This window comes from Agrobacterium tumefaciens, from assembly GCF_005221385.1.
GTDB classification, from domain to species: domain Bacteria; phylum Pseudomonadota; class Alphaproteobacteria; order Rhizobiales; family Rhizobiaceae; genus Agrobacterium; species Agrobacterium tomkonis.
The window spans coordinates 1,270,247-1,327,359 of the sequence record NZ_CP039904.1; the positions used below are offsets into that span (position 1 = coordinate 1,270,247).

At 59.3% G+C, this 57,113-nt stretch carries 52 protein-coding genes (1 of these 52 cut by a window edge); 29 read left to right on the plus strand and 23 right to left on the minus strand.

The features are described from left to right. Positions 1–124 precede the first annotated feature (124 nt). Positions 125–799: a GntR family transcriptional regulator gene (locus tag CFBP6623_RS21065; protein ID WP_046801726.1), complete on the minus strand. Its 675-nt coding sequence runs from the start codon at positions 797–799 to the stop codon at positions 125–127. A 247-nt stretch (positions 800–1,046) separates the two neighbouring features. Between CFBP6623_RS21065 and CFBP6623_RS21070 the strand changes: the two genes are divergently transcribed. Further along, complete coding sequence (locus CFBP6623_RS21070) at positions 1,047–2,165, plus strand: mandelate racemase/muconate lactonizing enzyme family protein (protein ID WP_062654444.1); 1,119 nt, start codon at positions 1,047–1,049, stop codon at positions 2,163–2,165. A gap of 51 nt (positions 2,166–2,216) precedes the next feature. Here the strand turns inward: CFBP6623_RS21070 and CFBP6623_RS21075 are convergent, their stop codons facing one another. Further along, positions 2,217–3,239 (minus strand): LLM class flavin-dependent oxidoreductase, encoded by a 1,023-nt coding sequence (locus tag CFBP6623_RS21075; RefSeq protein WP_046802136.1) that lies wholly within the window; start codon positions 3,237–3,239, stop codon positions 2,217–2,219. Between the two features lie 136 nt (positions 3,240–3,375). After that, complete coding sequence (locus CFBP6623_RS21080; RefSeq protein ID WP_046802135.1) at positions 3,376–4,293, minus strand: LysR family transcriptional regulator; 918 nt, start codon at positions 4,291–4,293, stop codon at positions 3,376–3,378. A gap of 232 nt (positions 4,294–4,525) precedes the next feature. Here CFBP6623_RS21080 and CFBP6623_RS21085 point away from each other — a divergent pair, with 232 nt between their 5' ends. From CFBP6623_RS21085 to CFBP6623_RS21135, 11 genes are all read left to right on the plus strand, one after another. Further along, positions 4,526–5,734 carry an ABC transporter substrate-binding protein gene (locus tag CFBP6623_RS21085; protein WP_046802134.1) on the plus strand — a complete coding sequence of 403 codons (1,209 nt, stop codon included), beginning with the start codon at positions 4,526–4,528 and terminating at the stop codon, positions 5,732–5,734. 29 nt (positions 5,735–5,763) lie between these two features. Continuing rightward, positions 5,764–6,549, plus strand: a complete 786-nt coding sequence (locus CFBP6623_RS21090) for an ABC transporter ATP-binding protein (protein WP_046802133.1) — start codon at positions 5,764–5,766, stop codon at positions 6,547–6,549. A gap of 1 nt (position 6,550) precedes the next feature. Then, complete coding sequence (locus CFBP6623_RS21095; protein WP_046802132.1) at positions 6,551–7,252, plus strand: ABC transporter ATP-binding protein; 702 nt, start codon at positions 6,551–6,553, stop codon at positions 7,250–7,252. Between the two features lie 2 nt (positions 7,253–7,254). After that, a complete protein-coding gene (locus CFBP6623_RS21100; protein ID WP_046802131.1) occupies positions 7,255–8,142 on the plus strand; it encodes a branched-chain amino acid ABC transporter permease in 888 nt (295 codons plus the stop codon). A 1-nt stretch (position 8,143) separates the two neighbouring features. Further along, a complete protein-coding gene (locus tag CFBP6623_RS21105; RefSeq protein WP_046802130.1) occupies positions 8,144–9,151 on the plus strand; it encodes a branched-chain amino acid ABC transporter permease in 1,008 nt (335 codons plus the stop codon). 74 nt (positions 9,152–9,225) lie between these two features. Next, positions 9,226–10,821: a GMC family oxidoreductase gene (locus CFBP6623_RS21110; RefSeq protein WP_046802138.1), complete on the plus strand. Its 1,596-nt coding sequence runs from the start codon at positions 9,226–9,228 to the stop codon at positions 10,819–10,821. Positions 10,822–10,834: 13 nt separating this feature from the next. Beyond that, complete coding sequence (gene mmsB / locus CFBP6623_RS21115; protein ID WP_046802129.1) at positions 10,835–11,719, plus strand: 3-hydroxyisobutyrate dehydrogenase; 885 nt, start codon at positions 10,835–10,837, stop codon at positions 11,717–11,719. Continuing rightward, entirely contained in the window at positions 11,716–13,671 is a 1,956-nt protein-coding gene (locus CFBP6623_RS21120) for an acetoacetate--CoA ligase (RefSeq protein WP_046802128.1), read from the plus strand. Before mmsB ends, CFBP6623_RS21120 begins: the two co-directional genes overlap by 4 nt. Positions 13,672–13,675: 4 nt before the next feature. Then, positions 13,676–14,461 carry a 3-hydroxybutyrate dehydrogenase gene (locus CFBP6623_RS21125; protein ID WP_046802127.1) on the plus strand — a complete coding sequence of 262 codons (786 nt, stop codon included), beginning with the start codon at positions 13,676–13,678 and terminating at the stop codon, positions 14,459–14,461. Between the two features lie 623 nt (positions 14,462–15,084). Next, entirely contained in the window at positions 15,085–15,426 is a 342-nt protein-coding gene (locus tag CFBP6623_RS21130; protein ID WP_046802126.1) for a hypothetical protein, read from the plus strand. Between the two features lie 104 nt (positions 15,427–15,530). Further along, on the plus strand, positions 15,531–17,867 hold the full coding sequence (locus CFBP6623_RS21135; protein ID WP_046802125.1) for a glucose/quinate/shikimate family membrane-bound PQQ-dependent dehydrogenase: 2,337 nt from the start codon (positions 15,531–15,533) through the stop codon (positions 17,865–17,867). 77 nt (positions 17,868–17,944) lie between these two features. Here the strand turns inward: CFBP6623_RS21135 and CFBP6623_RS21140 are convergent, their stop codons facing one another. Next, positions 17,945–18,445 (minus strand): ferritin-like domain-containing protein, encoded by a 501-nt coding sequence (locus tag CFBP6623_RS21140; RefSeq protein WP_046802124.1) that lies wholly within the window; start codon positions 18,443–18,445, stop codon positions 17,945–17,947. A 172-nt stretch (positions 18,446–18,617) separates the two neighbouring features. Here CFBP6623_RS21140 and CFBP6623_RS21145 point away from each other — a divergent pair, with 172 nt between their 5' ends. Further along, entirely contained in the window at positions 18,618–19,103 is a 486-nt protein-coding gene (locus CFBP6623_RS21145; RefSeq protein ID WP_080842892.1) for an MgtC/SapB family protein, read from the plus strand. Positions 19,104–19,110: 7 nt separating this feature from the next. Here the strand turns inward: CFBP6623_RS21145 and CFBP6623_RS21150 are convergent, their stop codons facing one another. Genes CFBP6623_RS21150 through CFBP6623_RS21175 form a run of 6 tightly spaced genes read right to left on the minus strand, consistent with a single transcriptional unit; the run spans position 19,111 to position 22,985 of the window. Continuing rightward, entirely contained in the window at positions 19,111–20,337 is a 1,227-nt protein-coding gene (locus CFBP6623_RS21150) for an NAD(P)/FAD-dependent oxidoreductase (protein ID WP_046802123.1), read from the minus strand. Positions 20,338–20,356: 19 nt separating this feature from the next. Further along, complete coding sequence (locus tag CFBP6623_RS21155; RefSeq protein ID WP_046802122.1) at positions 20,357–20,767, minus strand: TIGR02588 family protein; 411 nt, start codon at positions 20,765–20,767, stop codon at positions 20,357–20,359. Between the two features lie 7 nt (positions 20,768–20,774). Further along, the gene (locus CFBP6623_RS21160) at positions 20,775–21,635 is read right to left on the minus strand and encodes a TIGR02587 family membrane protein (protein ID WP_046802121.1); all 861 of its coding nucleotides are present in this window, start codon (positions 21,633–21,635) and stop codon (positions 20,775–20,777) included. A gap of 53 nt (positions 21,636–21,688) precedes the next feature. Beyond that, entirely contained in the window at positions 21,689–22,129 is a 441-nt protein-coding gene (locus CFBP6623_RS21165; protein ID WP_046802120.1) for a PPC domain-containing DNA-binding protein, read from the minus strand. 55 nt (positions 22,130–22,184) lie between these two features. Beyond that, on the minus strand, positions 22,185–22,745 hold the full coding sequence (locus tag CFBP6623_RS21170) for a type 1 glutamine amidotransferase domain-containing protein (RefSeq protein ID WP_046802119.1): 561 nt from the start codon (positions 22,743–22,745) through the stop codon (positions 22,185–22,187). A gap of 18 nt (positions 22,746–22,763) precedes the next feature. After that, entirely contained in the window at positions 22,764–22,985 is a 222-nt protein-coding gene (locus tag CFBP6623_RS21175; RefSeq protein WP_046802118.1) for a hypothetical protein, read from the minus strand. Positions 22,986–23,275: 290 nt separating this feature from the next. On the opposite strand from CFBP6623_RS21175, the gene CFBP6623_RS21185 reads away from it, so the two are divergent. Genes CFBP6623_RS21185 through CFBP6623_RS21195 form a run of 3 tightly spaced genes read left to right on the plus strand, consistent with a single transcriptional unit; the run spans position 23,276 to position 27,037 of the window. After that, positions 23,276–24,103: an N-formylglutamate amidohydrolase gene (locus CFBP6623_RS21185; protein WP_046802117.1), complete on the plus strand. Its 828-nt coding sequence runs from the start codon at positions 23,276–23,278 to the stop codon at positions 24,101–24,103. After that, positions 24,103–25,980 (plus strand): flavohemoglobin expression-modulating QEGLA motif protein, encoded by a 1,878-nt coding sequence (locus CFBP6623_RS21190; RefSeq protein WP_046802116.1) that lies wholly within the window; start codon positions 24,103–24,105, stop codon positions 25,978–25,980. Before CFBP6623_RS21185 ends, CFBP6623_RS21190 begins: the two co-directional genes overlap by 1 nt. A gap of 10 nt (positions 25,981–25,990) precedes the next feature. Beyond that, complete coding sequence (locus tag CFBP6623_RS21195; protein WP_046802115.1) at positions 25,991–27,037, plus strand: glutathione synthase; 1,047 nt, start codon at positions 25,991–25,993, stop codon at positions 27,035–27,037. Position 27,038: 1 nt separating this feature from the next. Here the strand turns inward: CFBP6623_RS21195 and CFBP6623_RS21200 are convergent, their stop codons facing one another. Then, positions 27,039–28,061 carry an NAD-dependent epimerase gene (locus CFBP6623_RS21200; protein ID WP_046802114.1) on the minus strand — a complete coding sequence of 341 codons (1,023 nt, stop codon included), beginning with the start codon at positions 28,059–28,061 and terminating at the stop codon, positions 27,039–27,041. Between the two features lie 86 nt (positions 28,062–28,147). Next, positions 28,148–29,479, minus strand: coding sequence for a UDP-glucose dehydrogenase family protein (locus tag CFBP6623_RS21205; RefSeq protein WP_046802113.1), 1,332 nt, complete (start codon positions 29,477–29,479; stop codon positions 28,148–28,150). A 383-nt stretch (positions 29,480–29,862) separates the two neighbouring features. Here CFBP6623_RS21205 and CFBP6623_RS21210 point away from each other — a divergent pair, with 383 nt between their 5' ends. Beyond that, positions 29,863–30,750: a DMT family transporter gene (locus tag CFBP6623_RS21210; RefSeq protein ID WP_006313912.1), complete on the plus strand. Its 888-nt coding sequence runs from the start codon at positions 29,863–29,865 to the stop codon at positions 30,748–30,750. Positions 30,751–30,855: 105 nt separating this feature from the next. Beyond that, entirely contained in the window at positions 30,856–31,836 is a 981-nt protein-coding gene (locus CFBP6623_RS21215) for a glutathione S-transferase family protein (protein WP_046802112.1), read from the plus strand. A 12-nt stretch (positions 31,837–31,848) separates the two neighbouring features. Here CFBP6623_RS21215 and CFBP6623_RS21220 read toward each other — a convergent pair whose 3' ends face one another. Further along, a complete protein-coding gene (locus CFBP6623_RS21220) occupies positions 31,849–32,751 on the minus strand; it encodes a LysR family transcriptional regulator (RefSeq protein WP_046802111.1) in 903 nt (300 codons plus the stop codon). A gap of 202 nt (positions 32,752–32,953) precedes the next feature. Between CFBP6623_RS21220 and CFBP6623_RS21225 the strand changes: the two genes are divergently transcribed. Then, positions 32,954–34,483, plus strand: coding sequence for an aldehyde dehydrogenase family protein (locus CFBP6623_RS21225; RefSeq protein ID WP_046802110.1), 1,530 nt, complete (start codon positions 32,954–32,956; stop codon positions 34,481–34,483). A gap of 101 nt (positions 34,484–34,584) precedes the next feature. Here the strand turns inward: CFBP6623_RS21225 and putA are convergent, their stop codons facing one another. Then, entirely contained in the window at positions 34,585–38,259 is a 3,675-nt protein-coding gene (putA, locus tag CFBP6623_RS21230) for a trifunctional transcriptional regulator/proline dehydrogenase/L-glutamate gamma-semialdehyde dehydrogenase (RefSeq protein WP_046802109.1), read from the minus strand. A 175-nt stretch (positions 38,260–38,434) separates the two neighbouring features. On the opposite strand from putA, the gene CFBP6623_RS21235 reads away from it, so the two are divergent. Next, positions 38,435–38,905: an Lrp/AsnC ligand binding domain-containing protein gene (locus CFBP6623_RS21235; protein ID WP_046802108.1), complete on the plus strand. Its 471-nt coding sequence runs from the start codon at positions 38,435–38,437 to the stop codon at positions 38,903–38,905. Positions 38,906–38,970: 65 nt separating this feature from the next. Here the strand turns inward: CFBP6623_RS21235 and CFBP6623_RS21240 are convergent, their stop codons facing one another. Continuing rightward, positions 38,971–39,537, minus strand: coding sequence for an RNA polymerase sigma factor (locus CFBP6623_RS21240; protein ID WP_046802107.1), 567 nt, complete (start codon positions 39,535–39,537; stop codon positions 38,971–38,973). Further along, a complete protein-coding gene (locus CFBP6623_RS21245; protein WP_046802106.1) occupies positions 39,537–39,743 on the minus strand; it encodes a NepR family anti-sigma factor in 207 nt (68 codons plus the stop codon). Before CFBP6623_RS21245 ends, CFBP6623_RS21240 begins: the two co-directional genes overlap by 1 nt. A 138-nt stretch (positions 39,744–39,881) precedes the next feature. Between CFBP6623_RS21245 and CFBP6623_RS21250 the strand changes: the two genes are divergently transcribed. Next, positions 39,882–40,676, plus strand: a complete 795-nt coding sequence (locus CFBP6623_RS21250) for a response regulator (protein ID WP_046802105.1) — start codon at positions 39,882–39,884, stop codon at positions 40,674–40,676. Between the two features lie 101 nt (positions 40,677–40,777). Next, positions 40,778–41,761: a sensor histidine kinase gene (locus CFBP6623_RS21255; RefSeq protein ID WP_046802104.1), complete on the plus strand. Its 984-nt coding sequence runs from the start codon at positions 40,778–40,780 to the stop codon at positions 41,759–41,761. Between the two features lie 266 nt (positions 41,762–42,027). On the opposite strand, the gene CFBP6623_RS21260 is transcribed toward CFBP6623_RS21255, so the two are convergent. Continuing rightward, complete coding sequence (locus tag CFBP6623_RS21260) at positions 42,028–43,746, minus strand: sensor histidine kinase (protein WP_046802103.1); 1,719 nt, start codon at positions 43,744–43,746, stop codon at positions 42,028–42,030. Positions 43,747–43,775: 29 nt separating this feature from the next. Next, on the minus strand, positions 43,776–43,943 hold the full coding sequence (locus CFBP6623_RS26935) for a hypothetical protein (RefSeq protein ID WP_156394025.1): 168 nt from the start codon (positions 43,941–43,943) through the stop codon (positions 43,776–43,778). A gap of 41 nt (positions 43,944–43,984) precedes the next feature. Here CFBP6623_RS26935 and CFBP6623_RS21265 point away from each other — a divergent pair, with 41 nt between their 5' ends. Then, a complete protein-coding gene (locus CFBP6623_RS21265; RefSeq protein WP_046802102.1) occupies positions 43,985–44,560 on the plus strand; it encodes a PRC-barrel domain-containing protein in 576 nt (191 codons plus the stop codon). Between the two features lie 104 nt (positions 44,561–44,664). Here the strand turns inward: CFBP6623_RS21265 and galE are convergent, their stop codons facing one another. The 4 genes from galE to CFBP6623_RS27040 all read right to left on the minus strand — a co-directional run bounded on the left by galE (position 44,665) and on the right by CFBP6623_RS27040 (position 46,931). After that, complete coding sequence (galE, locus tag CFBP6623_RS21270) at positions 44,665–45,648, minus strand: UDP-glucose 4-epimerase GalE (RefSeq protein ID WP_046802101.1); 984 nt, start codon at positions 45,646–45,648, stop codon at positions 44,665–44,667. A 191-nt stretch (positions 45,649–45,839) separates the two neighbouring features. Further along, the gene (locus CFBP6623_RS21275; RefSeq protein ID WP_046802100.1) at positions 45,840–46,274 is read right to left on the minus strand and encodes a hypothetical protein; all 435 of its coding nucleotides are present in this window, start codon (positions 46,272–46,274) and stop codon (positions 45,840–45,842) included. 9 nt (positions 46,275–46,283) lie between these two features. Then, positions 46,284–46,628 carry a DUF883 family protein gene (locus tag CFBP6623_RS21280; RefSeq protein WP_045015765.1) on the minus strand — a complete coding sequence of 115 codons (345 nt, stop codon included), beginning with the start codon at positions 46,626–46,628 and terminating at the stop codon, positions 46,284–46,286. Positions 46,629–46,754: 126 nt separating this feature from the next. Next, positions 46,755–46,931, minus strand: coding sequence for a hypothetical protein (locus CFBP6623_RS27040; RefSeq protein WP_156394026.1), 177 nt, complete (start codon positions 46,929–46,931; stop codon positions 46,755–46,757). Here CFBP6623_RS27040 and nspC point away from each other — a divergent pair. Both nspC and CFBP6623_RS21290 read left to right on the plus strand, forming a co-directional pair. After that, positions 46,930–48,027, plus strand: a complete 1,098-nt coding sequence (gene nspC / locus CFBP6623_RS21285; RefSeq protein ID WP_046802099.1) for a carboxynorspermidine decarboxylase — start codon at positions 46,930–46,932, stop codon at positions 48,025–48,027. The two genes, CFBP6623_RS27040 and nspC, sit on opposite strands and share 2 nt — an antisense overlap. A 59-nt stretch (positions 48,028–48,086) precedes the next feature. Further along, positions 48,087–49,325 carry a saccharopine dehydrogenase family protein gene (locus tag CFBP6623_RS21290; protein WP_046802098.1) on the plus strand — a complete coding sequence of 413 codons (1,239 nt, stop codon included), beginning with the start codon at positions 48,087–48,089 and terminating at the stop codon, positions 49,323–49,325. Positions 49,326–49,598: 273 nt separating this feature from the next. Here the strand turns inward: CFBP6623_RS21290 and CFBP6623_RS21295 are convergent, their stop codons facing one another. Continuing rightward, positions 49,599–51,446 (minus strand): DEAD/DEAH box helicase, encoded by a 1,848-nt coding sequence (locus CFBP6623_RS21295; RefSeq protein WP_046802097.1) that lies wholly within the window; start codon positions 51,444–51,446, stop codon positions 49,599–49,601. A 390-nt stretch (positions 51,447–51,836) separates the two neighbouring features. Between CFBP6623_RS21295 and CFBP6623_RS21305 the strand changes: the two genes are divergently transcribed. The 4 genes from CFBP6623_RS21305 to prmC form a co-directional block, all read left to right on the plus strand. Beyond that, positions 51,837–53,114 (plus strand): aspartate kinase, encoded by a 1,278-nt coding sequence (locus tag CFBP6623_RS21305; RefSeq protein WP_046802096.1) that lies wholly within the window; start codon positions 51,837–51,839, stop codon positions 53,112–53,114. Between the two features lie 176 nt (positions 53,115–53,290). Then, complete coding sequence (gene ptsP, locus CFBP6623_RS21310) at positions 53,291–55,558, plus strand: phosphoenolpyruvate--protein phosphotransferase (protein ID WP_046802095.1); 2,268 nt, start codon at positions 53,291–53,293, stop codon at positions 55,556–55,558. Between the two features lie 28 nt (positions 55,559–55,586). After that, positions 55,587–56,669: a peptide chain release factor 1 gene (gene prfA / locus CFBP6623_RS21315; protein ID WP_046802094.1), complete on the plus strand. Its 1,083-nt coding sequence runs from the start codon at positions 55,587–55,589 to the stop codon at positions 56,667–56,669. Between the two features lie 56 nt (positions 56,670–56,725). Continuing rightward, positions 56,726–57,113, plus strand: partial view of a peptide chain release factor N(5)-glutamine methyltransferase gene (gene prmC, locus CFBP6623_RS21320; RefSeq protein WP_232370470.1) — the 5' end (the start) only. Its footprint extends 419 nt past the window's final position; 388 of the gene's 807 nt are visible here — the first part of the coding sequence; it begins with the start codon at positions 56,726–56,728; its stop codon lies off the right edge, out of view.

Genomic DNA, 57,113 nt, shown 5'->3' on the forward strand with positions numbered 1-57,113 from the left:
ATGCGAAATCCCCACGCGGAAGGGGGTAGTCGCGGTTCGTGCCGCTGGAATTTCGGCATCCGGATTTTCGCGCATGTCAGTTCCTCCCGTTGTTTTCTGAATAGATCAGGGTCTTCTAAATGGATCAGGCCCCACCCTCTTTAAGCAGCCGGATCTGACGCAGCGTGTTCTGGCGGCTGCGTTCGAGATGCCGCCACAGGGCATCGACGATCTGGGCCTTGCTGCCGGCGGCGATGGCGTCGGCGATATTCTGGTGCTCCTCGACCGAACGGGCGTAATCACCGAGGATCGAGACGAAAACCGTGTGGGTCTGGTCGAGAATGCGCTCGTGCGAGCCGGAAATGACGGGAATGCGCGCGGCCGACACAAGGGTCGTATGGAAGCTGCGATCGTAAAAAAGCGCTTTCGACAATTCATCCAGTGTCGAGCCTTTGGCGAATTCGCGATGTTTCGCAAGGCTTTCAAGAAGCTGCGCATGCAGCGCGCCATCCAGCTGCCCGGCGTCGAAAGCCACTTCGACGGCGCCTTTTTCAAGCAGCATTCTGGCGGCGTAGAGCTCTTCCACATCCTCCACCGTGAAATCGCGCACCACCATGCCGCGCCTTGAAGAGTTGACCACCAGCCCGTCGGCCTCGAGTTTCACACAGGCTTCCTTGACCGGCGTGGGGCTGATGCCGAGATCGGCGGCAAGCTCGTTTGGCAGCAGGCGCTCGCCGCCGCGCAATTTGCCGCTGACGATGCGCGCGCGAAGTTCCCGGTGCGCCTGTTCGGCGAGCGTGACTTTGACGAGTGTGTTCATGGCCACATCATTGCGCAGCTTTGGAGGACAGGCAATAATCAAATATTAAAAATAAAAAATTTTTTATTTTACAATGACGGCTTTTCCGTTAGCTCTATTCGTTATCGGAAGCCGGCTGCTGGAGGAGGGTAGCGCGGCAATCCCCGACGGTCTCATCTCTTGCGGTTACTGATCGCGGGGCGATGCCTCACTGGGGAGTCCGCATGTTCCTCCCCAGAAGCGTTCAAGCATCGAGGAATGACTGATCATGAAAATTACCGCTGTCGAACCTTTCATCCTGCATCTGCCGCTCACATCGGATTCTATCTCCGATTCCACCCACAGCATCACCCATTGGGGCGTCGTTGGCGCAAAAATCACGACGAGTGACGGTATTGAGGGTTATGGTTTTACCGGCACCCACGCGCATCTGCCATCCGACAGGCTGATTACGTCCTGCATCAGCGATTGTTATGCTCCCCTGTTGCTGGGTGAGGACGCATCGGAACATTCGAGACTCTGGACGAAACTTGCCCGTTACCCCTCGCTGCAATGGGTCGGGCGGGCGGGCATCACCCATCTGGCGCTTGCCGCCATCGACGTGGCGTTGTGGGATATCAAGGCGAAAAAGGCGGGTGTGCCGCTCTGGCAATATCTCGGCGGCGCCCGCACGGAAGGCGTGGAGGCTTACAACACCGATATCGGCTGGCTTTCCTTTACGCCGGAAAACCTGCTGGCCGGCAGTGCAAAGGCCGTGGAGGAGGATGGGTTCACTCGCCTGAAACTCAAGGTCGGTCATGATGATCCGAATATCGACATTGCGCGGCTTGCCGCCGTCCGCAAGCGCGTCGGCTCCTCGATCCGCATCGCCATTGACGGTAATGGCAAGTGGGATCTGCCGACATGCCAGCGGTTTTGCGCGTCGGCGAGAGATCTGGATATCTACTGGTTCGAGGAACCGCTCTGGTATGACGATGTCACCAGCCACGCCCGGCTGGCGCGCAGCACATCCATTCCGGTTGCACTCGGCGAACAGCTTTATACGGTGGATGCGTTCCGTTCATTCATCGATGCCGGCGCGGTCGCTTATGTCCAGCCGGATGTGACGCGGCTTGGCGGGATCACCGAATATATTCAAGTCGCCGATCTGGCGCTCGCCCACCGACTGCCCGTGGTGCCGCATGCCGGTGAGATGAGCCAGGTGCATGTGCATCTGAGCTACTGGCATCCGGCTTCGACCATTCTTGAATATATTCCGTGGATCAAGGATCATTTCGAAGAGCCGATCCATGTGCGGGATGGCGTTTACAAACGTCCGGAGCAGCCCGGCGCCAGCACGACGCCGCTGGCGGAAAGCTTCGCCCGTTATGGCAAGGCGGTGAAGTAAAAAAGGCGGCGCAGAGAATGCGCCGCCTTGTTCATTTTTAGGGAAAAGCCGTTAGCGCCAGCCGAGAGCCGGCGCTACCTGCTTCAGGATCGTCTCGATCACATGGGCGTTGTAATCGACGCCCAGCTGGTTCGGCACGGTCAGGAGCAGCGTGTCGGCCTCGGCGATGGCTTCATCGGCTTTCAGCTGTTCGATCAGCGCTTCAGGCTCGGCGGCATAGCTGCGCCCGAAGATCGCACGCGTCTTGTCGTCGATATAACCGATCTTGTCGTCGCCTTCATTGCCGTAACCGAAATAGGACCGATCGCGATCGTTGACGAGCGCGAAGATGCTGCGGCTGACCGAAACGCGCGGTTCGCGGGCATGGCCAGCTTCCTTCCAGGCTTCCCGGAAGGTGCGGATCTGCTGCGCCTGCTGGACGTGGAAAGGCTCGCCCGTCTCATCCGTCTTCAGGGTGGAGCTTTGCAGGTTCATGCCAAGCTTTGCCGCCCACACCGCCGTCGCATTGGAACTCGAACCCCACCAGATGCGCTCACGCAGCCCTTCGGAATGCGGTTCCAGGCGCAAAAGGCCGGGCGGGTTCGGGAACATCGGTCTCGGGTTCGGCTGCGCGAAACCTTCACCCTTCAGAAGTTCAAGGAACACCTCGGTATGTTGCCGTGCCATATCTTCTTCGGTCTCGCCCTCGGCCGGGCGGAAGCCGAAATAACGCCAGCCATCGATCACCTGTTCCGGCGAACCACGGCTGATGCCGAGTTGCAGGCGTCCACCGGCGATGAGGTCGGCCGAGCCGGCATCCTCCGCCATGTAGAATGGGTTTTCATAGCGCATGTCGATGACGCCGGTGCCGATCTCAATGTTTTTCGTTCTGGCGCCGACGGCGGCCAGAAGCGGAAAAGGCGAGGCAAGCTGGCGGGCGAAATGGTGCACGCGAAAATAGGCGCCGTCGGCGCCCAGTTCTTCGGCGGCCACGGCAAGATCTATCGATTGCAGCAGCGTATCGGCCGCCGAACGGGTCTGCGACTGGGGCGAGGGCGTCCAGTGTCCGAAGGATAAAAATCCGATCTTTTTCATGATGACCTTCCAGATGTCGGAGGATGCCAGCTTTCACAAACCGGCTTCGTTGTTGTCAGTCATATAGGCAACCGCACGCATCCTCCAATCCGCCACCCGTAGACACGGTGTCGCCGAAATGTGAACGATGGTCGTTTCAGGCAATCGTCCTGCGGTCGAGGATGAAGAGATTTTCGTGGGCGCGCGCAGTCGTCAGGATGAAATCCATCAGCGAGCGCACACGCGGCACATTGGCGAAATCTTGATGGCTGGTCAGCCAGTAACCGCGCCGCAGTTCCACTTCGTCGGCAAGAACCATCTGTAAATCCGGAAAACGGGCGGCAATGAAGTTCGGTAATATGCACAGGCCACGGCCGCTCAGCGTGGCGGTCAGTTGGGCGAAAATGCTCGATGATTGAAAGTTGGGGCGCAGGCCGGGCATCACGTCGCGCATATAATCGAGGCCCGGCGAAAAAATCAGGTCCTGTACGTAACCGATGAAAAAGTGGTCGGGCAAATCCTCACGCCGCGTGATTTTCGGCCGCCCCGCGAGATAGGAACGTGAGGCATAGATATGTAGCGTGTAATCGATGATCTGTTCGTTGATGTAGGGGCCGGCTTTCGGCGGATCGAGCGTGACGGCCACATCCGCTTCCTTTCTGGAAAGCGCCATGATTTGCTGGATCGTCACCATCTCCACCATGATGTGGGGATGGGTGGCGGCGAAGTCTTTCAGCCTCTCCACGAAGAAAAAATTGGAAAAACCTTCCGGCGCGCTGAGCCGCACCACGCCGCGCAGCAGGCTGCCGCTTTCGGAAATATCCGACTGCAGCCTTTCCGCTTCCGCCTCTATACGCTCGACCGTATCGACCAGCCGCCGCCCGACCGTCGTCAGTTCGTAACCACGCGGGTTTCGCTCGAACAGCTTGGTTTTTAGGGAGAATTCCAGCCGGTCGATGTGGCGGGAGACAGTGGCGTGGCTGGTGCGCAGGCTGCGGGCGGCAGACGAGAGCTGTCCGGTGCGGGCCACCGCCAGAAAATATTGCAGGTCATCCCAGGTAAAAGGCGTGGCCAATTCCGTCTCCCATTGCGAGTTCTGTTCAAAAATGAACAGTTCCTGTTCGAAATTTGATGATGCCGTGCTCTTGTGTCAACCGAGGAATTCGAGAAATCTAAAATGAGGATGCGTCGCTTTGAGGAGAGTGGCGTGACCGTTTCGATGCAGCACCCGCAACGATCGCCATGCGACTTCGTTCACTGTTGCACAGACAATCTGAGGCTCGCAATCATCTCTGGGAGGAGAAGTCATGCGCAAGAGTATCGTTTTATCCACGGCCATGGCACTGGCCGCCGGCACCGCCGCTTATGCCGCCGAGATTTCGGACGGCAAGGTCAAGATCGGTATCCTGAACGACCAGTCGGGCGTTTACGCCAACTTTGGCGGCAAGTACTCTTACGAGGCCGCGAAAATGGCGGTTGAGGATTTCGGCGGCAAGGTGCTCAATGCGCCGGTTGAGGTGGTGACCGCCGACCACCAGAACAAGGCGGATGTCGCCTCCAATATCGCCCGGCAATGGTATGACACCGAGCAAGTCGATTCGATCATGGAATTGACTTCGTCCTCGGTGGGTCTGGCCGTACAGGCGCTGTCCAAGGACAAGAAGAAAATCACCATCAATACGGGTGCGGCAACCACCGAACTGACCGGCAAGCAGTGCAGCCCCTATGGTTTCCACTGGGCCTATGACACCTATTCGCTGGCGGTCGGCACTGGCGGCGCGCTGGTGAAGCAGGGCGGCGACAGCTGGTTCTTCCTGACCGCCGACTATGCTTTCGGTTATTCGCTGGAAGAAAACACCGCCAATTTCGTCAAGGCCAATGGCGGCAAGGTGCTGGGTTCGGTGCGGCACCCGCTGGCGACGACGGATTATTCCTCGTTCCTGCTGCAGGCGCAGTCATCGGGTGCGAAGGTCATCGGTCTTGCCAATGCCGGTCTCGATACCTCCAACGCCATCAAGCAGGCGGCTGAATTCGGCATCGTTGCCGGTGGCCAGCGGCTCGCCGCTCTTCTTTTCACGCTTGCCGAAGTGCATGGCCTCGGTCTTGAGGCGGCGCAGGGCCTGACGCTGACGGAAGGTTTTTATTGGGACCGCGACGATGAATCGCGCAAATTCGGCGAGCGTTTCAAGGAACGCACCGGCGCCATGCCGAACATGGTACACGCCGGCACCTATTCCGCCGTGCTGCATTACCTGAAGGCCATCGAAAAGGCCGGCACTGATGATGCCGATGCCGTTGCCAAGGCCATGAAGGAAATGCCCGTCAACGACGTCTTCTCGAAGGATGGCCATGTGGCCGCCAATGGCCGCATGATCCACGACATGTATCTCATGGAAGTGAAGAAGCCGGATGAGAGCAAGCAGCCGTGGGATTATTACAAGGTGCTTGCGACGATCCCCGGCAAGGAAGCCTTCATGGACCCCGCAAAAAGCGGTTGCCCGCTGGTAACGCAATAAAAGACTGAAGCAATAAAGGGGAAAGTTTCATGACGATCGCTCCCGCCCTCGCCGGGCAGGCGGAACCCAGCGTCGTGCTTTCGGCGCGCGGTCTCTCCAAGACCTTCGGCGCATTCGCGGCCGTGAAAAACGTCGATCTCGACGTCCACCATGCTCGCGTGCATGCGCTTATCGGTCCGAACGGCGCCGGCAAGACCACGGTCTTCAACCTGTTGACCAAGTTTCTCCAGCCGACGGGCGGGGCGATCACCTTTATGGGAACGGATATAACAAGGACGCCACCGGACAAGGTGGCGCGTCTCGGTCTCGTCAGGTCTTTCCAGATATCGGCGGTGTTTCCGCATCTGACGGTTCTGGAAAACGTGCGGGTGGCGTTGCAGCGGCCGAATGGCCTCGCAACGCAATTCTGGCTGCCGCTCTCGTCGCTCGACAGGTTGAATGCCCGCGCCGAGGAGCTGATCGCAACGGTTGGCCTGACACGGGAAAAACATGCGCTTGCGGCCGATCTTTCTTACGGCCGCAAGCGGGTTCTCGAAATCGCCACCACACTGGCGCTCGATCCGAAGGTTCTGCTGCTGGACGAACCGATGGCCGGCATGGGTGGTGAGGATGTTGCCCATGTCGCCGAGCTTATCCGCGAGGTGGCAAAGACACGTGCGGTGCTGATGGTCGAACATAATCTGAAAGTCGTGGCCGATATCTGCCACCACGTCACTGTGCTCCAGCGCGGTGAAATTCTGGCGGAGGGCGATTATGCCGCCGTTTCCGCCGATCCGCGTGTGCGCACGGCCTATATGGGCACGGAGGAGGCTTGATATGGCGGCAATGCTCGAAGTCTCCAATCTGAAATCATGGTATGGCGAAAGCCAGGCGCTGCATGGCGTCGATCTGACCGTCGGCGAAGGCGAAACCATCACCATTCTCGGCCGCAACGGCGTGGGTAAAACCACGACGCTGCGCACCATCATGGGCATCATCCGCAACCGCAAGGGCGTCATCAAGCTCGGCGGCAAGGATATGATGCCGGTGCCGCTGCATCGCACGGCAAAATACGGCATCGGTTTCGTGCCGGAAGAGCGCGGCATCTTCGCGACGCTGAGTGTCGAGGAAAACCTGAAGCTGCCGCCCGTCGTCGCATCCGGCGGCATGACGCTCGATGAAATCTATGAACTGTTCCCCAATCTCCATGAGCGCCGCATGAGCCCCGGCACGAAGCTTTCCGGCGGCGAGCAGCAGATGCTCGCCATGGCGCGCATCCTGCGTACCGGGGTCAAGGTGCTGCTGCTCGATGAGCCGACGGAGGGACTTGCCCCCGTCATCGTCCAGCGCATCGGCGAGGTGCTGCAAAAGCTGAAGAGCCGCGGCATGACCGTGGTGCTGGTGGAGCAGAATTTCCGTTTCGCAAGCCGTATCGCCGACCGCTTCTACCTGATGGATCACGGCCAGATGGTCAGCAACTTTCCGGTGGCTGAGCTTTCCGGCCGCATGGGCGAACTCAATAAAGTGCTGGGGGTTTAACGATGACGATGATCTTCGGCATTCCAATTCAGGCCCTGCTGGGGCAATTGCTGATCGGCCTTATCAATGGCTCGTTTTATGCCCTGCTGTCGCTCGGCCTTGCCGTCATTTTCGGCCTGCTGCGCGTCATCAATTTTGCGCATGGGGCGCAATACATGCTCGGCGCTTTCGTCGCCTTTCTCGGCCTGCAATATTTCGGCATCAATTTCTGGGTCGCGCTGGTGGTGACACCGCTCGTCGTTGCGCTTTTCGGCGCGATCGTCGAACGGTTCCTGCTGTCGCGGCTTTATGATCTCGATCCGCTTTACGGGCTGCTTTTCACCTTCGGCCTCGCGCTGGTGGTGGAGGGCACGTTCCGCTGGCTTTACGGCGCTGCCGGTCAACCCTATTCGGTGCCGCGTGAGCTGGCGGGCGGCACAAATCTCGGCTTCATGTTCCTGCCGAACTACCGCGCCTTTGTTGTCGTCATTTCGCTGGTCGCCTGCCTTGCCACCTGGGCGCTGATCGAAAAGACGCGGCTCGGCTCCTACCTGCGCGCCGCCACCGAAAACCCGACGCTGGTGCAGGCTTTCGGCATCAACGTGCCGGTGCTGCTGACGCTGACCTACGCGCTGGGTGCCGGCCTTGCCGGTTTCACCGGCGTGCTGGCAGCACCGATCTATCAGGTCTCGCCGCTGATGGGCACCAATCTCATCATCGTCGTCTTTGCCGTGGTCGTCGTCGGCGGCATGGGGTCGATCATGGGGGCCATCGTCACGGGTTATATGCTGGGCATCGCCGAAGGGCTGACCAAGGTGTTCTACCCGGAAGCCTCCAACATCGTCATCTTCGTCATCATGGCCTTTGTGCTGCTCATCCGCCCCGCCGGACTTTTCGGAAAGGACGCCTGATATGTCCAAAGCCACCCATAACCCCACTGCCGGTGCGATGCCGCAGACGGAAGTTTCGACGACTGCGGGAACAATCAAGGCTATTCTCATATTGGCGGGGCTCGCCGCTTTGATCGCCGCGCCTATGTTCGTTTATCCGATCTTTCTGATGAAGCTCCTGTGCTTTGCGCTGTTTGCCTGCGCCTTCAACCTCTTGATCGGTTATACCGGGCTGCTGTCCTTCGGCCATGCGGCGTTTTTTGGCGGCGCCGCCTATTTCACCGCCTATTCGGTGAAGGAATGGGGCGTGACGCCCGAGATCGGCCTTGTCATCGGCATGGCGGGTGCAGCCCTTCTCGGACTTGTCATCGGCTTTTTCGCCATTCGCCGCCAAGGCATCTATTTCGCCATGATCACGCTGGCACTGTCGCAGATGTTTTATTTCTTCTGCCTGCAGGCGCCGTTCACCCATGGCGAGGATGGCCTGCAGGGCGTGCCGCGCGGCCATCTCTTCGGCCTTCTCGATCTCAATGCGCCGCTCAATATCTATTACACGGTGCTGGCCGCCTTTGTTCTTGCACTTCTGGTCATCTGGCGCTTCGTCAATTCGCCCTTCGGCATGATCCTGAAATCGATCCGCGAAAACGAGCAGCGCGCCATTTCGCTGGGCTACAGCGTGCAGCGTTACAAGCTTGGTGCCTTCGTCATGTCGGCGGCGCTTGCCGGCCTTGCGGGCGGCCTGAAAGCGCTGGTCTTCCAGTTCGCGACGCTGACTGACGTGACCTGGCAGATGTCCGGTGAGGTCATTCTGATGACGCTGCTCGGTGGTATCGGCACCATGATTGGCCCGATTTTTGGCGCGGGCCTCGTCGTCACCTTGCAGAACTATCTCGCGACATCGGATTTCCCGGTCACCATCATTACCGGCCTTGTCTTCATGGCCTGCGTTCTAGTGTTCCGGCGCGGTTTGATCGGTGAATTTTACGCGTCGCGGCTTGGGAGAAAACTCGGCTTCCAGCACCGCGGCTAAACATTTTTGAAAACACTTGAACTGCCTCCTCCGCGTCCGGGACGATGCGGCAAGGCTGGCGTATGGAGAAAAATATGGGCGAATATGACTATATCGTCATCGGAGCGGGGAGTGCCGGATGCGTCCTCGCCAACCGCCTTTCGAAAGATCCGAGCAACCGTGTGCTGCTTCTGGAAGCGGGCGGCAACGACAATTACCATTGGATCCATATTCCGGTCGGTTATCTCTATTGCATCAACAACCCGCGCACCGACTGGTGTTTCAAGACGGCGGAAGAGCCGGGCCTTAACGGCCGCTCGCTGATCTATCCGCGCGGCAAGGTTCTGGGCGGCTGCTCCTCAATCAACGGCATGATCTATATGCGCGGCCAGGCGCGCGATTACGATATGTGGCGGCAGCTCGGCTGCGAGGGGTGGGGGTGGAACGACATCCTGCCCTATTTCCTGAAGTCGGAGGATTTTTATCGCGGCAAGAACGAGATGCATTCCACCGGCGGTGAATGGCGGGTGGAAAAGGCCCGCGTACGCTGGGATGTGCTGGACGCCTTCCAGAAGGCGGCGGGTGAGGCGGGTATTCCCGCGACCGATGATTTCAACCGGGGCGACAATGAAGGCGCCGGTTATTTCGATGTGAACCAACGGGCGGGCTGGCGCTGGAACACGGCGAAAGCCTTCCTGAAACCGGCGCTTGGCCGCAAGAACCTGACGGTTCTGACCAAGGCCCACGTCAAGCGTCTGATCATCGAAGAAGGCCGTGTTACCGGCGTCGAGTTTCACCATGACGGCGTCTTGAAAACGATGCGGGCGCGGCGCGAGACGGTGCTTTCCGCCGGCGCGGTCGGCTCGCCGCACATTCTGGAGCTTTCCGGTGTCGGCCGTGGCGATGTGTTGCAGGCCGCCGGTATCGATACGGTGGCGGAGGTTCAGGGTGTGGGCGAGAACCTGCAGGACCATCTGCAGCTGCGCATGGTCTATAAGGTTTCCGGTGTTCTGACGCTGAATGAAAGGGCCTCCACCCTGTTCGGCAAGGCGAGGATCGGCCTCGAATATGCGCTGACGCGCTCCGGGCCGATGTCGATGGCGCCGAGCCAGCTTGGTGTCTTCACCCGTTCCTCGCCGGAAAAGGAAACCGCCGATCTGGAATATCATGTCCAGCCGGTTTCACTCGACAAGTTCGGTGATCCGGTTCACACTTTTCCTGCCATTACCGCAAGTGTCTGCAATCTGCGGCCGGAAAGCCGCGGCTCAGTGCATGTGAAAGGACCGGATTTCGCCATGCAGCCGGAAATCCGCCCGAACTACCTATCGACAGAAGGCGACCGCCAGGTGGCCATCGATTCCATGCGGCTGACGCGCCGCATCGTCGCCCAGCCGGCCTTTGCCCGGTTCAAGCCGCAGGAATACAAGCCGGGTCCCTCCTTCGAAAACGACAATGATCTTGCCAAGGCGGCGGGCGATATCGGCACCACCATCTTCCACCCCGTCGGCACGCTGCGCATGGGGTCGGATATGGAAAGCGTTGTCGATAACAGGCTGAAATTCCGCAGGCTCGCCGGGCTGCGTGTCGCCGACGCATCGGTGATGCCACGCATCACATCCGGAAATACCAATTCCCCGACGATCATGATTGCCGAAAAGGCTGCCGACATGATCCTTGCGGATAATCGCTGAAAGGAGCGCTCCGATGAAGACCGTCGCTTTTATCGGGCTGGGACATATGGGCCTGCCCATGGCCGCCAATCTCGTCAAGGCCGGATATAACGTCAGGGGTTACGATCTTTCCGACGCCTGCCGCGCGGCGGCGAGAGAGGCGGGCATTCCCGTTGCTGCGGATTCCGCCGAAGCCATCGAAGCGGCAGAGGTGATTATCACCATGCTGCCGAAGGGCGAACATGTGGTTTCCGTCTATGGCGATCTGGTCCGGAAAATCTCTGCCGGAACGCTTCTCATCGATTGCTCGACGGTGGATATGGAAAGCGCCCTGAAGGCGCATGAGCTGGCCGCTTCCGCCGGTTGCCCCTCCGTTGACGCCCCCGTTTCCGGCGGCACGGGCGGGGCTGCCGCCGGCACCCTGACCTTCATGTGCGGCGGCGAGGCTGCGGCCTTCTCTGCGGCAAAGCCGGTGCTGGAAGCGATGGGCAAGAAGATCGTGCATTGCGGCAAGGGCGGTAACGGACAGGCGGCCAAGATCTGCAACAACATGATCCTCGGCATTTCCATGATCGCCGTTTCGGAAGCTTTTGTTCTGGGCGAAAAACTCGGCCTTTCGCATCAGGCGCTGTTCGATGTCGCCTCCACCTCTTCCGGGCAATGCTGGTCGCTCACCACCTATTGCCCGGTGCCGGGGCCAGTGCCAACATCGCCCGCCAACAAGGATTATCAGCCCGGATTTGCGGCGGCCCTGATGCTGAAGGATCTGAAGCTTTCGCAGGAGGCGGCGAATGGAGCCGGGGCTTCCACCCCGCTCGGTGCGGCGGCAGCGGCGCTTTATGAAAACTTCGTCGGCGAAGGAAGCGGCGGGCGCGATTTTTCCGCCATCGTCGAAATGCTGCGCGGGAGCGAGGCATGATGGACGCCACGCCGTCGGATATTCTGTGGGTGCCGCCAAGGGAAAGGGTGGAGCGCTCGGCGCTTTTCGCTTTCGCGACGAAAACGGCAAAGCTGCACGGGCAGGCCTCTGATGATTATGCCGGCCTGCTGCGCTGGTCCATCGACGCGCCGGATGAATTTTACGATGCGTTGTGGGATGAACTCGGGATCATCGGCACACGCGGCGACGCGGCGTTCAAACCGGGAGCGACGATCCGGGAGGCTGAGTTTTATCCGGGCGCAAGGCTCAATTACGCCGAAAACCTGCTGCGCGATGCGGATGAGCGGTTAGCCATCATCGCCCATCGCGACGATGGCACACGGCGTGAGATAAGCCGCAGGCAGCTTTATGAGGATGTATCCCGTCTGGTGCAGGCGCTCCTCCATGCGGGCGTGAAGGAAGGCGACCGTGTCGGGGCCATCGTCACCCATGATATCGAGGCGATCGTCAGCTATCTGGCGGTCAGCGCCATCGGTGCTATCTGGTCGTCCTGCTCACCGGATTTCGGCCCGGCAGGCGCTTCTGACCGGCTGTCGCAGATCGATCCGAAAATCCTCATCGCCGTGCCGGAATATGGTTATGCGGGCAAGCGCATCGATGTCGGACCCACCATCCGCGCCGTGGCGGAAAGTGCGGCTCCTGAAAAGATCGTGCTGATCGGCGACGCCGTTCCCGAAAGCCTTGCCGATCTCGGCTGCGTAACGCTCACGGATTTCGTCGCGCCTTATGCGGCGGGCGAGATCGCCTTCAATCGGCTGCCCGTCAAGGCGCCGCTGGCGATCCTTTATTCCTCGGGCACAACAGGCAAGCCTAAATGCATCACCCATTCCGGCGGCGGGCTGCTTCTTCAGCACATGAAGGAGCTGAAGCTGCAATGCGATATTCAGGAAGGCGAGCGCTTTTTCTATTTCACTACCTGCGGCTGGATGATGTGGAACTGGCAGGTGTCCGGCCTGGCGCTTGGCGCAACGCTCGTGACCTATGACGGCAATCCCGGTTATCCCAACCCTGCGCGGCTGATCGATCTCATCGATGCCGAACGGATCGCGACCTTCGGCACTTCGGCCAAGTTCATTGACGCCTGCCTGAAGGCCGGACTGAAACCGCGTGAAAGCCACGATCTTTCATCGCTGCGAACAATCCTTTCCACCGGCTCACCGCTCATCCCGCAATCCTTCGGTTATATCTATCGCGACTGGAAGGCGGATGTGCATCTCGCCTCCATTTCCGGCGGCACGGATATCTGTGCCTGTTTCCTCGGCGGCAATCCGCTGCAGCCGGTGCATCGCGGTGAATTGCAGGGTGCGATGCTCGGCATGGATATCGACACGCTGGATGATGAGGGGCGTTCCGTTCGCGGCGTTGCCGGCGAGCTGGTCTGCCGCAATGCCCATTTGTCCATGCCGGTCAAATTCTGGGGCGATGAGGATGGGTCGCGGTATCAGGCGGCCTATTTCGACCGCTTTGCCGGCATCTGGGCGCATGGCGATTTTGCCGAAATGCGCCCCTCCGGCGGATATGTCATTCATGGGCGCTCGGACACGACGCTCAATCCCGGTGGGGTTCGCATCGGCACGGCTGAAATCTACAGGCAGGTGGAAACCGTGCCTGATGTGGAGGAGGCGATTGCCGTCGGGCAGGATATCGACGGCGACCAGCGGGTCATCCTCTTCCTGCGCATGAAGGGTGGCGTGACCCTGACGGAAGAGCTGGAAAAGACCATCCGCAACCGCATCCGTTCGGGCGCCACGCCACGGCATGTCCCTGCAAGGATCATCGCCGTCAGCGCCATTCCCCGCACCCGTTCCGGCAAGATTTCCGAAATCGCGGTGCGCGATACCATTCATGGCCGGCCGGTGAAAAATGCCGATGCGCTCGCCAATCCTGAGGCACTCGAACTTTTCCGCAACCTGCCGCAGCTGAAGGACTAGGCCGATGGAGGACCAACCGAAAACCGTGCTCGTTACGGGTTCCACCAGTGGCATCGGGCTCGCCATAGCAAAACGTTTTGCCGAGGCGGGGTATCTGGTCGCGGTGCATGGCATAGAGACGACGGAAGAAGCGACGCAGGCCCTGGAGATGGTTGCGCAGGTGGCGCGGCACAGGCCGGTCTATTTCTCAGCCAATCTCGCGCATTATGACGAGAGCGCGCATCTGCCGGAAACCGTTATCGCCGAGTTCGGTCACATCGACGTGCTGGTCAACAATGCCGGCATCCAGAAGGTCGCACCGATCGACGAGTTCGATTTCGCCGACTTCTCCCGCATTGTCGCCATCTCGCTGGACAGTGCCTTTCATACCATCCACGCGGCCCTGCCGGGCATGAAGGAAAGGGGCTGGGGCCGCATCGTCAACATCGCTTCCGCCCATGGTCTGCGCGCCTCACCCTTCAAGGGGCCTTATGTGGCGACCAAACATGCCGTGGTGGGGCTGACGAAAAGCGTGGCGCTGGAAGTGGCCGAACTCGGCATCACCTGCAACGCCATCTGCCCCGGTTATGTCTGGACGCCGCTCGTTGCCGCACAGGTTGCCGATCAGGCGCGTGTGCATGGCATGAGCGAGGAGGATGTGGTGAAAAAGGTGATGCTTGCGCCGCAGCCGACCAGGCAATTTGTGCAACCGGAAGAAGTGGCGGAAATGGCGCTTTATCTTGCGGGCGATATGGCGCGGTCGATCACTGGAACGACTATTTCCATCGACGGCGGCTGGACCGCGAAGTGATTTCTGCCAGCATGTTCTGCGAAGCCGCCTCGCTTCCTTCCGGCATTATTCTGCGATTTTCCATTCCATAGCTTTGTGGGACGCTGAAACGTGAAGATTTATGCTGCTGATCTGACATTTTATGGCGTATTATTAGCACAATCTGACTATTCGCTGTGGTTGTGGCGCAATTAGGGGTGCACATTCCCGGCGAACATGCCAGAGTGCGGACACTGTTTTTAATTGATCTATTTTCCTGATAATTATGATGTTGAGAATTTTTACTTTTCTGGAGATTCTGCCGGTATGGCGCAGCCGTCGCGCTGCGGCAAAAAAATATCGGGCTGCCAGTGGTCATTCCGAATTTGGCGGCGTGCGGCCGCCTGTGCGGTTGAACCAGACCCCTGCTGGCACCGCGAGCGCTGGGACCTTCCCGGACACGCCGGGTGAAACGGCGGATGCCGATGCCTGGCGGACAATCTCCTGGCTGGGGCTCAGGCACAGCTTCAGCACGATCGAGACGACCCCCTGTCCAGATATGGATATGCCTCGTCCGGCCGAGTGTAACTGAAGGCTCTCTCTTCTGTCTGGAACAAAACCGTGGTCCTGCGGATTAAATTGACAGGTTACAGGGAGTAAAAGACATGGCCAGAGAAAATGCCAGCTATCTCCACGGTCGGGACGCTCCGAAAAGGGAGACGGCAACCCGGGCGCGGCAGGGGTCCAGAGGACGGCCGGTTCTTGTCATTCTGATCGTCAGCTTTCTTCTCGCGCTGGTCGTCTGGGCGGTTGTTGAATATTCGGTTTTTGAGCCGGATGAAAACCGTCCGCAAAGCACGCAGACCGAGACCGCCCCTGTGCCGCAGCAGCCTTCCGGCTCCGGAACCTTCGACAACAACCCTGCAAATGGCCGTGTAGCGCCGCCCGCTTCCACCGACACAAACCCCTCGCGGCAGGACTCGACGGGGGCGCCGCAAAACCCATAGCGACCATGACGTGAAATTTTTCACGACAAATGAATAGTTTGTGTGGAACCAGATTGGCCCCGATTTCATTTCACCCAAAGTGACAGGAATCGGGGGTTTCATTCATGGCAGTCACCGTCACTGCAGTTGTTCTCACGCTGATCGGCCTTGCGCTGTTTGGTTTCGGCTCCCAGCTGGTAATGCTGGGCGGCAGTTTTTATTATGTCCTTTCCGGATTGGCCTTCCTGTTGACGGCCATTCTGCTGTTCAAGCGCAATCGCGCCGCACTCCATGTCTACGCTGTCTTCATTGTCGCGACGCTCGCCTGGGCCGTCTGGGAAGTCGGTTTCGACTGGTGGCAGCTTGGCCCGCGTGGCGGTCTGATCATCATGATTGGTCTGTGGCTTCTGGTCCCGTGGGTTAGAAAGCCGCTTGGTTTTGCGAGCCCGACCGGGCTGAATTATGGCCCCAATGCCTGGCCGCTTGCGCTCTCCGTTCTCGCTTCCATCGTGGTGGCGGGATATTCGATGGCGCAGGATCCGCATGACAAGCCCGGCTCATTGCCTCAGGAGACGGCGTCGGCTACGCCCGCTTATGGTGGCAATGTACCTGACGGTGACTGGCATCAATATGGCCGCACACCCTATGGCCAGCGTTATTCACCGCTGACGCAAGTTAATGTCGACAATGTCTCGCAGCTGAAGGAAGCCTGGCGTTACCAGACGGGTGACGTGAAGCTGCCTGACGATGTGGGTGAAACCACCTATCAGGTGACACCGCTCAAGGTCGGCAACACGCTTTATATCTGCACACCGCATAATTGGGCGATTGCCATCGATGCGGCAACCGGCAAGGAAAAGTGGAAATACGATCCGAATGTCGGTCTCAATCCGGACCGCCAGCACCAGACGTGCCGCGGCGTTTCCTATTATGCTGAACCGAATGCGGCTCAAGGCACGGCATGCGCCGAGCGTGTCTACCTGCCGACCTCGGATGCGCGGCTGATTGCGCTTGATGCTGCGACCGGTCAGGTTTGCACCTCATTTGCCGATCAAGGTGTTCTGCATCTCGAACAGGGCATGAAATACAATCCCGCCGGTTATTATTATTCGACCTCGCCGCCCGTTATCGCGGCGGGCAAGATCATCATCGGCGGCGCGGTGAACGACAACTATTCCACACAGGAACAGTCCGGCGTCATCCGTGCATTCGATGTGAATAGCGGTGCCCTGATCTGGAACTGGGATTCCGGTAATCCGGAAAAGACAGAGCCGATTGCGGCGGGCGAGACCTATACCACCAACTCGCCGAACAGCTGGTCGGTGCTGAGCTATGACGAAGGCCTCGGCCTGGTTTATGTCCCGCTCGGCAATCAGGTGCCGGACCAGCTCGGCATGGGCCGCAGCGAGAATGTGGAGAAATATTCCTCCTCCATTGTCGCGCTCGATATCAACACGGGCAAGGACCGCTGGGTGCGCCAGACGGTCCATCACGATCTCTGGGACATGGATGTTCCGGCCCAGCCTGTGCTGCTCGACATCACCAAGGACGGCCAGAGCGTGCCGGCCCTTGTCGGTCCAACCAAACAGGGCGACATCTATGTGCTCGACCGGCGCACCGGCGAACCGCTTCTGCCGATTACGGAAGAACCGGCACCGGGCGGTGCGATCCCCGAAGACTTCACGTCTCCGACGCAGCCGACCACGGCCTTGTCTTTCAAGCCGGAGCCGCTGAAGGAAAAGGACATGTGGGGCGTCTCCATGTTCGACCAGCTCGCCTGCCGCATCCGCTTCCATCAGCTGAACTACAAGGGCCGTTATACACCGCCCTCGCTTAATGGCTCGATCATCTATCCGGGCAATTTCGGAACGTTCAACTGGGGCAGCGTGGCGGTGGATCCCGAGCGGCAGGTCATGTTCGGCATGCCGACATATCTTGCCTTCACCTCCAAGCTCGTCCCGCGCGATCAGATCCCGCCGAAGGGTCAGGACGAAAAGGGCAGTGAACAGGGCTTGAACCGCAATGATGGCGCGCCCTATGGCGTGTTCATGGGGCCGTTCCTCGGTCCGTTGCAAATCCCCTGCCAGGCGCCGCCATGGGGTTATGTCGCGGGAGCCGATCTGCGCACCGGCGATATCGCCTACAAGCACAAGAACGGCACGGTTTATGACATGACGCCGCTTCCGCTGCCCTTCAAGGTGGGCGTGCCGGGCATTGGCGGGCCGATGATCACCAAGGGCGGCGTCGCCTTCCTCGGTGCGGCCGTCGACAACTATCTGCGCGCCTATGACCTCACCACGGGTAAACAGCTCTGGGAAGCGCGTCTGCCGGCCGGTGGTCAGGCAACGCCCATGACCTATGCGCTGGAAGGCGGCAAGCAATATGTCGTGATGGTTGCCGGTGGCCATGGTTCCGTCGGCACCAAGCCGGGCGACTATGTGATCGCTTATACACTGCCGTAAAACGCGACAGCTTCAGATAAATGAAAAACCGGAATGGGAGACCATTCCGGTTTTTGCTTGTGCGGTCGAAGAGGTGATCACGCCGCCTTTTTCTGTGCCGCAGCATTGATCGAGGTTTTGGCGAGCGATGTCAGCGCATCGTCGGTCTTGCTTTCTTCCTTGAGTGTGGCATCCAGCAACGAAACCGCCTTGGTGTGGCCAAGCTTTTCCGCCCAGGCTTTCAGCGTGCCGTAACGGGCGATTTCATAATGCTCGACGGCCTGGGCCGACGAAATGAGACCGGCATCGAGCGCCGCAGTCCCCTTGAAATCATCGATGATCTCCTCGCCTTCGGCGATGATACCCTGGATTGCTTCGCAGGTCTTGCCCTGCGCCCGCTTGCCGATGATTTCGAATACTTCCTGCAGGCGCTCCACATGACCCTGCGTCTCTTCCTTGTGCTTTTCAAAGGCCTGTTTCAGCTTCGGGTCGGTCGCTGCCCGGGCCATCTTCGGCAGGGCTTTCAGGATCTGCCTTTCGGCGTAATAGATATCCTTCAGCGTGTCGTAAAACAGGTCGTCGAGTTTCTTCTCGGCCATTGTTCCTTCTCCCATGATGTGAAAATGCATGATGTGCGCCATGCGCACGGGAGACAAACCTTTCGTTGCCGCTATGGTTCCGGCTCCGTTGTGCGCAACGTTTATATTGCCACGTGGAACCAACCCGCCTTCCCGAACTTACTGTGTTGAAATTTCGGGAGGAGACGCAACAGTGCCCCAGAGCCTTGCAGAAGAATTTTCCATGAATGTTTCCATGCCTTTCGAGGTGCTGCTGGTGCGCGTGTTCGGCGCCGTCATTCTGTGCGGCCTGATCGGTCTGGAGCGGGAATTTCACAAGAACACCGCCGGTCTGCGCACCAACATGCTGATCGGTCTTGCCGCTGTCACCTTCTGTGTCATCACCATCCACATGATGGAAACCATGGCGGAAGGCCATGAGGCGGCGCGGCTCGATCCCATCCGGCTGGTGGAAGCCGTGACGGCCGGCATTGCCTTTCTCGCGGCAGGCGTGGTCGTTTATACTAAGGGTGATGTCAAAGGCCTGACGACGGGGGCGAGCATGTGGCTTTCGGCAGCGATTGGCCTCTCTGCCGGCCTCGGCATGTGGCCGCTCGCGCTGCTTGCCTCTGGCGTCGGCATCATCGTTCTCTGGACGCTTCGCCGCATGCAGGTGGCCGCCGGTATCAAGGACGAATGAGCGGGCATCAGCCCAAACGGAAAAGATCGGCGTCGGGGTCCGTGCCGCCATTGATGGCGGCAGCCACGATCTCGGCGGCGATCTGGCTGAAGGTGATGCCGTTGCCGCCGAAGCCCATGACGGCATAGACATTCTTCATGCCGGGAACCGCGCCTATCAGCGGCAGGCCGGTGGTGGTGGTGCCAAACGCCGCCGCCCAGCGATATTCCGGTTCGCCGATATCGACACCGAGCAGTTTTTCGATCTTGCTGCGGATAATCTTTGTTTTGGTGGCAAGTTTGCGCTCCGACTGGAAGGAGGTGGGACTTTCCTCATCCTCGCCGCCGGCAATCATGCGTCCGTTCCGATCGGTGCGCAGATAGAGATAGGGGTCGGAAGCCTCCCAGACGATGTGCTTCTCCAGCCAGTCTGGCAGCTCAAGTCCTTTCCTGCTCGCCAGGGCCCAGGTGGAAATGATCTGGTGTTTCGGGCTTTCCAGCATTTTCAGGAATTGATATCCGGTGCAGAAGACGACATTGCGGGCGGACAGGATTTTGCCTTCAGCGGTGGCGAGGACCACCTCGTCGCCGAGATTTCTAAGATCGGTGATTTCAAGCTGCGAGACGATTTCAGCGCCTGCACCCGCCGTGTGGCGCAACAGGCCCGCTGTCAACTGCGCGGGGTTGGCGGAGGCCGAGATGTCGCTGAGAATGGCGGCGGTCCTTTCCAGGCCATATTGTTCTTTCAGTTCCGCAGCATTGAGGAACTTGGCCTTGATGCCAGCCTCCTCGCGCGCAGCCGCTTCCGCCTTCAGCGCGCGTGAACCCATTTCATCTCCGGCGAGGTAAAGCGCCTGCTTGCGCGCCATGCCACAGGAGATGTCGAGCGAAGTGACGATTTCCTCGAGACGCAAGACGGCGCGGGCCGAGCGCTGCCATGCCCTATCGGCGGCATCTTTGCCGATCATCTTTCTCAGTTCCGTCAGCGGTGTGTCTATCTCGTGCTGTATCATCGCGGTGCTGGCCACGCTGCTGCCCATCACCGGTTCGCTTTTGTCGATAACCAGCATGGATTGTCCAGGGCGATGCAGCGCGTGAGACACCAGCGCACCGCTGATGCCGGCGCCGATGACGATCGTGTCGTAACGGTCGGCTTTTGGCGTCGTTCCGCTGCGGATGCCGATGCGTGGGCTATCGGCCCAGACCGGCTTTGAATCCCTGAGATCGCGTTCTTTCGTCAGTTTGGATGTCGGCATGAAATAGTCCTGAGAGGTCTTACGGCTCGGTATAGCCGGAGACGTTGAGATTGAGTGTGCCGCGGCGGGGGTCGTTGCGGAAGAAAAGCGTGCCGGCATCCTTTGATTCCGAAGCGACATAATCGAATGTCACATCAGCGCTTTCCTGCATCGTGCCGTCTTGCTGCAGGTCGCCGCGCACCTGCACCTGTGCCGCCGTCGTCATCGAGAGATTGCGGATATCGAACTTGACGCGGTACTGACCGGACTGCTCCTCCACGCTGGTGACGGCAATTTCGAAACGGGCATCCTCCGGCTGGTAACGATAGATGTCATGGGCGATCCAGCCGAGCATGGCCGCAACGAGAAGCGTGCAGATCGCGCCTGTCACCCATTCTATCCAATGGGGATCGGAACTTTCGGTATGTTTGTTGCCCTTCGATATCGTCATCTTGTCCTCACAGGATCAATCGGGCGGAGGCCGCGCCGATCGAAGCCGGAACGCCGAGAATGACGGCGGCGCTCATGATCTGCGACAGCGAGGTATGGTCGAGACGCTCGAAGGTCCAGAGCGTGTAGATGCTGATGGCGATGGCGATGACATAGCCCGGCAGGGTGAAGCGGATGAAGGATTGCCACCATTGCTGCCCTTCGTGCAGCTGGTGAGAGCCCTTGAAATGGAGCGCATAGACGAAGCCGTGCATGATGGCGACCGACAGCAGGCAAAGCGCCAGAATATGATAGGGCGTCACCTTGTAGGCGATCAGGATCATCTCTTCCGTAGGCGCGACATTGAGGTTCAGAAAGAGCGCGCCGACCATCATCATGAACAGCTCGTGCGGATAACCGGTCTTGCCGGAATATTCGCCTTCTTCCTCGTCCTGTGCGTCGGAATGCTGGCCGAGCTGACTGCGGCCGAGCAGCGCGCCGATGCTCGCTGGCACGGATTGCAGCGCAATCTTGGTGATGATGGTGGAGACGGTGATCTGGTCGTTCAGGATACCGAACAGCAACAGCACAGCGGCGCTGACGGCTATGCCCAGCCCATAGGCCGTGATCGCGTCGCGCAGCGCCTGGCCCCAGGAATGAATATTCTCAAAGCCGATGCGCCGGGCGAGAAGCAGCAGCAGCGGCAGGTTGAGAATGCAAAGCAGCAGCAGCCGCCAGGGATTGATGTAAAGACCGAGGAACCACATTTCCATGGTCATCAGCATGGGCAGGGCAAACAGGAGGGCACCCGCCGTGCCGCGTGCCAGACCGGTCAGAAACTGTCTGACCTCATCGTCAACGGTGTCTTTTCGATTGATCGCTGCCGCCATGCCGCCCCTCACATGGGGGAATAACGCAATGGTGTTTTCCCGGTTCCGCCGGTTTATTTGGCGGGATCGATAAGGGCGATACCGAATTCCCGACGATAGCTGCGCCGCAATTCCGCGGGTGTTTCGCGGATGACCACTTCCAGGGTTGGTCGCACCACGCCCTTCAGAAAATGGCCGCCTTTGGTGGATCCATCCGCAAAGCCCAGAACCACATGCAGATGCGGATTGGGGTCATCGTTTTCATCAAGGGTAATATCGCCGAGCAGGCTCAGAACCTCGCTCTGCTGGGTGACCGGTATTTCCTGGTACGCCCGCGTCGAAAGATCGAAAAAGGCGAGGGTTGCCGTTGCAAAGGCACCGATCGCCGTCACTGACGCAGCGTTGATGTTTTCCGCGCCCGCAAAACGGCGAATGGCATCGAAGGCTTCTTCCTCCGGCTCGACGATGAGAATGAAGGTGCGCTCCGCGCCGCTGGCCAGCAATCTGCTTTTCATGGATGTCTCCCAATAAGAGTGCCGCCGGAGACCGGCGGCACGGATTGTACGGTCCTTAGGCGGCGCGGCGCTCGTGGCGGCCTTCCTCGACCTCTTCGACGATTTTCGCAACGAAGGCATCGAGGTCTTCGGGACTGCGGGAGGTGATGATGCCCTTGTCCGTCACCACCTTTTCGTCCTTCCAGTTGGCGCCGGCATTTTTCAGGTCTGTCTTTATCGACCAGTAGGAGGTGGCGTCACGACCGCGCAGGGCATCCGCTTCCACCAGAAGCCAGGGCGCATGGCAGATGGCGGCCACCACCTTGCCGGATTTGACGAAATCGCGCACCACGCGCATCGCATCCTCATCATGGCGCAGAATATCCGGGTTTATCTGGCCGCCCGGAAGAACCAGCGCGTCGAAATCATCCGATTTGACGTTTTTGGCGGAAAGATCCACCGCGATGCTGTCACCCCAGTTCTTTTTATCCCAGCTCTTGATTTCGCCTGTTTTGATCGAGGCGATCTTTACATCGGCACCCTTTGCCTTCAGCTGATCGTAGGGCACCCTGAGTTCCGAGCGCTCATAGCCGTCAGTTGCGAGAATGACGATTTTTGCAGCGTTGATTGAAGTCATATCTGTCTCCTTCTGTGTTCAGTCGTCCTTGTCCGAATTCACGGAGGGGAGGAAAAATTCCACGTCCTTGCGGCGTTCGGCCTCGAGATTTTCGATGTGCGTTTGCCAGAATGCCTCGGCGTCTGCCGGTTCCTGCTCCCATTGGCGCACGAAGGTCTTGTTGTCGTCGATCATTACCTGGCGTGTGCCGCCGAGCCGCAGGTACTCTTCCGCAAGTTTGCGCGTTTCGGTCTTTTCCATGTCGCAGCTCCTTGTGCGCGGAAATTGGGGACGGAGAGGCGCCGGATGGGTAAGAAGCTCGACTGCCGTTTCGTTGGCCACCGGGAGAAAACGGAAAAATCCCGATGTTCTTCGGCACCATCACGTCCGTTTGACACGGCGGCCCTCCTGCCGGAACAACGTGAGCTTTCCGGTATGGTTCCGCAGTTTTTCTGGCGGCGTCTTTGCCGGGGGCAAATGTATCGCGCGCAATTTTTACCGGAACAAACGGGCAAGTCGCGCTGTTTTACACCCGATGCAGGGGAGGCAGCATGGCAGCCAGACAGAGCGACGGCGAACAGTACGGTCACAACGAAAACAAGGGTTTCTGGTCGATTGACTTCGGCAATTCGCCCGTCATCGGCACGGCCATTCATGACGGCCATTTCATTCGCCCGGAAATGGCCGGGCTGATGGCTCTTTCAGCCGAACAACGGCTGCGCGAGGAAGATCCCTTCACCGGCGAGATGATCTCGGGCCTGACCAATCGTCTCGTCGTTCATCACTCTCGCTTCGAAATCGATCTCAATCGTGCGGCCGATCAGGCGATATACCTGACGCCCGAGCAATCCTGGGGGCTTGAGGTCTGGAAAGAGGAACCGGCAGAGGAGGCGCTTCGGCAATCACTCGATTTCCACGCCGATTATTATGCAATGCTGGAGGCGGCTCTTTCTGCGGTGGAGCGGCGGCATGGCGCCTTTGTGGTGCTGGACGTGCATAGCTATAATCATCGCCGACAGGGCGCTGCTGCGCCTGCAACGGCGCAGGCGGAAGCGCCCGATATCAATATCGGTACATTTTCCATGGATCGCAGCCGCTGGAGCGATGTGGTCAGTGCTGTCGGTCATCATTTCGCGTCAGCGACTATCGGTGGTCGACGCCTTGATGTTCGCGAGAATGTGGCGTTTCAGGGCAAAGGGGAGCAGACCCGCTTCATCCATGAACGATTTGCCGAAAACGGCTGCGCGATCGCAATCGAGTTCAAGAAATTCTTCATGGATGAATGGACGGGAAGGCCGGACACACGCGTGATATCGGATATCCGTGATACAATCGCTGCCCTTCAACCTGTTCTTGAAAAATGCCTGGGGTCGCGGTGATGAGCGTTTCCTCCGCCCGCAGCGAGCCTTCCCCCATCGCCGACCTGGTGGATGATGTCGTCTCCTGCCTGGAGGCCGGCAAGGCTATCCGCCGTGATGTCGGAAAAGACGGCAGGTTGCACATCGACCGGCCGCTGCCGTTCCTCTGCCTGCATCTGACGGGGGGTACGAAAGATCTAGCCGCGCGCGATATAGCCGCCGCCCATGCATCCTATCTCATCGCTTCGACCATTCAGGAGGCCGCACCGCTGATCGAGGCCGTGGGCGCCGCCATGCTGCAGCGTTTCGGCGCCTTCATCGTCCTCGATATCGGTGAACTGGAACACGATATTCTGCTGGCCGACGATTCCCCCTTTCTGCCGCATTATGAGGTTTCCGTTTCAGCGACTTCAGAACCGGAAACGCAGAAAGCCCGCAGGGTCTTCATCAAGGCGGTCTGTGATGCCGAGGTGCGTTTTCGCACGCCGCGTATCACCCGGCCGGAACCGGAATCCGATCCGATCCTCAGGTTTCAGAATGCCGGTCTGGATTTTCCCTGCATCAGCGTGCGCTTCGCGCCGATCTATCGACAGCCGGAATCCGGTGCCGATTATCCCGGTCTGCGCGAAACGATGATTGCCGATCTTTTCGATGCGGGTCTGCAGGCTTTCTCGTCATTTTCCACCGGTATGGATGCGCTGAAGGTCACCAGCCACCGGGCGCTTGGCCGCAAGGCCTTTGTTGATGCCGTCCGGCGGGCCGACCGCTCGGTGGATGAGATCGTTTCATCCTTCGATTTTCTTCTATCCGTCACGCCGATCAATGCCCGCCGGGCGTTTGAGGAGTTTCGCGACGGCAGCTTTCAATTTGCGCCACGCCTGCTTTACCGGCCGCTCGGCGTTGATGTCGAGGAGCAGAAACGCAAGCTGTATTCCGTCGTCTTCGATCATCTGGAAGATCCGGTGCTCTATCATCTCTACCGGGAGAAACAGCAGGAGATCGACCTGCAGCTGACGATGCTTGCGAACCTGCATCATCGCACCTTCACCGATTTTTCACGTGCCTTGTACGGTGCGGTCGAACCGGCGCTCCTGACGTTGGCGCTTCGTGTGCTTGAGGATTGCCCGCGCAGGCAGGAGAGCGGCGAAATCGCCATGGTGGATTGTTACGCGGTCGCCAGGAAATCGCGCGAGATGGTCGAGACCTATCTGGCGGAGGAACCGGAATTCAAGGCTCGCGTCGAAATCCGCGACGACCTGCCGCCCGGACTGATGGTGACGGGCGAGAAGCTTTTGATCTCCCGCCACACCGTCATGGAACAGCGCCGTGTCGAGGCGCTGCTGTCGCATGAGATCGGCGTGCATCTTCTCACCTATTTCAACGGCTCGTTTCAGGGGCTCAGGCTCTTCCGCACCGGCCTTTCCGGTTATGAAGGCGTGCAGGAGGGGCTGGCGGTGCTGGCGGAACATCTGGCCGGTGGCATGACGCGTGAGCGCCTGCGGCTGATTGCCGGCCGCGTCGTCGGCTGCGCCGCCATGCTTGATGGCGCGACATTCGTTGAGACCTTCCGCATCATGACCCGTGAGCACGGTTTCGATGAGGCCGGCGCCTTCAACATGGTGCTGCGCATCTACCGTGGTGGCGGCCTGTCGAAGGATGCGATTTATCTGCGCGGGCTGGCCGAGGTGCTGGAGCATCTGCGCAAGGGCGGGGCGCTTGATCCGTTCTGGATGGGCAAGATCGCCGCTCAACATTTCCCGGTCATGCAGGAACTGGCCCTGCGCGGCCTTTTGCGTCCGCCGGGTGTCAGACCTGTATTTCTGTTGCCCGCCAAGGCCAATGAGCGGCTGGAAAAAATACGGGCGGGATTATCCATTGCCGAACTGGCAACATTATAGGAGGGGCTTCATGCGTATCGCATTTTTCGTCAATTCCATTGAAACCGAAGGGCCGAACTACGCAACCGGCCTGCTGGCCATGGCCGCACTCAATCGTGGCCACGAGGTGGTCTATCTGACACCTGGGGATTTTACCCTGCGTTCAGATGACAGCCTGACCATTCACGCCACCGTGCTGCCGAAGACGAAATACAAGAAATCGGAAGGTTTTCACGCGGCACTTCAGGATAAGGCGCTGGAGCGGCGGACGATGGATGTGGAAGAAATCGATGCGCTGATGCTGCGCAACGACCCCTCGCTCGACCAGACGACGCGGCCATGGGCGGTGCATGCCGGCATCCTGTTCGGGCGGCTTGCCGAACAGCGCGGTGTTGTGGTGCTGAACGATCCCGAAGGTCTGGCGCTGGCGCAGAACAAGCTCTATTTCCAGAGCTTTCCCGAAATCGTCCGCCCGACCACGATCATTTCGCGCAATGTCGAGGAAATCCGCGCCTTTGCCGATGCGCATCCCAAGGGCGTCATCGTCAAGCCGTTGCAGGGCTCCGGCGGCAAGAATGTCTTCAAGATCGGCTCCAGCAAGGAAACCAATCTCAACCAGATTTTCGAGGCAGTCAGCCTTGAGGGTTATCTGATCGCGCAGGCCTATCTGCCGGCTGCGAAGGACGGCGATATCCGCTTCTTCATGATGAATGGCCGGCCGTTGATGCGGGACGGCAAATATGCCGCACTCCGCCGTGTGCCGGCGAAAGGTGACCTGCGCTCCAACATTCACGCCCATGGCACGGCAGAAGCGGTGAAGGTAACGGACGACATCGTGGCGCTTGCCGAAATGATGCGGCCGAAGCTTGTGGAGGACGGCATGTTCCTCGTGGGGCTTGATATCGTTGGTGATAAGATACTGGAAGTGAATGTGTTTTCACCGGGTGGCTTATCGAATATCCTTGAACTCACCAATGTCGATTTCAGCGATACGATCATCGACGCGGTAGAAACCAAAGTCTCCATGCAAGCCGCATCGGGTGGCGCCCTCTCCAACCGGTTGCTCGCGACGCTCTGAACTACTCCCGCAGCTCGGCTGATTGCATCTGCCGATACCAGGCGACGAGGGCCTTGATGCCCTCCTCGACCGGGGTCTGTGGCACGTAACCGGTCAATGCCCTCAAAAGATCGGGTGAGGCAAAGGTGCGGGGAACGTCGCCCTGCTGCATCGGCAGCATGTTGCGGATTGCTGGCTTGCCGACTGCCTTTTCGATCGTTTCGACGAAATGCATCAGCTCCACCGGCTGGCCGCCGCCAATATTGACGACGCGGAAGGGCGCGTGGTGCGAGAGCGTGTCGGTGACGCCTTCCTGCGTGACGCGGTTTTCCTCGGAAGGGATGACCGTGCTCAACCGGACGATGCCCTCCACCAGATCGTCGATATAGGTGAAGTCGCGGCTCATATTGCCTTGGCCGTAAATGTCGATCGGCCGGCCGTTGGAAACCGCGTCGACGAATTTGATCGGCGCCATGTCCGGCCGTCCCCACGGGCCGTAGACCGTGAAGAAGCGGAAGGCGGTGGTGGGCAGCTTGTGTAGATGGGCATAGCTGTGCGCCATCAGCTCCATCGATTTTTTGGTGGCCGCATAAAGCGTCATCGGCTCGTCGGCCTTGTCGCTCTCCGCGAAGGGGATTTTTTCGTTGGCGCCATAGATGGAGGAGGTAGACGCCAGCATCAGGTGTTTGACCTGCAGGCTCCTGGCAAGCTCCAGCATGTTGAAAGAGCCGATGAGATTGGAATCGATATAGGCGCGCGGATTTTCAAGGCTGTAACGAACGCCGGCCTGTGCAGCGAGATGGATGATGATCTCCGGCTCTGCGGCCTCTGCCGCGCGCTTCAGCGCATCGGTATCTTCCAGCATGCCGATTTGCGCCCGGAAGCCGTTGGAGCGGGAAAGAATGGCGTGGCGTTTTTCTTTCAGGCTGACATCGTAATATTGCGTCATGCCGTCGAAGCCGGTCACGAAATGGCCGGCATCCAGCAGCCGCTTTGCCACGTAAAATCCGATGAAGCCTGCCGTGCCGGTAACCAGATAACGCATGATGACTATATCCCGAATCTGTTGGTGCGTTTGCGGTTAAACCGAAACGCGAAAATTGGTTCAGTGAAATTCCAGACGATAAACCGCTAGAGTTCCCTGTCGGAGCCGCCCTCATGTGGGCGGCCGACGGCAGCATAGATGAAGCCATGCGCGGCGACCTCATCCGTGCGGTAAATATTGCGCAGGTCCACCAGAACAGGGTTTTTCATGATCGCCTTCAGGCGCGGCAGATCAAGCGCGCGGAACTGGTTCCATTCCGTCACAATCACCACGGCATCGGCATCTTCCGCCGCCTCGTAGGGACCCGTCGCATAGTCGATATCCTCCATCAGATGGCGGGCATTCGCCATGCCTTCAGGATCGTAACCGACCACTTTCGCTCCACCGTCCTGCAGGGTCTGGATGATGGCGATTGCCGGGCTGTCGCGCATGTCGTCGGTATTCGGCTTGAACGTCAGGCCAAGCACGGCGATTTTCTTGCCGCGCACGTCGCCGCCCACGGCGTTGATGACCTTGCGGCCCATGGCACGCTTGCGGTTGTCGTTGATGGCGATGGTGGTTTCGATCAGCCGCACCGGAGCGTCATAATCCTGCGCGGTCTTGGCAAGCGCCAGCGTGTCCTTCGGGAAACAGGAGCCGCCATAACCGGGGCCGGCATGCAGGAATTTCGGGCCGATGCGGCCATCGAGACCAATGCCGCGCGACACGTCCTGCACATTGGCGCCGACCTTTTCGCACAGGTCAGCCATTTCGTTGATGAAGGTGATCTTCATCGCCAGAAAAGCGTTGGCGGCGTATTTGATGAGTTCCGAGGCGCGCCGCGTGGTAAACAGCAGCGGCGACTGGTTGAGGTAGAGCGGACGGTAAACCTCCGTCATGACAGGACGGGCGCGCTCGTCCGAAAGGCCGACGACGATACGGTCCGGCCGCTTGAAATCCTCGATGGCGGCACCTTCGCGCAGGAATTCCGGGTTGGACACCACGGCGAAATCGGCGGAAGGGTTTTCCTCGCGAATGATGCGCTCCACCTCATCGCCGGTGCCGACCGGAACGGTCGATTTGGTGACGATGACGGTGAAACCGTCGAGCGCATGGGCGATCTCTTTTGCCGCCGCATAGACATAACCAAGATCGGCATGGCCATCGCCGCGCCGCGAGGGCGTGCCGACCGCGATGAAGACGACCTCGGCATTGGCGACGGCAGCGGTTAGATCGGTGGTGAAGCTCAACCGGCCGGCCCGGGCGTTGTTGGCGACAATCGTCTCCAGACCCGGTTCAAAGATCGGAATATGGCCTTTTTTCAGGGCCTCGATCTTCTCCGGCATCTTGTCGACGCAGACCACATCGTGACCGAAATCTGCAAAACACGCGCCGGACACGAGGCCGACATAACCCGAACCGATCATCACAATCCGCATTCTTTTTCCTTTCGGTTAGCGAGGCCATGTTAACGCGGCAATACCAGCCGGGGAAATCGGCGGGTGAAAATCACACGATAATATTTAGCCGCCTTCACGCCCGTCGCCAAGCGCCACGATGAACATCGGCTAACCTCTTTCCATGACGGTGATGTGATGGCGGCGGCGGGACAAATTTGCCGCACCTTGCAGCCATTTGCACCGGTCGTGTTCAATCGTGTCATTTTGCGGTTTTTCCGGCTTGCACTCATAGGTAGCCGGGTCTAGCCATAGGGGTGAGGATCAAATCTGCCAGACTGTCTGTCCCTCAAAGGGGCGTCCGGGTCGCGTTTCACGCGGCCGGGAGAAGCTTTGCGTTGCGGTCGGTGTTCGGGGACGTTCAAATGCAAAAGGGTTTTCTGCTCGGTCTGTTCGCTTATGCGACCTTTTCCATGGGCGATGCCACCATCAAGTCGCTGGGATCACAGATCAGCGTTTTCGAAATTGGCTTTTTCAGCATCCTCTTCTCAGGCATCTTCATCTTCTTCAGCAAACCGCGTGAGGAAAGGTGGCGTGAATTCTGGCGCATGAGCCGACCATTCGCCGTGCATGGGCGCGCGATTTCCGGTCTCTTCGCCGGCATTTTCGGCATCTATGCCTTCACCACCATTCCGCTGGCGGAAGCCTATGCACTGATCTTTCTGTCGCCGCTTTTCGTAACCGTCCTTTCCGCCGTGGTGCTGAAGGAAAATATCGGCCCTTGGCGCTGGGCAGCGGTTCTGGCCGGCATTGTCGGAGTTATTCTCGTGGTGCGGCCGGGTTTCAAGACGCTGGAACTCGGGCATATCGCCGCCATCGGTGTGGCCTTCCTGGCGGCGATGACCATCGTTTTGCTGCGCTCGCTTGCGGGCAAGGAAAAGCGCACCTCGATCATGGGTGTGCTGTTGATTTACGGCCTGACTTTTAATGGCATCGCTTCCATTCCCGATTTCGTCATGCCCAACCTGCACCAGCTTCTGGCCTTCGCCTTCATCGGCCTTTGCACGGCGACGGGACAGATCACCCTTCTGGTTGCGACCCGCATTGCGCCGGCGAGCCAGATTGCGCCCTCGCATTATTCGCAGATCCTCTGGGCGGTGGCGATCGGCATGACCTTCTTTCACGAATACCCCGATGCCATCGCGGTGCTGGGTCTGGCTGTCATCGCCGCATCGGGGTTGCTCACGATGATCCGCGAAAAGGTAAGGCTCGGCACCGTGCGCTGGAACCCGTTTTTCCGCAATCGTCTTTGAGCGCATCTGCCGATCGGAAACAGTGCGTCAACCGAAGCGTGGCTTGTGACGCGGTGGCGACCCGGCCCATAAGGTTTTCATCTTTAGATGAACAGGGAGCCGCAAATGCTCGTGGATGGAAAATGGACCGCCGAATGGCATCCGGTGCAGGCAACCGACAAGAAGGGCGGCTTCGTTCGCCAGACCTCCGGTTTCCGCAACTGGGTAACGCCTGATGGTTCGGCAGGGCCAACGGGCGAGGGCGGTTTTGCGGCCGAGGCCGGTCGCTACCACCTCTATGTCGCGCTGATCTGCCCCTGGGCATCGCGAACGCTGATCGGCCGCAAGCTCAAGAAGCTTGAAGAGGTGATTTCCGTTTCCGTTGTCGAGCCGGCGCTTTCCGACGAGGGCTGGAAATTCGGCGACTATCCGGGTTCGGATCGGGACACGCTGAACGGTTTCACTCACGTGCATGAGGCCTATACCAGCGCCGACCCGCATTACACCGGCCGTGCCACCGTGCCAGTACTTTGGGACAGGAAGACAAAAACCATCGTCAACAATGAATCCGCCGATATTCTGCGCATGCTGAATTCCGGTTTCGGTGATCTCGCCGATAATGCGATTGACCTTTATCCGGAGGCGCTGCGCGATGGGATCGACGCTCTCAACGAGCATATCTATCTGCGTCTCAATAACGGCGTTTACAGAACCGGTTTTGCAACGACGCAAGTTGCCTATGAGGAAGCCTTCGCCGACGTCTTCGCGACGCTCGATGAGCTTGAGACGCGGTTGGTAACGGGTGGGCCTTTCCTGTTCGGTGATCTTCTGACCGAAACGGATGTCCGGCTTTTCGTGACGCTGGTTCGTTTCGATGCCGCCTATTACGGCCTGTTCAAATGCAATCTTCGTCGCGTCGCCGATTATCCTGCGCTGCAGGCCTATATGATGCGGGTGCTGAACGTTCCCGGCGTGCGCGACACGGTCAATATCGACCATATCAAGCGCGGTTATTATTCCATCAAGGCGCTCAATCCGACCCGCATCGTGCCGGTCGGTCCCGACCTTCCGGGCCTTGATGAGGTTTCCCTCCCGTCCTCGAAGTGACCGGATAACGGACTAGACCGGCTTGCCGACCTGATCGAGCAGCCAGACCTGAAAAGCGCGGGCAAGCGCATTGTCCTGCCGTCCTTCCGGCAGGGCGACGTAATAGCTCTTGTCGGTCTGCAAGGGGATGTCGAAGACGATTTCGAGGCGGCCGGAGGCAAGTTCCGCCTCGATGAGATATTTCGGCAGGAGGGCGAAACCGATGCCGCTTGCGGCGGCTTCTATGATCATCGAGAACTGGTCGAAACGGCTGCCATGATAGGCATTATCCGCCGTCACCCCGTTCATCTCCAGCCATTCCGTCCACAGTTTCGGCCGCGTCGTCACATGCAGCAATGACTGTCCGGCCAAATCCTGCGCCCGGTTCACGGCGGTACGGCGGAGCAGGGCGGGGCTCGCGACCGGCACGATCACCTCGTTGCATAAGAACGTGCAGGTTCCATGCGCCCAGACCGGCTGGCCATAATGAATGGCGAGATCGAACCCTTCCTCATCGAAATCGAAGGGATGCGAGCGCGAGCCGATCGTGATCGCCATATCGGGATTGGCCTCGATGAAGCGGGAGAGGCGCGGCATCAGCCAGCGGCTGCCAAAGGTTGGTAACGTTGCGACGGACAGGGAGGCGTGCGATGTCCCGGCCGAGACCGCACGCACCATCAGCTGTTCGGATTGCTGCAACAGGCGCCGCACATCGGGCAGGAATTTGCGCCCCGCCTCCGAAAGCACGACACGCCTGCGGATGCGCTCGAAAAGCTGCATTCCGGTCTGTGCTTCCAGTTCGCCGATCTGCCGGCTCACCGCGCTTTGTGTGAGGTTGAGTTCTTCCGCGGCGCGGGTAAAATTGCCGTGCCTTGCCGCGCATTCAAACGCCTGCAGGGTGACGATATCGGGGACCAGTCTTCTGCGCGGATCCATTCCATTCTCGCATCAACTTACCCGCTTTCCTCATTGGAAAAGGGTTGTTATGCCCATATATGATTACGGGAAAGAATGGAATGGTGTTTTGCCGGCTTGGCGGCACCGTTGACAAATTCGGGGAAAGAAAAGCGACGGGAGTTGAAAGCGCCGTATCAAAAACGGCCTTTCCTCCCCTTTAAGCCAAAAAGGACAATTGGACATGGATGCGACCACGAAGCTTGACGTGAAACAGGAAGCCGCCGCCCTGCTCGACAGGATGGGTGTTGCCCGCGATCTTTATACCGGCGGCAACATGGCGTCCTTCAGCCCGGTGACGGGTGAACAGGTCGCAAACCTGAAGACCGTTTCGGTCGAGGGCGTGGCAGCCGTGGTCGATAAGGCCGATGCCGCCTTCAAGCAATGGCGCAATGTGCCGGCACCCCGTCGTGGCGAGCTGGTCCGGTTGCTCGGCGAAGAGCTGCGCGCCTTCAAGACCGATCTCGGCCGTCTCGTGTCGCTGGAAGCGGGCAAGATCCCGTCTGAAGGTCTCGGCGAAGTGCAGGAAATGATCGATATCTGCGATTTCGCCGTCGGTCTTTCCCGCCAGCTTTATGGCCTCACCATCGCCACCGAACGTCCCGGCCACCGCATGATGGAGACCTGGCATCCGCTCGGTGTCGTCGGCGTCATCTCGGCCTTCAATTTCCCCGTCGCCGTCTGGTCGTGGAATGCAGCGCTTGCCATCGTCTGCGGCAATTCGGTGGTCTGGAAGCCTTCGGAAAAGACGCCGCTGACGGCGCTGGCCGTTCAGGGCATCTTCGAACGCGCTAGCGCCCGCTTCGGCGATGCGCCGGACGGTCTTTCGCAGCTGCTGATCGGTGATCGTGCCGTGGGTGAAGCATTGGTGGATAATCCCAAGGTACCGCTGGTCTCTGCCACCGGCTCCACCCGCATGGGCCGTGATGTCGGCCCGCGTCTGGCGAAGCGTTTTGCCCGCGCCATTCTGGAACTCGGCGGCAACAATGCCGGCATCGTCTGCCCTTCCGCCGATCTCGACATGGCGCTGCGCGCCATCGCCTTCGGGGCTATGGGCACGGCCGGCCAGCGCTGCACCACGCTTCGCCGTCTCTTCGTGCATGACAGCGTTTACGACCAACTCGTGCCGCGCCTGAAAAAGGCTTATGCCTCCGTCTCCGTCGGCAATCCGCTGGAAACCTCCGCGCTCGTCGGTCCGCTGGTCGACAAGGCGGCTTTTGACGGCATGCAGAAGGCGCTCGAGGCGGCGAAAGCCCATGACGGCGTGGTGAATGGCGGCGGCCGCGTGGATATTGGCGCGGCGGGTGCCTATTATGTGAAGCCCGCGCTCGTCGAAATGCCTGAACAGGTTGGCCCGGTGCTGGAAGAGACCTTCGCGCCGATCCTCTATGTCATGAAATACAGCGATCTCGATCAGGCGATAGACGCGCATAACGCCGTCGCTGCCGGTCTTTCATCGTCGATCTTCACCCGCGACATTCAGGAATCGGAACGTTTCCTGTCGTCGGAAGGCTCGGATTGCGGCATCGCCAATGTCAATATCGGCACATCGGGCGCAGAAATCGGCGGCGCTTTCGGTGGTGAGAAGGAAACCGGCGGCGGCCGTGAATCCGGTTCGGATGCGTGGAAGGCCTATATGCGCCGCGCCACCAACACGGTCAATTATTCCAAGTCGCTGCCGCTGGCGCAGGGCGTGTCCTTCGACATCGAATGACATCTGTGACCTGTCGCTCGTCCGGAGCGATGATGATCTGTGGTATTGCTTTTATCGGCGCGGATTTTTCCGCGCCGATTTGTTTTTGGCAATGATGCCGCTTAGCCGATGCTCATCAGGCTGGCATTGCCGCCGGCCGCGGTCGTATTGACGCTGACCGAGACTTCTTCGACCAGCCAATCGAGATTATAGGGCTGACTTTCGCCGGAAAACACTTCCGTGGTCGCGGCCTGCACGAGAACCAACGGGCCAGGCAGGGTGGCGATCTTTTTGTTGATCGTCACGATACGTTCCGCGTCGCCCTCGACCAAGGCGCCGGCGAAGGGACCGGATTTTGCCCAGTCATCCGCCCAGACGATGCGCGAGGTGACTGTTGCCGGCAGCCCATAGATCGATTTTTCGAGGCCGGAGGCATTGTCGATGATGGCGGTGTTTCCGGTGGCAAGCGCTGCCGCAAGCTGGCGGTAAAGCCCCTGTTCGCTTGCCGGGACCAGCAGAATCCTGCCGCGCGGATGCAGCGCATAGACATTCCGTTCACCGACGGGGCCTGCCAGCTCGGTTTCGAAGCCGAGGCCGGAAAGTGCCGCTGCCTGCCGTGCGGCTTCGGCCGCAACGGTTTCGCCGTTTTCATCCAGCCAGCGGGCAAGATCGACGGCGGCCTGATCCTGCTGGCTTGCAACCCGGTCAATCTTCGGGGCAGCCTGCGTCATGCGGCCGAGATAGAGCGGGCCGCCGGCCTTGGGGCCGGTGCCGGAAAGGCCGCGTCCACCAAAGGGCTGCACGCCGACCACCGCGCCGATGATGTTGCGGTTCACATAAAGATTGCCGGCCGCGACGCGCGACAATACATGCTGGATCGTATCATCGAGGCGTGTATGCAGGCCGAAGGTCAGGCCGTAACCGGTGGCGTTGATCTCGTCGATCAGCCGGTCGAGATTGTCGCGCTTGAAGCGGATGACATGCAGCACCGGGCCGAAAACCTCCCGCTTCAGATCGGCGAGCGTTTTCATCTCGATGATGGTCGGCGGCACGAAGGTGCCCTTGCCGGTTTCACCCGCAAGCGAAATCTGCTCGATCCGGTGGCCGAGCGAGCGCATGCCGTCAATGTGTTTTTCGATGATGTCCTTCGCCTCGGCCGTGATGACGGGGCCGACATCGACGGAAAGCTGGTCGGTGCGGCCGATGCGCAATTCATGCAGCGCGCCTTTGAGCATGGTGAGCGTGCGGTCCGCCACGTCCTCCTGCAGGCAGAGAATGCGCAGCGCCGAGCAGCGCTGGCCGGCGCTGTCGAAGGCCGATGCGATGACATCCGCGACCACCTGTTCGGCGAGCGCCGAGGAATCGACGATCATGGCGTTCTGGCCGCCGGTTTCGGCAATCAGCGGAACCGGCTGGCCGTTAGTCAGAACCCGGCCGGCAAGCTGGCCCTGGATGAGCCGGGCGACCTCTGTCGAACCGGTGAACATCACGCCCGCCGTAAGGGCAGAGCCGACAAGTGCCGCACCCGTCTTGCCGTCGCCGGGCAGAAGCTGCACGGCATCCTGCGGAACACCGGCCTCATGCAACAGGCGCACGCCCTGGGCCGCGATCAGCGGCGTTTCTTCGGCGGGCTTTGCCAGAACCGGATTGCCGGCAACCAGTGCCGCCGTCACCTGACCGATGAAGATGGCGAGCGGGAAGTTCCACGGGCTGATGCAGACGACCGGGCCAAGCGGCTTTTCGCCAGACTTGAAGTTCCTGCGGGCTTCTGCCGCATAATAACGCAGGAAGTCGATTGCCTCGCGCACCTCGGCAATGGCGTTGGGCATGGATTTTCCCGCCTCGCGCATGATGAGGCCGAGCAGGGCAGGCATTTCGGCCTGCATGGCGTCGGCGGCGCGCTCCAGGCAGGCGGCGCGTTCTTCCACCGGGGTGGAGGGCCAGCTTGAGGCCGCTGCCCGCTGCATGGCCGCTTCGACATCGGCTTCGGTTGGCTCGGTCACGTGGCCGACGATATCATTGTGGTCGCCGGGATTGAGAACCGGGCGCGTGTTGCCACCTGCCCGCGGCGCGGCAGCTTTCCATTCCGTTGCAGCGCCCGCCTTCAAGGTGCCGTTCAGTGCGGAGAGCGTCGTTTCGCTGGAAAGATCGAGGCCGGCGGAGTTTTTCCGTTCCGGGCCGAACAAGCTTTCTGGGGCGGCGATGCGGTCGTGCCTCGCGCCGGGAACGGCATAGGCCTTGACCACGGTGACCGGGTCTTCCAGCAGGGAATCCACCGGTACGGCGGGGTCGGCAATACGGTTGACGAAAGAGGAGTTCGCACCGTTTTCCAGCAGGCGGCGGACGAGATAGGCCAGCAGCGTCTCATGGGTGCCGACCGGAGCGTAGAAACGGCAGGGCCGGTCAAGCTTCTTTTTACCGACGACCTCGCTGTAAAGCGGTTCACCCATGCCATGCAGGCACTGGAACTCATAATCGCCAAGTTTGAAGTCTGGACCGGCCAAGTGGTAGATCGTCGCCATGGATTGCGCATTGTGGGTCGCAAATTGCGGGAAGACCAGGTCGCGCGCGTCGAGCAGCTTGCGGGCGCAGGCGATGTAGGAAACATCCGTGTGCACCTTGCGGGTGAAGACCGGGAAGTCTTCCAGCCCGTCCACCTGTGCACGCTTGATTTCCGCATCCCAGTAAGCGCCCTTGACGAGACGCACCATGATGCGGCGGCCCGAACGGCGGGCGAGATCGATGATATAATCCAGAACGAAGGGGCAGCGGCGGCCATAGGCCTGCACGACGAAACCGAGGCCGTTCCAGCCGGCAAGGTCCTTGTCGAGCGCCAGTTCCTCCAGAAGATCAAGCGACAGTTCCAGCCGGTCGGCTTCCTCGGCGTCGATATTGAGGCCGATATCGTATGTCTTGCTGAGCAGCATCAGCGATTTGACGCGCGGAAGAAGCTCCGCCATCACCCGCTCGGCCTGCGCGCGGGCGTAACGCGGATGCAGCGCCGAAAGCTTGATGGAAATGCCGGGGCCGCCATAGATGCCCCGTCCGGCCGAGGCCTTGCCGATGGCGTGGATGGCGTTTTCGTAGTCCTTGTAATAACGCTCCGCATCCTTGGCGGTGGTCGCGGCTTCGCCCAGCATGTCGTAGGAATATTGGAAGCCCTGCTCCTCCAGCGGCTTCGAACGCTTGATGGCTTCGCCGATCGTTTCGCCGGTCACGAATTGCTCGCCCATCATGCGCATGGCCATGTCGACGCCGCGGCGGATGACGGGTTCGCCGGCGCGGGCGATCAGCTTGGTCAGCGCCGCCGAAAGGCCGCTGTCATTGACCGTCGAGGTCAGCTTGCCGGTGATGACGAGGCCCCAGGTGGCGGCATTGACGAAGAGCGAACGCCCGCCGCCAATATGGGATTTCCAGTCGCCGCGCGCGATCTTGTCGCGGATCAGCGCATCGCGGGTGGCGGTGTCGGGAATGCGCAGCAGCGCTTCGGCAAGGCACATCAGCGCCACGCCCTCATGGCTGGAGAGCGAATATTCCTGCACCAACCCTTCGACGCCGGTGCCCTTGGTCTTGGCGCGCAGCGCCTCGATCAGCTTGCCGGCGGTGGCGCGGATGGCTTTCGTCTGCTCCGACGTCACCGTTGCCGCAGCGATCAGCGACGCCAGGCATTCTTCTTCGGGGCGGCGATAGGCAGCGGTGATCGCCTTACGCAGCATGCTCTGTTCGCGCACCGACGGCGCAAAATTCTGGAAGATACCGTTTGCCACTACACCGGCGTTGCTTGCACCATCGGCCATTCTGAAAATCCTGAAAACGCTGTTGAAGACAGATCGTCGGCGGCAGCGTGTCCTCCGCCCGCCGCTTGTCATCCTGTCGCAGACAATATCATCACTGCAGAAATTGCTATGGCCCTATTTTCGGGATAAAACAGGCAATATGCACTTATATTTTTGAGATATGGCGTTAAATCACATGGCAAATAGTCAAAAAACAGACGATCTGGATCACTTCGATCTCAAGATTCTCGAGGCGCTCAGCGAAGACGGGCGCATGTCCGTGCTGCAGCTCTCGAAAAGGGTCGGTCTTTCCAAGACGCCCTGCCAGACGCGGCTGAAGCGGCTGGTGGATGAGGGCTATATTCTCGGCTTCCGCGCCATGCTCAACCCGCAGAAGCTCGGCGTCGATCACATCGCCTTCGCTGAGGTGAAACTTTCCGATACGCGGGAAAAGGCGCTGGAGGAATTCAACACGGCGGTTCGCAAGATCAAGGAAGTCGAGGAATGCCACATGATTGCCGGCGCCTTCGATTATCTGCTCAAGGTGCGCACCAGCGACATTCGGAAGTACCGAAGGGTGCTCGGTGAAAAAATATCGAGTTTGCCATCCGTTTCCAACACCTCGACATTCGTGGTGATGCAATCGGTCAAGGAAACCGGCATCTAAAAAACGGTCACGCAAAACGGGCAGACGCAGGTCTGCCCGTTCATTGTCCTCAAAATTCAACTCTCTCAGCGCGCCGTAGCGGCGGCGGTGACCGCGCTCATCTGTGCATCGGGACCGAATTCGTTTTCGTTTTCGATGCCCAGCAACTCCTGCAGGCGCAGCCTTGCGCGGCTGACGCGGCTCTTGATCGTGCCGACCGGGCAGCCGCAAATCTCGGCGGCTTCCTCATAGGCAAAGCCTGAAGCGCCAATCAGCAAAATAGCTTCGCGCTGGTCATCAGGCAATTTCGCAAGCGCGGAGCGGAAATCCTGAAGGTCGACCGAACCATGCTGTTCGGGCGGGACCGACAGGCGGGAGGTGTAAACCCCATCCGTATCCTGCACTTCACGGCCGGATTTGCGTATCTGGCTGTAGAACTCGTTGCGCAGGATCGTCACCAGCCAGGCGCGCATGTTGGTGCCCGGCTGGAAACTATCCTGTTTCGCCCAGGCTTTCATGATAGTGTCCTGCACAAGGTCGTCAGCACGGTCCCTCGAGCGGATAAGAGAAATGGCGAAGGCGCGTAGGTTCGGCAGCGCCGCCAGCATTTCCCGCTTGAAATTATATTCTGTCTGCTCCGGCTCTTTCGCCATCATTCCTCCGAAGCCTTTGTTTTGGCTTTGCTTTCGGCTTCATCGAGTTTTTCGAGAAGATCGAGGAATTTGTCAGGGATGCCTTCATCCTGAACGGCATCATAAAGCTCCCTGAGCTTGCGGGAAATCACCGCCCGCCCGGAATGTGGAACCTGAGGGGCGGCCGAATTGTCCGGCGAATCTTGGTCCGATTGAAACATGCTCATAACGTCCGGTATTCCTTTTGTGTCGTGGCAAATAATGCGTGGTGAAAAAAATAGTTCCGGCCATCGGGAACTTTTTTTGCGATACGCACGTTGCTATCGTGGGTTTGCGTTGCAGACCGCATGAAAGGGGAGAATTCCATGTCAGTTTCTACACGCATCGCACCGCACCTGCCATATCTGCGCAGGTTCGCGCGTGCCGTTTGCGGCTCACAATCCACGGGCGATGCCTATGTTGCGGCAACACTCGAAGCTCTGATCGCCGATATCAGCATCTTCCCGCAGACAACCAGCGATCGCGTTTCGCTCTATCAATTGTTCGTATCGATCTTTAGTTCCGTCACGATCAATATTAAGGCCGATGAAAACCTGTCGGGATGGGAAAAGCGCGCTTCTGCGAACCTTTCTGCCGTACCGCCGCTAGCCCGTCAGGCCTTCCTCTTGACGACGGTCGAGGAATTCACGCCTTCGGAAGCCGCAGAGGTTCTGAAAGTATCGGAAGACCAGGTCGGCAGGCTGATAGACGAGGCCGCCTCGGAAATCGCCCGGCAGGTCGCAACCGATATCATGATCATCGAGGACGAACCTCTGATCGCCATGGATATCGAACAGATGGTCACCGATCTCGGTCACCGCGTCACGGGTATCGCCCGCACGCATACCGAGGCGCTCGACCTTTTCCATCGCACGCAGCCGAAAATGATCCTTGCCGATATTCAGCTTGCAGACGGCAGTTCCGGTCTCGACGCGATGAAGGACATCCTGCAGATGACCACCCTCCCGGTTATCTTCATCACGGCTTTCCCCGAGCGTCTTTTGACGGGCGAGCGGCCTGAGCCGACGTTCCTTGTGACGAAACCTTTCAACCCGGACATGGTGAAAGCGCTTATCAGCCAGGCCCTGTTTTTCAACGAAAGCTCGCGCGTCGCGGCGTGAATTTTGCCGAAACCGCGGACTTACCGGGAACCAGTGTGGTGCCCGGGCGTTGGCGGTTACGGTCGTGGGGTTGACCCGCGGCTTTCTGCAAGGAGACGAATTTGCATCGGCTGGCATGGCATAACGCGGAGAGGGACGAGAGCGAGCTGCATGATTCGCTCGTTCTCGCCTTGCTCGATTCGGGTGAGACAGTCATGCTGCAGGACTGGAAGCGCGATTACATATTCGTGGCCAATTTGCCGGATGTCTGGAAACTGCCGGCCGATTCCCATCCAACCGATGAAAATCTGTTCGGTAATGATCTCTCCGTGCGGCTAGCGGACCTCAAAAAGGACATGAGCACGGCTGGTAGCCGGGGCATGCTGGAAGTCAGCGCCGGCACGGACCGGGTCTTCCAGTTTCAGGTCCATTCGACCTTCAATCAATCGAACCAGATGGTGATGAAGACCACCATCCGCGAGGTGACGGCGGAACGGCGGCGCGAGCAGCTTCTGCGCTCGCTGCTGCGCGAAGTTAGCCATCGCTCCAAGAACCTGCTGGCGATCATCCAGAGTCTTGCGGGCCAGACGGCCCGTTTCAGCCTCACCAAGGATGATTTTCTGCGCAAGTTCCGCGGCCGGCTGCATGCGCTGGCCCAGAGCCAGGATCTCATCACCGACTCGGACTGGAGGGGGGCGCGCATATTCGAGCTTCTCCGCCAGCAGTTCGATCTCTATGTGCCGGAATATCCGAACCTCATCCACATGGAGGGGGAAAACCTGCTGCTCAACCCGAACGGTGCGCTTTATATCGGGCTGGCCTTCCACGAACTGGTCGTCAACACCGTTAGCCATAGCGGCAATCTTGCCTATCACCCGCCTATATCCCTGCAATGTCGCCAGGAAGGTGATTTTTATATCGTCGAATGGAACGAACCGATGATGCCGTCGAAGGAGCCGGCCGAGACGAGGCGCGGCAGTTTCGGCAGCGTCGTGCTGGAAAAGGTGGTTCCTTCTGCTCTTGGAGGAAGCGCCGAATACCAGCTGACGCCGGAGCGCATCGTTTACCGGTTGAAGTTCCCTTCGGGCGACGGCACGGACTCCTGAGAGGAGTTGCCGGGCCGCAGGTAAGACCGAAAGCCTGTTTTTCATTCTGCAAAAATGCAACAAAAAAGCACGGCTCATAGGAGAGCCGTGCTATTTTTATGACGGGTTTTCAGGGGCGAAACCCGTTTATAGTCAGCCAAGCTTCAGGCGGGGACGGGGGAATTGCTTGGCCTGCAGTAAAAATGCATGCCGCGGCATTCGGTTCCCTGAAAATGCATTTTTTTAACAATCAGCAAATTTTTGGCCACTCATGCCGCGGATCGGCTTTAATGTGCCGGGTCCGGTCGCTTTGGCGTGAAATAGCGTATCGGCGCTTCCAGAGACCATTCGAAGCCGGTTTCGCGGTATTCCGTCGTCACATACCCACCGAAGGCGCCTTCCGCATGTCTTTTGATGACCGTGGTGCCGAAACCCTTGCGGCTCGGCTCCCTGGCCGGTGGTCCGCCTGTCTCGGTCCACAGAAGATGGAGCATCTGCCGGCCGTCTTTTTCAAGCGGTTGCCACCTCACGGTAATTTTCCCGAGCGGTGCCGAAAGCGCGCCGTATTTAATGGAATTAGTGGTCAGCTCATGCACCACAAGCCCGAAATTCTGCGCCGCTTCGGGCGATAGCATGAAATCGTCGCCTGCCAGCACGACACGTTCTGATACCGTGCCGAAAACTTCGAGGTGGGTCTCGATCAGCTTGCGGATCGGCAGCCCCTGCCACTGAACTTCTGCCAGTGCCCGGATCGACATGCCGAGACCGCGCAGGCGATGGTCGACTTCCTTCTGGAACTCCGGAATGCTTTTATTTTCCCGACCCAATTGCCGTATCATCGCCTGAACCAGCGTCAGAATATTCTTGGAGCGGTGAACCAGTTCGTGCAGCAGCAATTGCAGCCGCTCTTCCGACTGGCTTCTGTCGAAGGAAGCGTTGGAAAGCGCGATGGCGACCTGGTTGGCCTCCTTTATCTTGGTATCCACAGGCGCGACAATCTCACCTTCGCCGATGCGCTCCGCCATATGAGTCAGATCGCGAATGGAGCTGCGCAATTGCCGGCCGACCAGATAGGCGCCGCCGATAGCGATCAGCACCAGCACAAGGCTGCCGATCATCATCTGTCGCCATGTATCGATCAGCGCCGCCTGGCTTGCGGCAAGTGGTCCCCACATTACCGTCTTCCATTGCCAGCCCGGCAATTGCGCATAGGCATAGAGATTGCCCTTGCCGTCGAAGAAATTGCCACTGAAAGCCTGCATTTCTGAAAGAACGGCCGGGTTGACAAAGGGCTTGCCCACTTCCGCCTCAGCCTGGGCGCTGGAAACGACGACACGATTTGTACCGTCGATAATGGCCACGGCCCAGTTGCGCGGCAGGTTCTCCGTGGGGATGAGCCGGCTCAGGTCACTGGCGTTCTGCGTCAAAATCAGCGCATCGCCGGCCAAGCCCAGGTCCGGATTCAACGGCATGGTAACGTTGAATACCCATTCCTTGCTGGTGGCGCCAAAAAACATGTCCGAGACGGTGATGCGGCGGGATTCGATTGCCTTGGCCAGCTTGGCCTCGTCCGGCACCTTGCCGAGAGGCTGGCCATAGGTAACGCGGGTATTGAGGCGCTGCTGGCCGTCTTTGGTGGCGAGAAGGGCATAGAGGCCCTCCCGTTTCAGGCTTTCGGCAACGCGTCCCTGAAATGCGGCGAGATTGCCATTCTCGAGTTCCGGAAATTGCGATAGCAGATTGAGGGATGTGGCTATTTCCTGCAGGCGGCGATCGATGTTGCGGCTGACGACCCGGACATCCTCGATGGTTTCCCTTTGCAGGTCGTCGCGTTTTTCGGCTTCGAGGCGCAGCATCAGATAGCCGACGAAGAGGATGAGCGGCAGGGTGATGACGGTTGCCATCACCACCAGATAAGTGCCGATGGAGGCGGTCGGGAAAAAATTCGCGCTGCGCCGACGTAGAGCCGAGATCATGTCTTTCAGTCTGTTGCCGGGTTGAGGCATACAAAAAAACTCCGGCAGTTATGGCATTGTTACGGCAGGGATAATACCGCGCTGTCCCCCGTTAGCAATGCCTGATTTTTACCTTCGGTCGTCGCGGCATGCGGCAAATGCACCGGTGTGACCGAAAAAATCGGAACTATTTCAACCACCAGCCCGTTTGCAAGACGAACCGGCCAGCGAGCGGTAGCGAAATTCATCACCGCCCGGCCAGTTGAGAACGATGAAAGGAAGGTACGAAATGGCAAAGAAACTTACGATACTCGTCACCGCCGCCCTGATGGGCACGACGGCTTTCGCGCCGCTTGCCATCGCTCAGGGCACCACCCAGCCCGCACCGGCAAATCCGGGTGCGCAGACCGAGCCGGCAACGCCGCCTGCCACTCCGATGACGCCTGCGGCTCCTGCGGCCAATGACAGCGCGGCCACAACCACGGGCGGTGCTTACATCACCGAGCAGGGCGAAACGCAGATCAGCGCCAATGACTATATTGGCAAGTCGGTCTACACCGCAGCCGATGAAAGCATCGGTAACGTCACCAATCTCATCATGGCGGAAGATGGCGGCCTGGTCGCAGCCGTGATCGGCGTTGGCGGTTTCCTCGGCATCGGCGCCAAGGATGTAGCCGTGCCCATGGACAAGGTGACGATGACGCGCAATGCGCAGGACGGCACCATCCGCCTGACGACGACCGAAACGGCAGAGACGCTGAAGGCGGCTCCCGAGTTCAAGACGCTGGAACAGAAGACCAGCGAAAAGAACGCGGCAACCCCGGCGGCACCGGATAGTACGACGACATCCGCCACCAAGCCTTAATCCCATACCTGGGAGGCAGGAGCCGGGACTGGCTTCAATATGCCGTCCCGCAAGAGACACCGGCTACCGGCCGGTGTCTTTTTTTATCTTGGCCTAAGGGCCGCTCAATCGCCGGCGTTGCGGGAAGAATGCCATGCCCAGGCGGATTTGATGATATCCGACAGGGAATAACGCGGTTCCCAGCCCAAAACTTCTTTAGCCTTATCGTTATTGGCCACGAGTGTGGTGGAATCGCCGTCGCGCCGGCCGGTATATTCGACCGGGAAGGGGCGGCCGGAGACCTCGGAGATTGCCGCCAGCAATTCCTTCACCGTGGTGCCGGTGCCGGTGCCGAGGTTGAGTTCCACGGTTTCCCCGCCGGCCAGCAGGTAATCCACCGCCCGCACATGGGCATCGGCAAGATCGAGAATGTGGATGTAATCGCGCACGCAGGTGCCGTCGCGGGTATCGTAATCCGTGCCGAACACCTTGAAGCCCTGACGCCGTCCAAGTGCGGCCTCGATGGCGAGCGGAATGGCGTGGGTTTCCGGCTTGTGCCACTCGCCGATACGGCCCTCGAAATCCGCGCCTGCGGCATTGAAATAGCGCAGCATGACCGAGCGCAGGCCCTTATAGGCGCTGTAGTCCTTCAGCGCCTGTTCCACCACCCATTTGGTGCGGCCATAGGGATTGATCGGCGCTTGCCGGTGCGTCTCGTCGATTGGCACCTGTTCCGGCAGTCCGTAGGTGGCGCAGGTGGAGGAGAAAACAAAGGCGGTGACGCCAGCATCAATCGCGGCGGAGAGCAGGTTGAGCGAGCCAATGACGTTATTATCGTAAAAGGCGACGGGCTGCTTCACCGATTCGCCCACTTCGATCAGCGCCGCGAAATGCAGAACGGCTTCCGGCTGGTGTTTAGCGAAGACTTCGTCCAGTCGCGCCCGGTCGCGAATATCGCCCTGTTCGAAGGGTCCCCAGCGGACGAATTCCTCATGCCCATTGGACAGATTGTCAAAAACAACTGGTTCATATCCTCGCTCAGAGAGGAGAAGGCAGGTGTGCGAACCGATATAGCCGGCACCGCCAACGACAAGGACTTTCTTCTTCATCAAACGCCTTTCAAAAAATACGGACGCGCCGAGACTGTATGTCACTTTGTTCAAATAAGGGCGGCGTGGCGCGGGACGCCATTTGCCAGTCTATCCATTGCGCGTAACATAAAAAAAACTGCGCATCCATCGTCTGGATGCGCAGCTCTCGTGAGGGTCGGTACGTGCATAAAACCCGCCCGACGGTGTGTTTATTTCTTTTTCCTCGTATTGGCCCTCGTCGCCAGAAAACCGGCGGCCATGGCGACGGCGAGCGTCGCATAGGGCCGCGCCTGGATCGCCAGCGTCAACAGTGACTGCAAGGCGAGGGGTGCTGCGGTCAGCGGGGCAGCCGTCAAGGGTGCAACTGGGCGTGTGGCATAGGCTCTGGGGCGTTTTACAATTGCCAGTGCCACCAGCATGATGACGCCGAGCAGGAACGCGGTGCCGGCGACGACAAGCGCGGCAGGACCCGCCCCGACATGCCGGGCAAGATAGATCGACCCTGCAACCACCGCGGCGACGAAGGCGATCAGGAAAAAGACACCGGTCAGCACCCACAGGATGATGGTGGCACGCAGGCGTCGCGTCACAACGCGTCCTTCGCGCTGGGTGTCTCCCAGATAGACCAGCAATGCCTCAAGCATGATGCGGCCTTATCGACGTGTGAGGAGAGCGAGCACGAAGCCCACGCCAACGGCGATGCCGAGGGACTGAAGCGGGTTCTTCTGAACCTGATCTGTCAGATTATCGTTCAGCGACGAAATTTCGCTGCGAACACTGTCGGCCATTTCGCCAGAGGCGGTGAGCGCGTCATCAGCCACGCGAGCCGCCTGCGCCTTCAGCTCATGCGAGGCACCGACGCCAAGCGCCTTAACGCTCTTGGCAAGATTTGCCAGATCTTCGCGAAGCTGGGCGAGCTGGGCCGCAACGTCGGCTGCATCACCGTTTTCGAGGGATTGCTGGATCTTGTCATTAACGCTGCTACGCACGCTTGCCATAGGTGAAGTCCTTCCTGGAACATCGTTGATGGAAATTGCGACAGGCCAAACCGACCGTCGCCGCAGGTGGATTCCGTCGCTCAATAACCTGGGTTTGCGCAACCGAAACACCTGCCTGTCCGCCATTCAAACGCGCCGATGCTTGCTTGGTTCCGCGCCCGGCATGTTTTCTTCGCGGGCATTTAAGGGCCGGGGGCAATTTTCCGGGAATTCGGTGCCGGACATTTGTTTTCCTGTCACAAGCATCATATAAGGCCCATCATCGAGACGTACCTTGACTTCAATCAATATGTGAAACGACATGCTTCAGACGCCTTATTACCTCATCGACAAGACAAAACTTCTTCGCAACATGGAGAAGATTGCCTATGTGCGGGAAAAATCCGGTGCCAAGGCGTTGCTGGCGCTGAAATGCTTCGCCACATGGTCGGTGTTCGATTTCATGTCGCAATATATGGACGGCACAACCTCGTCCTCGCTTTATGAAGTCCGCCTTGGCCGCGAGAAATTTGGCGGTGAAACGCACGCCTATTCCGTCGCCTATGCCGATTACGAAATCGACGAGGTGATCTCGAATGCGGACAAGATCATCTTCAACTCCATCGGCCAGCTGGAGCGTTTCGCGGAGAAGGCGTCGGGCATCACCCGGGGTCTGCGCCTCAATCCGCAGGTCAGCTCCTCGAGCTTCGATCTTGCCGATCCCGCGCGTCCCTTCAGCCGTCTTGGCGAATGGGACGTCGCCAAGGTCGACAAGGTCATGGACCGTATTTCCGGTTTCATGATCCACAACAATTGCGAAAACGGCGATTTTTCGCTGTTTGACCGGATGTTGACGCAGATCGAAGAGAAATTCGGATCGCTGCTGTCACGTGCCGAATGGGTCAGCCTTGGCGGCGGCATTCATTTCACCGGTGACAACTATCCGCTCGACCAGTTCTGCGACCGCCTCAGGGCGTTCTCGGAAAAATATGGCGTGCAGGTCTATCTGGAGCCCGGTGAAGCTTCGATTACCAAAAGCACCACACTTGAGGTGACGGTTCTCGACACGCTGTTCAACGGCAAGAACCTCGCCATCGTCGACAGCTCCATCGAAGCGCATATGCTTGATCTGCTGATCTACCGCGAAACCGCCAAGGTTGCGCCGAACGAGGGCGAACATCCCTATATGGTCTGCGGCAAGTCGTGCCTGGCGGGCGATATTTTCGGCGATTTCCGCTTCGACAAGGAGCTGAAGGTCGGCGACCGCATCTCCTTCCAGGACGCTGCCGGTTATACCATGGTCAAGAAGAACTGGTTCAACGGCGTGAAGATGCCGGCGATCGCCATCAAGGAACTGGACGGCACCGTGCGCGCCGTTCGTGAATTCGACTTTGCCGATTTCGAGCAAAGCCTGTCTTAAACCCTGTTTCAACATCCAACGAAGCTCATCCCTGCGGGGAAAAGGAGGCATCACCTGAAATGAAGAAGAACGTTCTGATCATCGGCGCCGGTGGCGTAGCACAGGTCGTGGCGCATAAATGCGCCCAGAACAGCGATGTATTGGGAGACATTCATATTGCGTCACGGACTTTGGAAAAGTGCCGCAAGATTGTCGAGTCCGTACGCGAAAAGAAGAGCCTCAAGACAGATGTGAAACTTGAGGCCCATGCGCTTGACGCTATGGATATCGAGGCGACGAAAGCCTTGATCAAACAGACCGGCGTGGAAATCGTCATCAACGTCGGTTCGTCTTTCGTCAACATGTCCGTTCTTCGTGCCTGCATGGACGCAGGTGTTGCCTATATGGATACGGCGATCCATGAGGATCCGACCAAGATTTGCGAGGCGCCGCCGTGGTATGGAAACTACGAGTGGAAGCGCGCCGCTGAGTGCAAGGAAAAGGGCGTCACCGCCATTCTCGGCGTCGGTTTCGACCCCGGCGTGGTCAATGCCTATGCGCGCCTTGCCAAGGATGAATATTTCGACAAGGTCACTTCGGTCGATATCGTCGATATCAATGCCGGTAGCCATGGCCGCTGGTTCTCGACCAATTTCGATCCGGAAATCAACTTCCGCGAATTCACCGGCGTTGTCTATTCCTGGCAGAAGGGTGAGTGGCAGACGAACCAGATGTTCGAAGTCGGCCAGGAATTCGATTTGCCGGTTGTCGGCAAGCAGAAGGCCTACATGACCGGCCATGACGAAGTGCATTCGCTGTCCAAAAATATGGATGGCGCCGATGTGCGCTTCTGGATGGGCTTCGGCGATCACTACATCAACGTTTTCACGGTGCTGAAGAACCTTGGCCTCCTGTCCGAAAAGCCGGTCAAGACGGCTGAAGGCCTCGAAGTCGTGCCGCTCAAGGTGGTCAAGGCCGTGCTGCCCGATCCGTCTTCGCTGGCGCCTGACTATGTCGGCAAGACCTGCATCGGCGATATCGTCAAGGGCATCAAGGACGGCAAGGAACGCGAAGTCTTCATCTACAACGTGGCCGACCATAAGGACGCCTATGAAGAAGTTGGTTCGCAGGGCATTTCCTACACCGCCGGCGTTCCCCCGGTCGCCGCTGCCATGCTGATTGCGACGGGCGAATGGGATGTGAAGCAGATGGCCAATGTGGAAGAACTGCCGCCGAAGCCGTTCCTTAACATCCTGAACAAGATTGGTCTGCCGAACCGCATCAAGGATGAAAACGGCGATCGCGCGCTGGAGTTCTGATTGCAGCATTCTCGACGGATAGAGACAAAAAAGCCCCGCGAATGCGGGGCTTTTTCTTTGCTAACAGATTATCTATCGCGCGCTGGACGCAAAACGGGTGTAGCGCCCAGTCGATGGAAAGAGGTCTAACCAGTTACGCGACGTCATACTCGGCCCCGTGCCGAGGATCCAATCATGTTGAATAAAATCAATAGGTTGTGGATCCTCGGGACAAGCCCGAGGATGACGTTGAGAGCAGGCATGCCCGCCGTCGTCGTTAGTCGCAGAGTGACCTCAGCCCTTCGTAGGCTTCGGTCCACGCTTCTCGAACGGCTTGTCTTTTTTGCCTTCGAATTTCGGCTTGTCGCCGAAGGGCTTTTTCTTTTTCCAGGGCTTGTCTTCAGCCTTGCGGTCATCGCGTGGCGCGCCTGCATTGTCCGATTTGGTGAACTTCCGCTGGGCCTTTGCCGGCCTTGTGTCTTCACGGGCACTGCCGGTCATTTCCGGCTTGCCTTCCAGCGCCTTCAGGCGAATGCCCTTCTCCAGCATCATGTCCTTGCCGATGGCAGAGGTGAAGCGGTCAACGGCATCGGCCGCCAGCTCAACAAAGGTCTCCGTCTGCTGCATGCGGATGGCGCCGATATCCTGACGGGTGATCTTGCCGAAACGGCACAGCATCGGGATGAGCCAGCGCGGTTCGGCACTCTGCTTGCGGCCAACGGAAAGTGAGAACCACGCGCTGTCGGAGAAGTCGGAGCGCTCGCGGCGCGGTGCGTTGTTTTCGACCGTCTCGAAACTGTCACGGCGCGGCTTGCGGCTGTTATCCAGCGCGACCTCGAAAATGTCTTCCGGTGCCGAGCGCCCGGCGTGATAGAGACGCACGAAGGCGGCGGCGACTTTTTCCGCGCCGTGCTGTTCCAGCAGCTGGTTGACGAAATCGCGTTCTTCCTCAGCCACGGCTTCGCTGAGTGTCGGGTCGGCCAGAAGCCGTGCGCCGTCGCGCTCGACGATCTCTTCGACGGAGGGCGGGCGAACCCATGCCGGGCTGACCTTGGCGCCTTCGAGAAGGCGTTCGGCCTTGCGGCGCTGGCTCACGGGCACAATGATGGCGCTGACGCCCTTCTGCCCGGCGCGGCCAGTACGGCCGGAACGGTGCAGAAGCGTTTCGGAATTGGTCGGCAGGTCGGCATGGATGACGAGTTCCAGGCCAGGCAGGTCGATGCCGCGGGCAGCAACGTCGGTCGCCACGCAAACGCGGGCGCGGCCGTCACGCATGGCCTGCAGCGCGTGCGTGCGCTCGTTCTGCGTCAGTTCGCCGGAGAGGGCCACGACCGAAAAGCCGCGATTGTTCAACCGGGCCGTCAGATGATTGACGGCGGCGCGGGTGGAGCAGAAGACGATGGCGTTGCGGGCTTCGTAAAAGCGCAGCGCGTTGATGATGGCGTTCTCGCGATCAGACGGCGACACCAGAAGCGCGCGATATTCGATATCCACATGCTGCTTCTGTTCGGAAGCGGTGGCGATGCGCACGGCATTCTTCTGGTAGCTTTCGGCCAGCTTGGCGATGCTGCGCGGCACGGTGGCCGAAAACATCAGCGTGCGGCGGGTGTCGGGCGATTCTTCCAGAATGAATTCCAGATCCTCACGGAAGCCGAGATCGAGCATCTCGTCGGCTTCGTCCAGCACTACGGCGCGCAGCGACGACAGATCGAGTGCGCCACGCTTGATATGGTCGCAGAGACGGCCGGGCGTACCGACGACGATATGGGCGCCGCGTTCCAGCGCACGGCGCTCATTGCGGATATCCATGCCGCCGACACAGGATGCGATCGACACGCCGGCGAATTCATAAAGCCACTCCAGCTCGCGCTTGACCTGCATGGCCAGTTCGCGGGTTGGTGCAATAGCAAGAGCGAGCGGCGCGGAAGCCTGACCGAAGCGGGTATTTTCCGACAGCAGCGTGGTTGCGAGCGCGATGCCGAAGGCAACCGTCTTGCCGGAACCGGTCTGCGCGGAAACCAGCGCGTCCTTGTCGGCGAGATCAGGCGCAAGCATGGCCTTCTGCACGGGGGTCAAGTCGTTGTAGCCGCGTTTTTCCAACGCCTGCGCGATCGCCGGGGCGATACCCTGGGTGTCTGTCATCTACCGTCTTTCGGATATGAAGCTGCCCGCATCCGCCCGAAACCAATAGGTCCTAAAGTCTCCGGGGCAGCCGATACAGGCCATTTCGGCCATCTGGCCGGTTACATTGCCCGCGCTCATACTGCGAATAAGCCGGTTTGTACAGTGCACTGCGGTACGCTCTTTTACGGGTACTTTCTCCCGCCTTTTGTTCCAGCCCGCCATCGTCCTTCGCAAAGGCCACTCAAAAGGCGTACCGCATGGTTCATAAACGGCATTGCGTGCCCCCCGCCTTTTCGCTAAGAGACCCGCAACTTGAGGCTCTTTGTCAGGAAGGGCCGACTGGGTTTGTTCTTGTCCACACCGGGTGAAAACCGGCTGGCGGAAAAAAGGGATGTACTGGTCAAGGCTATGGCTCGCATTGTCATGAAATTCGGCGGCACGTCCGTCGCGAACCTCGAACGTATTCACAATGTCGCACGGCATGTGAAACGCGAAGTGGATGCCGGCCATGAAGTGGCCGTGGTCGTTTCCGCCATGTCGGGAAAAACCAACGAATTGGTGGACTGGGTGCAGAACGCCGCAAAGGTGACCGGCACCAACGCCGCCTCCTTCTATGATGCGCGCGAATATGACGCGGTTGTCGCATCCGGCGAGCAGGTCACATCAGGTCTTCTGGCGATCACCCTGCAGTCCATGGGTATCAATGCACGCTCCTGGCAGGGCTGGCAGATCCCGATCCGTACCGATAATGCGCATGGTGCCGCCCGTATTCTCGAGATTGACGGTTCGGATATCGTCAAGCGCATGGGTGAGGGACAGGTTGCCGTCGTTGCCGGTTTCCAGGGCATCGGCCCGGATAATCGCATCGCGACGCTTGGTCGCGGCGGCTCTGACACGTCGGCTGTGGCCATTGCCGCCGCCGTCAAGGCGGATCGTTGCGACATCTATACCGATGTCGACGGTGTCTACACGACCGATCCGCGCATCGAGCCCAAGGCTCGCCGCATGAAAAAGATCGCCTTCGAGGAAATGCTCGAAATGGCGTCTCTCGGCGCAAAGGTTCTTCAGGTTCGCTCCGTGGAGCTTGCCATGGTACACAAGGTGCGCACCTTCGTTCGCTCCAGTTTCGAGGATCCCGATGCGCCGGGCATGGGCGACCTCATCAACCCGCCCGGTACTTTGATTTGTGACGAGGATGAAATCGTGGAACAGGAAGTCGTAACCGGCATCGCCTATGCCAAGGATGAAGCACAGATTTCGCTGCGCCGCGTGGCCGACCGTCCGGGCGTTTCCGCCGCGATCTTCGGTCCGCTCGCCGAAGCGCATATCAATGTCGACATGATCGTGCAGAACATCTCCGAAGATGGCTCGCGCACCGACATGACCTTCACCGTTCCCTCGGGTGACGTTGCCAAGGCTCTCAAGGTTCTCGACGACAACAAGGCCCAGATCGGCTTCGATGTTGCGCAGAACGAGACGGGTCTTGCCAAGGTGTCCGTCATCGGTATCGGCATGCGCAGCCACGCCGGCGTTGCCGCCAGCGCCTTCAAGGCACTTGCCGAGAAGAACATCAACATCAAGGCCATCACCACGTCAGAGATCAAGATTTCGATCCTGATCGACGGCGCCTATGCCGAACTTGCCGTTCGCACTTTGCATTCGGCCTACGGTCTCGATAAGAGCTAAATCCGAGACATCGGTTCCCGATGCTCCGATTCTTCGGAGTTGCGTTCTTCCGATGTGGCGTTTCTTGAAAGCGTGTCCCTTGCGGGACGCGCTTCTGGCGCTATAAATTTTTTAAATGACGTTTTGATTCTCGAATATTATGACATTCGGATCGGAAGCGTCGGGGAGCAAACGCGATGAGAGACCTTTCCGCAGGTCCGCGCGTCCTGCTCAAGCGGCTGCGCGAAATGATGGCGGAGCACCTTGAACCGCAGGATCGTCTGGACCAGATCGTCCGTCAGATTGCCAGCAACATGGTGGCAGAGGTTTGCTCCGTCTACGTGCTGCGTTCCGACAGCGTGCTGGAACTATATGCCACGGAAGGTCTCAACAAGGACGCCGTGCATCTTGCCCAGCTGAAAATGGGGCAAGGTCTTGTCGGCACCATTGCCGCTTCCGCTCAACCGCTCAATCTTTCCGATGCGCAGGCGCATCCCGCATTCCGCTATCTTCCTGAAACCGGTGAGGAAATTTATCATTCCTTCCTCGGCGTGCCGATTTTGCGCTCCGGTCGCACTCTTGGCGTTCTTGTGGTCCAGAACAAGGCCAGCCGAACATACCGGGAGGATGAAGTTGAAGCGCTTGAGACAACCGCGATGCTTATCGCTGAAATAGTGGCGAGCGGCGAGTTGAAAAAGATCACCCGCCCGGGTGTGGAGCTGGACCTGACGCGTGCTGTTTCCATCGATGGCGATGGTTACGGTGAAGGCATCGGTCTTGGCCACGTCGTGCTGCACGATCCCCGCATTGTCGTCACCAACCTGCTGAACGAGGACGCGGATACGGAAATCCGCCGGCTTGCCGATGCCATTGGTTCGTTGCGCCTGTCGATCGATGACATGTTGCAGCGCCGCGACGTGCCGACCGAAGGTGAGCACCGCGAAGTTCTGGAAACTTACCGTATGTTCGCCCACGATCAGGGCTGGGTGCGGCGCATGGAAGAGGCGATCCGCAACGGCCTGACGGCGGAAGCGGCGGTGGAGAAGGTGCAGAGCGACACCAAGGCGCGCATGATGCGCCTGACCGATCCTTATCTGCGCGAGCGCATGCATGATTTCGATGACCTCGCCAACCGGCTGCTGCGCCAGCTGATCGGTTTTGGCGGGCGTGGACCGGAGCAGGATTTCCCGCTCGACGCCATCGTTCTGGCACGTGCCATGGGCGCTGCCGAATTGCTGGATTACCCGCGTGAGAAACTGCGTGGTCTGGTGCTCGAAGACGGCGCGGTGACGAGCCACGTTGTTATCGTGGCGCGTGCCATGGGTATTCCGATCATCGGCCAGGCGGCGGGCATTGTCGCGCTGGCGGAAAACAACGATCCGATCATCATCGATGGTGATGACGGCCAGGTGCATCTGCGCCCGATGTCGGACCTGCAGCGTGCCTACGAGGAAAAAGTGCGTCTGCGCGCCAAGCGGCAGGAGCAATTCCGTGCGCTGCGCAATGTCGAGCCGATCACCAAGGACGGCCAGAAGGTCAATCTGAAGATGAATGCCGGCCTGCTGGTGGACCTGCCGCAGCTGGAAGAATCCGGCGCCGACGGCATTGGCCTGTTCCGCACCGAGCTGCAATTCATGATCGCCTCCAACATGCCGAAGGGTGAGGAGCAGGAGGCTTTCTACCGCTCCGTTCTGCGCCAGGCCAAGGGAAAGAGCGTCACCTTCCGCACGCTGGATATCGGCGGCGACAAGGTCGTTTCGTATATGCGCGGCCAGGAAGAGGAAAATCCGGCACTGGGCTGGCGGGCGATCCGCCTGTCGCTCGACCGTCCGGGCCTGATGCGCACGCAGATGCGCGCGCTGCTGCGCGCCGCTTCGGGTGCGGAGCTGCGCATGATGTTGCCGATGGTGACCGAGGTTTCCGAAATCCGGGCGGCACGCGATCTTCTCCAGAAGGAAGTGCAGCATCTTTCGAAATTCAGCCATGCGCTGCCGAAAAAGCTGCAATTCGGAGCGATGCTGGAAGTGCCATCCTTGATGTGGCAGCTCGATGAGCTGATGCAGGAGGTGGATTTCGTTTCCGTCGGTTCAAACGACCTGTTCCAGTTCTCCATGGCGGTCGACCGTGGCAATGCCCGGGTTTCGGATCGTTTCGACAATCTTGGCAAGCCGTTCCTGCGCATTCTGCGTGATATCGTTCGCGCCGGCGAAAGGCACCACACATCGGTCACGCTGTGCGGCGAGATGGCGGGCAAGCCGCTGACCGCCATGGCGCTGATCGGTCTGGGTTTCCGGTCGATTTCCATGTCGCCGACGGCAATCGGCCCGGTCAAGGCCATGCTGCTCGGGCTGGACGCAGCGCGACTTGCCGACGAGTTGAATGCTGCGCTCGACGATCATAATTCGCTGGAAAGCGGGCGCGAGGTGTTGTTACGCTTTGCTGCTGCGCATTCCATTCCCATTTAAAAGACTTATTTCATTATCGGAGTGACTGGTGGCGAAGCTTCCCGTCGAAAAAATGCGCGAGTTGGAAAGGCGTTTCGGAGAGATCGAAGCGCGGATGTCGGCCGGCCCGGCGGCGGATGTCTATGTGAAGCTGGCTTCGGAATATTCCGAGCTTCAGCCAGTTGTGAACAAGATCCGCGACTACGAAAAGGCGATTGCCGAGGCTGCCGATCTCGAGGCGCTGCTCGCCGACAAGACGACCGACAGGGACATGCGCGATCTGGCGGAAATGGAGTTGCCGGAGGTCGAGGCCCGCATCGGTGAGCTTGAGAAGGATATGCAGGTCCTGCTGCTCCCCAAGGATGCGGCGGATGAAAAAAGCGCGATCCTTGAAATCCGGGCCGGCACAGGCGGCTCCGAGGCGGCGCTTTTCGCCGGTGATCTGTTTCGCATGTATGAGCGCTTTGCGTCGACCAAGGGCTGGAAAGTCGAAGTCCTTTCCGCCAGCGAAGGCGAAGCTGGCGGTTACAAGGAAATCATCGCCACGATCAGCGGGCGAGGGGTGTTCTCCAAGCTGAAATTCGAATCCGGTGTGCATCGCGTGCAACGGGTGCCGGAAACGGAAGCGAGCGGCCGCATTCACACCTCTGCCGCCACCGTCGCGGTGCTGCCGGAAGCGGAGGATATCGACGTCGAAATCCGCCCGGAAGATATTCGCATCGATACGATGCGCGCGTCGGGCGCAGGTGGCCAGCACGTCAATACCACCGACTCCGCTGTTCGCATCACCCATCTTCCCACGGGACTGATCGTCACGAGTTCGGAGAAATCCCAGCACCAGAACCGTGCGAAGGCCATGCAGGTTCTGCGCTCGCGCCTTTACGACATCGAGCGCCAGAAGGTGGATAGCGAGCGTTCGGCTGATCGCAAGAGCCAGGTCGGTTCGGGTGACCGGTCCGAGCGCATCCGCACCTATAATTTTCCGCAGGGGCGTGTCACCGATCACCGCATCAACCTCACCCTCTATAAACTCGACAGAATGATCGAAGGTGAGATTGATGAGCTCGTGGATGCGTTGATCGCCGATTATCAGGCCGGCCAGCTGGCACTGCTTGGCGAACAGCAGCTTTGAGCGGCGCTGAGGGGACCGTTTCGGCCGAACTCGCCGCCGCCCGCAAACGGCTGCAGATGGCCGGTGTTGCCGATCCGCTTCTCGATGCGCGCCTGCTGATCGGTGAGGTTATTGCCTTTTCACTAACCGATTTCGTGATGAAGCCGGACCGGCCCATTACGCGGGAAGAGCAGGCCCGCATCGCCGCCATGATCGAAAGGCGGGCCGGGGGAGAACCGGTGCATCGCATCCTCGGTCACCGGGAGTTTCACGGCCTCGATCTTCTGTTGTCGAAGGAGACACTCGAACCCCGTCCGGATACGGAGATTCTCGTTGATACGCTGTTGCCGGCGTTAAGGGATGCTGTTTCCCAAAAGGGTAGCGCCCGCATTCTGGATTTGGGCACGGGCACGGGTGCGATCTGTCTGGCGCTTTTGAAAGAATGCCCTGACGCGACGGGTATCG

Bases quoted from the DNA above. Each gene is read 5' to 3' on its own strand.
- CFBP6623_RS21065 (WP_046801726.1), bottom strand. From the start codon at position 799: ATGAACACACTCGTCAAAGTCACGCTCGCCGAACAGGCGCACCGGGAA.
- CFBP6623_RS21070 (WP_062654444.1), top strand. From the start codon at position 1,047: ATGAAAATTACCGCTGTCGAACCTTTCATCCTGCATCTGCCGCTCACA.
- CFBP6623_RS21075 (WP_046802136.1), bottom strand. From the start codon at position 3,239: ATGAAAAAGATCGGATTTTTATCCTTCGGACACTGGACGCCCTCGCCC.
- CFBP6623_RS21085 (WP_046802134.1), top strand. From the start codon at position 4,526: ATGCGCAAGAGTATCGTTTTATCCACGGCCATGGCACTGGCCGCCGGC.
- CFBP6623_RS21090 (WP_046802133.1), top strand. From the start codon at position 5,764: ATGACGATCGCTCCCGCCCTCGCCGGGCAGGCGGAACCCAGCGTCGTG.
- CFBP6623_RS21095 (WP_046802132.1), top strand. From the start codon at position 6,551: ATGGCGGCAATGCTCGAAGTCTCCAATCTGAAATCATGGTATGGCGAA.
- CFBP6623_RS21100 (WP_046802131.1), top strand. From the start codon at position 7,255: ATGACGATGATCTTCGGCATTCCAATTCAGGCCCTGCTGGGGCAATTG.
- CFBP6623_RS21105 (WP_046802130.1), top strand. From the start codon at position 8,144: ATGTCCAAAGCCACCCATAACCCCACTGCCGGTGCGATGCCGCAGACG.
- CFBP6623_RS21110 (WP_046802138.1), top strand. From the start codon at position 9,226: ATGGGCGAATATGACTATATCGTCATCGGAGCGGGGAGTGCCGGATGC.
- mmsB (WP_046802129.1), top strand. From the start codon at position 10,835: ATGAAGACCGTCGCTTTTATCGGGCTGGGACATATGGGCCTGCCCATG.
- CFBP6623_RS21120 (WP_046802128.1), top strand. From the start codon at position 11,716: ATGATGGACGCCACGCCGTCGGATATTCTGTGGGTGCCGCCAAGGGAA.
- CFBP6623_RS21125 (WP_046802127.1), top strand. From the start codon at position 13,676: ATGGAGGACCAACCGAAAACCGTGCTCGTTACGGGTTCCACCAGTGGC.
- CFBP6623_RS21130 (WP_046802126.1), top strand. From the start codon at position 15,085: ATGGCCAGAGAAAATGCCAGCTATCTCCACGGTCGGGACGCTCCGAAA.
- CFBP6623_RS21135 (WP_046802125.1), top strand. From the start codon at position 15,531: ATGGCAGTCACCGTCACTGCAGTTGTTCTCACGCTGATCGGCCTTGCG.
- CFBP6623_RS21140 (WP_046802124.1), bottom strand. From the start codon at position 18,445: ATGGCCGAGAAGAAACTCGACGACCTGTTTTACGACACGCTGAAGGAT.
- CFBP6623_RS21150 (WP_046802123.1), bottom strand. From the start codon at position 20,337: ATGCCGACATCCAAACTGACGAAAGAACGCGATCTCAGGGATTCAAAG.
- CFBP6623_RS21155 (WP_046802122.1), bottom strand. From the start codon at position 20,767: ATGACGATATCGAAGGGCAACAAACATACCGAAAGTTCCGATCCCCAT.
- CFBP6623_RS21160 (WP_046802121.1), bottom strand. From the start codon at position 21,635: ATGGCGGCAGCGATCAATCGAAAAGACACCGTTGACGATGAGGTCAGA.
- CFBP6623_RS21165 (WP_046802120.1), bottom strand. From the start codon at position 22,129: ATGAAAAGCAGATTGCTGGCCAGCGGCGCGGAGCGCACCTTCATTCTC.
- CFBP6623_RS21170 (WP_046802119.1), bottom strand. From the start codon at position 22,745: ATGACTTCAATCAACGCTGCAAAAATCGTCATTCTCGCAACTGACGGC.
- CFBP6623_RS21175 (WP_046802118.1), bottom strand. From the start codon at position 22,985: ATGGAAAAGACCGAAACGCGCAAACTTGCGGAAGAGTACCTGCGGCTC.
- CFBP6623_RS21185 (WP_046802117.1), top strand. From the start codon at position 23,276: ATGGCAGCCAGACAGAGCGACGGCGAACAGTACGGTCACAACGAAAAC.
- CFBP6623_RS21190 (WP_046802116.1), top strand. From the start codon at position 24,103: ATGAGCGTTTCCTCCGCCCGCAGCGAGCCTTCCCCCATCGCCGACCTG.
- CFBP6623_RS21195 (WP_046802115.1), top strand. From the start codon at position 25,991: ATGCGTATCGCATTTTTCGTCAATTCCATTGAAACCGAAGGGCCGAAC.
- CFBP6623_RS21200 (WP_046802114.1), bottom strand. From the start codon at position 28,061: ATGCGTTATCTGGTTACCGGCACGGCAGGCTTCATCGGATTTTACGTG.
- CFBP6623_RS21205 (WP_046802113.1), bottom strand. From the start codon at position 29,479: ATGCGGATTGTGATGATCGGTTCGGGTTATGTCGGCCTCGTGTCCGGC.
- CFBP6623_RS21210 (WP_006313912.1), top strand. From the start codon at position 29,863: ATGCAAAAGGGTTTTCTGCTCGGTCTGTTCGCTTATGCGACCTTTTCC.
- CFBP6623_RS21215 (WP_046802112.1), top strand. From the start codon at position 30,856: ATGCTCGTGGATGGAAAATGGACCGCCGAATGGCATCCGGTGCAGGCA.
- CFBP6623_RS21220 (WP_046802111.1), bottom strand. From the start codon at position 32,751: ATGGATCCGCGCAGAAGACTGGTCCCCGATATCGTCACCCTGCAGGCG.
- CFBP6623_RS21225 (WP_046802110.1), top strand. From the start codon at position 32,954: ATGGATGCGACCACGAAGCTTGACGTGAAACAGGAAGCCGCCGCCCTG.
- putA (WP_046802109.1), bottom strand. From the start codon at position 38,259: ATGGCCGATGGTGCAAGCAACGCCGGTGTAGTGGCAAACGGTATCTTC.
- CFBP6623_RS21235 (WP_046802108.1), top strand. From the start codon at position 38,435: ATGGCAAATAGTCAAAAAACAGACGATCTGGATCACTTCGATCTCAAG.
- CFBP6623_RS21240 (WP_046802107.1), bottom strand. From the start codon at position 39,537: ATGGCGAAAGAGCCGGAGCAGACAGAATATAATTTCAAGCGGGAAATG.
- CFBP6623_RS21245 (WP_046802106.1), bottom strand. From the start codon at position 39,743: ATGAGCATGTTTCAATCGGACCAAGATTCGCCGGACAATTCGGCCGCC.
- CFBP6623_RS21250 (WP_046802105.1), top strand. From the start codon at position 39,882: ATGTCAGTTTCTACACGCATCGCACCGCACCTGCCATATCTGCGCAGG.
- CFBP6623_RS21260 (WP_046802103.1), bottom strand. From the start codon at position 43,746: ATGCCTCAACCCGGCAACAGACTGAAAGACATGATCTCGGCTCTACGT.
- CFBP6623_RS26935 (WP_156394025.1), bottom strand. From the start codon at position 43,943: ATGAATTTCGCTACCGCTCGCTGGCCGGTTCGTCTTGCAAACGGGCTG.
- CFBP6623_RS21265 (WP_046802102.1), top strand. From the start codon at position 43,985: ATGGCAAAGAAACTTACGATACTCGTCACCGCCGCCCTGATGGGCACG.
- galE (WP_046802101.1), bottom strand. From the start codon at position 45,648: ATGAAGAAGAAAGTCCTTGTCGTTGGCGGTGCCGGCTATATCGGTTCG.
- CFBP6623_RS21275 (WP_046802100.1), bottom strand. From the start codon at position 46,274: ATGCTTGAGGCATTGCTGGTCTATCTGGGAGACACCCAGCGCGAAGGA.
- CFBP6623_RS21280 (WP_045015765.1), bottom strand. From the start codon at position 46,628: ATGGCAAGCGTGCGTAGCAGCGTTAATGACAAGATCCAGCAATCCCTC.
- nspC (WP_046802099.1), top strand. From the start codon at position 46,930: ATGCTTCAGACGCCTTATTACCTCATCGACAAGACAAAACTTCTTCGC.
- CFBP6623_RS27040 (WP_156394026.1), bottom strand. From the start codon at position 46,931: ATGTCGTTTCACATATTGATTGAAGTCAAGGTACGTCTCGATGATGGG.
- CFBP6623_RS21290 (WP_046802098.1), top strand. From the start codon at position 48,087: ATGAAGAAGAACGTTCTGATCATCGGCGCCGGTGGCGTAGCACAGGTC.
- CFBP6623_RS21295 (WP_046802097.1), bottom strand. From the start codon at position 51,446: ATGACAGACACCCAGGGTATCGCCCCGGCGATCGCGCAGGCGTTGGAA.
- CFBP6623_RS21305 (WP_046802096.1), top strand. From the start codon at position 51,837: ATGGCTCGCATTGTCATGAAATTCGGCGGCACGTCCGTCGCGAACCTC.
- ptsP (WP_046802095.1), top strand. From the start codon at position 53,291: ATGAGAGACCTTTCCGCAGGTCCGCGCGTCCTGCTCAAGCGGCTGCGC.